Genomic DNA, 57671 nt, shown 5'->3' on the forward strand with positions numbered 1-57671 from the left:
GCATGCGGCGTGCGACCGGGGAGGTCGCCTGGTCGACCTCGAGCAGCTGGATGAGCGAGGTGTCGCGCGCGGCGGTCTTGGCCAGGATCGTCGCGACGCCGTCGAGCCGCTTCAGCAGCTCCGCACGGGTGGCGTCGGTGATCTCGGTGTCGGCCTTGACCCGCGCGCGCTCCTCGCGCACGAGGAACGCGATCACCTGGAACTTGACGCGGTTGGTGGGGCCGAGTTTGCCGCGCTGGGCTTTGGCTTCTACCTCGCGCACCTTGCGGGCGAGAATCGGGATGACGGGGGCGTCGTCGTCGCGGCGCGACGAAGACCTTCTGCGTCCGGATGCAGAGCGCGAACGCGAATCCTGGGCGGGTGCCGTGGTCGGCATGCTCCTCCTGAGCGTGAGTGCCGGTGAAGACCGGCGGGTGTCCGGCGAAGCCGGTGAGAGCGACGGGGTCCGCGGGCGGCGATCCGTCACGACGCGGGTCGGAGTCCTCGGCCGGGTGGCTGCAGGCACTCGCTTCAGCGAGCTGCGGCGACGCCGATGAGATCTCCGGCAACGATTCTAGCGTGCCGTCGGACCGCGCGCCCACCCGGGCCGCCGCCCGCGGCGCGTCGGGTCATCCCCAGAGCGTCTGGACGATGTCCTCGCTGTAGCCCTCCGGGGTGAAGTTGACGTACGCCGTGGCCACCCAGCCGTTGTCTCGGACGACGTGGACCTCGCCGCGGGTGTACGGCACGTCATCGAGAGAGACTCCGCGCTGCTCGATGCGGCAGATCGTGCCGCCGAGTGCGTCCTCGCAGCCGAAGCCCGCCTCCAGCAGGCCGGTGCGCAGCGCCGCCGCCTGCGTCGCATCGATGACGGTGACGGTGGTGGCCAGGCCCGACTCGCTCGGCACGCCCCAGGAGCAGCGGATCGACGGGGGCCCTGCGGCGAGGATCTCCAGGCCCACGGCGTTCTCGGTGGAGTACATCGTCACGCCGGGGTCGTTCAGGGGCGGATTCTGCTGGTTGAGGGAGTCGAGCATTCCCGCCGAGTAGATGTCCTCGCACCGCTCCGGCAGCTGGAGCGTGTCAGGGAGCATCGTCTCGATCGGCGAGGGCGTCGGTGCCGGAGACACCGGAGTGGCACCGTCGGACGGGGTCGGGCTCGAGGTCGACGCGGACGGCGACGGCGTCGAACCGGGCTCGGGAACGCAGCCGGATGCCAGGACGAGGACCGCCATCGCGCCGGCGGTGGCGACGACAGCGCGTCGGATGCTCATCATGGGTGCCCCTTCCCCTCGGACGTCCGGATCTCGACGATACCCGCGGGAGTAGGGTGAGCGCGTGACCGATCAGCCGGCGACACGGGAGCGTGTCGTTCTCCTCGTCGCGATCCTCGCGTCATTCGTGGCGTTCCTCGACAGCACGGTGGTCACCGTCGCTCTTCCCGCCATCGCCGAGGAGCTCGGTGGAGGGCTCGCCACCCAGCAGTGGGTGGTGGACGCCTACCTCATCACCCTCGGAGCGCTCATCCTCGTCGCGGGCTCCCTCAGCGACGTGTTCGGCCGTGTCGTGGTGCTGGTGTGGGGACTGATCGGGTTCGGGGTGACCTCCATGGCGATCGCCGCGGCGCCGACGGCGGAGTTCCTCATCGTCGCGCGCGGGCTCCAGGGCGTTGCCGGTGCGCTGCTGGTGCCGAGTTCGCTCGCCCTCCTCACCGCGACCTTCCGGGGGCCTGCGCAGGCGCGCGCGATCGGCACCTGGACGGGCGCGACGACGGCCGCGATGCTCGTCGGTCCGCTCCTGGGCGGCGTCTTCGTCGACCTGCTCTCCTGGCGCCTGGCGTTCCTCATCAACGTCCTCCCCATCGCGGTGACCCTTCTCTTTCTTCCGCGGATGGGGCTCGCCGAGAAGCGCGACCCCGCGCGCAGTGTCGATTGGGCGGGCGCGGTGATGTGCGCGATCGGACTCGGCGGGGTGGTGTTCGCCCTCATCGAGCAGCCGAACCTCGGCTGGTCCTCGCCCCTCATCTGGGCGACGCTCCTCATCGGCATCCTCGCCTTCGCGGGGTTCCTCCTCCGCCAGCGCCTGGCACGGAGTCCGATGATGCCGCTCGGGCTCTTCCGCGTCCGCAACTTCTGGACCGGGAACATCGCCACCGCCTTCATCTACGGCGCGCTGTCGCTGAACGGGTTCGTCGTCGGGGTGTACCTCCAGCAGGGGGCCGGGCTTCCCGCGACCCTTGCGGGACTGGCGATGCTTCCGAGCACCGTGCTGCTCATCGTGCTGAGCTCGCGCGTCGGCGCGCTCGCGGGCAGGATCGGCCCGCGCCTGTTCATGACGGTCGGACCGCTGCTCATGGCCGTGGGCGCCCTGCTGCTGCTGACCGTGTCGGAGGAGTTCGACTACTGGTGGCAGGTGCTGCCGAGCGTCGTCATCTTCGGTCTGGGCCTCGCGCTCACGGTATCGCCGCTCACCTCGGCCATCCTCGGTGCCATCGACAGCTCGCGCTCGGGAATCGCCTCGGCGGTGAACAACGCCGTCGCCCGCGTCGCGGGTCTGCTGGTCATCGCGGCCCTCGGCACGATCGTGGGCGGGTCGCTCGACCTCGACGGCTTCCACCGGGCCGCGATCGTCACCGCGGTGTTCCTCGCCATCGGCGGCGCGGTGTCGTGGTTCGGGATCCGCAACCCCGCGGCAAGCGAGAGCCCGGCGGAGGTCAGGTGAGGCGCATGGACCTCAGATGAGGCTCTTGGTGTGCCAGACCGTCTTCACCTCGGTGAAAGCGCTGATCCGCTGCAGGCTCGGCGCTGCCGCATCCGGTCCCTGTTCGGGCGGAAGCACACGGGTGAGTGTCTCGGCCGCCTTCACCTGCAGGTCGACCCAGTCGATGTCTCCCGCACCGACGAGGTCGAGCGCGTGCACGTCGGGGTGACCCGCCAGCCACGGCGCGATCTCGGCAGGCGACCCGGTCAGGATGTTCACGACGCCGCCGGGCAGGTCCGAGGTGGCAAGCACCTCGGCCAGGCTGACGGCCGAGAGCGGGAAGGCCTCGGAGGCGACGACGACCACGCTGTTGCCGGTGACGAGCGCCGGCGCGATCGCCGAGACGAGGCCGACGAGTGCGGTGTCCTGCGGGGCGATCACGCCCACCACACCGGTGGGCTCGGGCACGGACAGGTTGAAGTAGGGCCCGGCCACGGAGTTGGCGTTACCGGTGACCTGTGCGTACTTGTCGCACCAGCCGGCGTACCAGACCCACCGGTCGATGGCTTCGTCGACCTCGGCGGCCGCCTTGGACTGCGACAGTCCGGTCTGCGCGATGATCTCATCGACGAACTGGCCGCGGCGACCCTCGAGCACCTCGGCGACGCGGTAGAGCACCTGACCGCGGTTGTAGGCCGTGGCGCCCGACCAGGTCTTCACGGCTCCGACGGCGGCACCGACCGCATCGCGCGCGTCCTTCCGCGAGGCCTGCGCCGCGTTGGCGAGGAAGGCCCCACCGGGAGAGCGGACTTCGAAGGTGCGCCCGGACTCGCTGCGGGGGAAGGCTCCGCCGATGAAGAGCTTGTAGGTCTTGGGAACGGTCAAACGCTGTGTCATGTCCTGGGTCCTCAGCTGTTCGCGGTGCTCTTCAGGTACGCCAGCAGGCCGTGGCGGCCGCCCTCGCGTCCATAGCCGGATTCCTTGTAGCCGCCGAACGGGCTCGAGGGGTCGAAGCGGTTGAAGGTGTTGGCCCACACGACGCCCGCGCGGAGGCGATCCGCGACGGCGAGGATGCGCGACCCCTTGTCGCTCCAGATGCCGGCCGACAGGCCGTAGGGGGTGTTGTTGGCCTTCTCGATGGCCTCCGCGGGGGTGCGGAAGGTGAGTACGGACAGCACCGGCCCGAAGATCTCGTCGCGCGCGATGCGGTGGCTGGTCTGCACGCCGGTGAAGATCGTCGGCGGGAACCAGAAGCCGTTGTCGGGGATGACGCAGTCCGCGCTCCAGCGCTCCGCGCCCTCCTCCTCGCCGATGCGGCTCAGTTCGCGGATGCGGTCCAGCTGCTCCCGGGAGTTGATCGCGCCGATGTCGGTGTTCTTGTCCAGCGGATCGCCGAGACGCAGGGTGGACAGGCGCGCCTTCAGCCGGTCGACGACCTCGTCGTGGATCGACTCCTGCACGAGCAGACGGCTGCCCGCGCAGCAGACGTGACCCTGGTTGAAGAAGATCCCGTTGACGATGCCCTCGACGGCCTGATCGATCGGCGCGTCCTCGAAGACGATGTTGGCCGCCTTGCCGCCGAGCTCGAGGGTGAGCTTCTTCGGGGTGCCGGCGACCGCGCGGGCGATCTCGCGTCCGACGGCGGTCGAGCCGGTGAAGGCCACCTTGTCGACGCCCGGATGACGCACGAGCGCCGCGCCGGTCGCACCGGCCCCGGTGATGATGTTGACCACGCCCGGCGGCAGGTCGGCCTGCTGCAGGATCTCCGCGAACAGCAGAGCCGACAGGGGCGTCGTCTCGGCGGGCTTCAGCACGACGGTGTTCCCCGCGGCCAGGGCCGGGGCGACCTTCCACGCGAGCATGAGCAGCGGGAAGTTCCATGGGATCACCTGGGCGGCCACCCCGAGCGGGCGGGGGTTCGCGCCGGCGCCCGCGTGATCGAGCTTGTCGGCCCACCCCGCGTAGTAGAAGAACCATGCCGCGACCTGGGGGATGTCGACGTCGCGACTCTCCTTGATGGGCTTGCCGTTGTCGAGGCTCTCGGCGACAGCGAGTTCGCGGGCGCGCTCCTGGACGAGGCGGGCGATGCGGAAGAGGTATTTCCCGCGATCGCGCCCCGACATGGTCGACCAGGTCTTGTCGAAGGCGCGGCGCGCGGCCGCGACGGCGGCGTCGACGTCGGCGTCGTCGGCCTGGGCGACGGTGGCGATGCGCTTCTCGTCAGCCGGCGACACGGTGTCGAACGACGGGCCCGATCCGGGGCGGAACTCGCCGTCGATGAAGAGCCCGTACTCGTCCTGCAGGGTGAGGATCGACCGGGACTCGGGTGCCGGGGCGTAGTCGAGGAAGGACATGGATTCTTTCGTGGTGTCGAGCTCGCGGGTCATCCGGGTCTCCTCAGTCGATCGTGACGTAGTCGGCGCCGGTGTAGTGGCCGGTGCGCAGCTTCTGACGCTGGCGGAGGACGTCGTTCAGCAGGGACGACGCGCCGTAGCGGAACAGGTGGGGCTGCAGCCACTCCTCCCCCACGGTCTCGGCGACGAGCACCAGGTAGGCGATGGCGTCCTTGGCGGTGCGGATGCCCCCGGCGGGCTTGACGCCCACCCGCTGCCCGGTGGCGCGGTACCAGTCGCGCACCACTTCGAGCATCAGCAGGGTCGTCGGACGCGTGGCGGCCGGCTGCACCTTGCCGGTGGAGGTCTTGATGAAGTCCGCGCCCGCGAGGATCGCCAGCCAGGAGGCGCGCTTGATGTTGTCGTAGGTGTTCAGCTCGCCGGTCTCGAGGATGACCTTCAGCGACGCGAAGGTGCCGTCGGCGCGGCGGCACGCCTGCTTGACCTGGACGATCTGGTCGAAGACGAGCCCGTAGCGGCCGGAGAGGAACGCCCCGCGGTCGATCACCATGTCGATCTCATCCGCCCCGGCGGCCACCGCTTCGGCGGTGTCGGCGAGTTTGATGGCCAGCGACGAGCGGCCGCTCGGGAACGCGGTGGCCACGGCCGCGACACTGATGAGGCCGTCGTCGGGGTCGCCGTGCGCTGCGCCCAGCGCCGCCACGGCGTCGGGGACCATGTCTCCGTACACGCAGACCGCGGCCACGCGCGGGCAGGTGGGGTCGGCGGGGTCGGGGGTGAGCGCCTTGGCGACGAGCGAGCGCACCTTGCCCGGGGTGTCGGCACCTTCGAGGGTGGTGAGGTCGATCAGTTCGATGATGCGGTCCAGGGCCCAGGCCTTGGAGGTCGTCTTGATCGAGCGCGTCCCCAGCGCCGCGGCGCGCTGCTCGAGTCCGACGGCGTCGACGCCCGGGAGCCCATGGAGGTAGCGCCGGAGGGTCGTGTCGTCCGGCTCACCGCCGAGGAGATCGACGGCGCGCTCGGCGAGCGTCTGCAATTCGGTGCGGCTCATGGCCCTTCCCTTTCCCGGTTGCCTGCGGTCGGGCAAACCTCAAGCCTAGACGGTCAGCGCCGCCCGCACACGGTCGACGTCGTCGGCCATCTGCGCGACGAGTTGCGGAATGCTCTCGAAGGCGCCCATGCCCCGGATGCGATGCCGGAACTGCACCTCGACCCGGTGACCGTAGAGGTCGAGGTCGGTCTCGTCCAGCACGTACGCCTCCACCTGCCGACCGGTGACATCGTCGAAGGTGGGGTTCGTCCCGATGCTGATGGCGGCGGGATAGCGGATGCTGCTGCGCGGCCCCCCCGGCGGACTCGCCCCCATCGGGCCCTCGTCCACGAGCCATCCGGCGTAGACGCCGTCGGCGGGGACGTACCCTTCGCGGTCGGCGGAGAGGTTCGCGGTGGGGTAGCCCAGCTCCCTCCCCCGCCGGAAGCCGTGCACGACCTCGCCGCGCACCGACGGCGCCCGCCCGAGGAGCTTGGCGGCGGTGTCGACGTCGCCCGCCTCGAGGAGCTCGCGGATCCAGGTCGAGGACACGCGACGCTCGCCCTCCACGGCGCGCACGTCGTCGACGACCTGGAGGGAGAAGCCGTACTCGCGGGCGAGCGTCTCGAGAAGTCCGACATCGCCCGCGCCACCGCGCCCGAATCGGAAGTCGCGGCCCACGAGCAGCATCGCCACCCCGAGGGCGTCGACGAGCAGCGTCCGGACGAACTGCTGGGGGTCGAGGTCGGCGAGCGCCCGGTCGAAGGTCAGCATCAGGGTCGCGTCGACACCGGCCTCTGCGAGGAGCCGCAGTTTCTGATCGGGGCCGACGAGGCTCACCGGGCAGAGGTCGGGACGAAGGAGCGCGAGCGGGTTGCGGTCGAAGGTGACGGCGACGACCGGCAGGCCCATGGAGGCGGCGTTGACCTTCGCACGCTCGATCAGCGCGCGATGGCCGGCGTGGACGCCGTCGAATTTCCCGATGGCGACGACGGAAGGCCCGAATCCCCGGGGGATCTCCTGCGGCGTGCGGAAGACGATCATCGCGCCACCGCGTCGGCGGGCGTCGCCTCAGGCCGCCCCGTCGTCGGGCGATGCAGGATCAGCCACCAGAGCCCCAGGAAGGGCAGGACGAGCGGCACGAGCAGGTACCCCGCTCCGAACCACGACCAGACGGTGGGGTGGGCGAACAGATCGGGCAGGACGAAGCTGAGCGTTCCGACGACGAGTACGCCGGCGAGCTCGAAGCAGATCGCGATCCATGCCACGCGGTACCAGCCGCGTGAACCCGAGAAGACCAGCGCGAGCGTGGCGAGGATGTACACCACTGCGGCAAGGGCGGAAAGCGTGTACGCCAAGGGTGCCTCGGCGTACTCGCGCACGATCTGGACGAAGGATCGCCCGGTCGCGGCGAGCGCCATGATGCCGTAGACGATGACGAGGACGCGACCGATTCCGGTCATGCGGGGGCGGGGGGACGAGGACATGGCGTACCCCATCCTACGTTCGCCGACTCCGGTGCGGTCAGGCGAGCTGGACGGTCCAGATCACCTGCATGCGCCAGACCATCACCGCCACGGCGAGCGCTGCCACCCCCATGATCACCGTGCTCCACCGACTGCGCTCGACGAGCGCCCAGGCGACCCCCGCGGGCGGCAGCAGGGCGGCGGAGACGAGATAGACCCAGAACTCCAGCAGGCTGCCGGTGGGTGGGTTGCCCGCGAACGGCGAGACGACGGCGATCACGATCTGCACGATGAGCAGGACTTCGACCAGCGCCATCGCCCCCACCGTGAGATCGCTCGGGCGGCGCCCGGCAAGACCGAGGATCACGCCGAGCAGCCCGGCGACGACGGCGACGGCGACCTGGATCAGGGTGAACCAGAGGATCATCCCGCAACATCCTCGGGCATGTTGATGACGCTCTTGATATCCGGCCCGCGACGTTCGACGATCCCCACGAGCACCCCGTCGGGATCGATGGCGGCCACGCGGGGTGCCGGTAGGACGTCGGCGATGCCGGGGAGCCGTTTGCCGTGCCGGAGGTCGCGCGCCTGCGCGGCGGTGACGCCGATGGATCCGAGCACCGCGGCGGCCGCCTCGGCGGGGGGCCACGGCGAGGCATCGACGAGATCGTCGAGGGCGACGGCGTCACCGAGCGAGAACGGGCCGATCCTCGTTCGCCGCAGCGCGGTGAGATGCCCTCCGACGCCGAGGGCGGCGCCGAGGTCGCGGGCGAGGGAGCGGATGTAGGTGCCGCTGGAGCAGTCCACGACGACGTCCAAGTCGACCGCGGTTTCGCTGCGGCGCTCGTCGGTGACCTCCAGCCGCGACACGGTCACCTCGCGGGCCGCGAGCGTGACCTCTTCCCCGGCGCGGGCCCGGTCGTAGGCGCGGCGCCCGTCCACCTTGATCGCGGAGTAGGTGCTCGGGATCTGGGAGATCGTGCCCCGCAGCACCGCCAGGCGCGTCTCGATGTCGTGGGCGGTCAGCCCCGTGGCATCCGCTGTCCCGGTGGTCTCGCCGTCGGCGTCATCGGTCGTCGTCGACTCCCCCAGGCGGATGGTGGCCTCGTACGTCTTGTCGAGACCGACGATGAAGGTGAGCAGGCGCGTGGCCGCATCCACTCCCAGGACCAGCAGTCCCGTCGCCATCGGGTCGAGCGTGCCGGCGTGGCCGATCTTGCGAGTGCCGCGCGCCCGACGGGCGCGCGCGACGACGTCGTGGCTGGTGATGCCGGAGGGCTTGTCGACCAGAAGGATCCCCGTCATCAGCAGGAATCCGCCCAGACGCGACGGGGATGCTCGGGATCGGTGTTGTCGACGATGGCGGCGGCGTGGGCGCGGGGATCGGCCTCTTTCAGATAGAGCTCCTGGCCTTCCCGGTAGCGGGTGTTCGAGGCGGCCCACGGGTCGGGGTCGGTGCCGTCGCGGGCGGCCACGCGGGCGGCGGCGACATCGATCGGCACGTCCAGCCACACCGACCAGTGCCAGATGCCGCGCAGCTCCGGGCGCAGGAGGAAGACGCCGTCGACGATGAGGACCGCGTCCCGAGGACCGGTGACCCACTCGGCCTCGACGGGCGCGTCGCGACGATGGTCGAACGCGGCAAGCTGGAATCCGGTGGCCCCGCCGGTCTGAGCGCCGTCGCGGAAGGGTTCGATGAGCACGCGGCGGAAGGTGGCATCGTCGAACGAGTCGCGGTAGAAGCCCTCGGGCGAGGTGCGCCCGCGGGCGTACCTCTCGGCGCGCGGACGGTGGAAGTCGTCGATCGAGGCGCGGAAGACCGCGGAACCGTCCTCGGCGAAGACCTGGGCGAGATGGTCGGCGAAGGTGGTCTTGCCGGCGCCGTCGATGCCGTCGACGGCGAGGATGACACGCCCCGCGCGGTAGTGCTGGCGCACCTCATCGCGAAGCGACCGCCACAGGGTGGTGGCCGGCGTGACGGGCAACTGCATGTGACTCAGCCTATGACCGCTCGTGCGACCCGCGCACCGCGCACGGCTGTCTAGGCTGATCGCCATGCCCGACCTCGCCGCGCCGCTCATCGCGTGGTACCGCGACACCGCCCGGGACCTCCCCTGGCGTCGTTCCGGGTTCCCCGCGTGGGGGACGCTGGTGTCGGAATTCATGCTGCAGCAGACGCCGGTGGGGCGCGTCATCCCCCACCTGGAGGCCTGGCTCGCGCGCTGGCCCGACCCGGCGAGCCTCGCCGCCGATCCGCCGGCCGAGGCGGTGAGGCAGTGGGCGAATCTCGGCTATCCGCGGCGCGCGCTGTGGCTGCACCGGGCGGCCACCGAGATCCGCGACCGGCACCACGGCGTGGTTCCGCGCGATGTCGACGCGCTCCTCGCGCTGACCGGGGTCGGCGACTACACGGCCCGGGCTGTGGCGGTCTTCGCCTACGGCGAGCGGCATCCGGTCGTGGACACCAACACCCGCCGCGTACTCGCCCGCGCCGTGGCCGGGAGGTCCCAGCCGGGGCCCCCCGCGCGCCGCGACCTGGCGGCCATGGCGGCGGTCCTCCCGCCCGATGACGAGGCGGCGGCGATCGTCAACGCGGCCGCGATGGAGCTGGGAGCGACGATCTGCACCGCCCGGGCTCCCCGGTGCGCGGGCTGCCCGCTGGCGGCGATGTGCGCGTGGCGGGCGGCGGGGTACCCCGATACCGGCGATGAGCGCCGGCGTCAGGCGCGTTACGAAGGCAGCGACCGGCAGGCGCGCGGAGCGGTGCTCAAAGCGCTGCGGCACGCCGCGCACGACGTGCCCCAGGAGTCGGTGCTCGCGGACTGGCCGGACGCCCTGCAGCGCGACCGCGCGATCGACTCCCTCATGGCGGACGGCCTCATCGAGGGATCCGAGGGGATGCTGCGCCTTACCGGGGCCGGTCAGTCCTCGTCGTCGTCGCGGGGCTTGACGTACGGGTCGGCCTCCCCGGCGTAGGTCGCCGAGGATGCAAGACCCGCGACCGCCGCGTCGCGCTCGCGCGCCTGGCGCAGGAGGTCCTCGATGTGCCCGGCGTTCTCGGGAAGGGCGTCGGGGATGAACTCCAGCGTCGGGGTCAGTCGCACGCCGAGCCCGCGGCCGACCTCGCTGCGGAGCATGCCGGTGGCGCGTCGCAGAGCCTCGCCCGAGGCCAGGCGCGCCTCCTCGTCGCCGAGGACGGTGTAGAACACCGAGGCGTGCTGCAGATCCCCGGTCACCTTGACATCCGTGATGGTGACGAAGCCCAACCGCGGGTCGCGCAGACCCTTCTCCAGTCGCTCGGCGATCAGGACCTTGATGCGGTCGGCCAGTCGAGCCTGTCGTTCCCCAGCCATCTTCTCTCCTTACTTCCACCCCGCGGCGTCTCGACCGGGCGGAGGTGACGGATGCGCCCTGGACAGTCGGGGTCTTGGGGGTCCTGTTGTCCAGGGCGCATCCGTCACCGGAGCCCTCAGCGGTCGATCAGCCGCGCGGCTTCTCCACCATTTCGGTCGTCTCGATCTCGTCGCCGATCTGGATGTCGTTGTACTTGCCCAATCCGATACCGGCCTCGAAGTCCGTGCGGACCTCGGTGACGTCGTCCTTGAACCGGCGCAGCGACTCGATGGCGAGGCCGTCGGCTATCACGACGCCGTCGCGGATGACGCGAGCCTTCGCGTTTCGAGTGATCGTGCCCGAGCGGACGATGACACCCGCGATGTTGCCGAACTTCGAGGAGCGGAACACCTCGCGGATCTCGGCGACACCCGACTGGACCTCTTCGAACTCCGGCTTGAGCATGCCCGTGAGGGACTGCTCGACATCGTCGATCGCGTTGTAGATGACCGAGTAGAACCGGACGTCCACGCCTTCACGCGCGGCACGCTCGCGCGCCTTGGTGTCGGGACGGACGTTGAAGCCGATCACGATCGCGTTGTCGATCGTGGCCAGGTTGATGTCCGACTCGGTGATCGCGCCGACGCCGCGGTGGATGATGCGCAGCTGGACGCTGTCGTCGACCTCGATCTTCAGCAGCGACTCCTCCAGCGCCTCGACGGCACCGGAGACGTCGCCCTTGATGATGAGGTTGAGCGACTCGACCTTGCCCTCCTCCAGCGCACGGGTGAAGTCCTCGAGCGAGATGCGCTTGCGAGCCTTCGCCAGGGCGGCGTTACGCTCCGCGGCCTCGCGCTTCTCGGCGATCTGGCGAGCCGTGCGGTCCTCCTCGGTGACGATGAAGACGTCGCCGGCGCGCGGAACGGAGTTGAGCCCCTGCACCTGCACGGGACGGGACGGGTAGGCCTCCTCGACCGGGTCGCCGTTCTCGTCGATCATCGCGCGGACGCGGCCGTACGCGGTGCCCGCCACGATCGCATCGCCGACCCGGAGGGTTCCGGACTGGATGAGCACCGTCGCAACCGAACCGCGGCCCTTGTCGAGCTTGGCTTCGATGGCGACACCGCGGGCGGCCTTGTTGGGGTTGGCCGTGAGGTCGAGTCCCGCATCGGCGGTCAGCAGCACCGCGTCCAGGAGATCCTGGATGCCGATGTTGTTGCGCGCCGACACGTCGACGAACATCACGTCGCCGCCGTACTCCTCGGCCACCAGACCGTACTCGGTGAGCTGCTGACGGACCTTGGCGGGGTTCGCCTCGGGCTTGTCGATCTTGTTCACCGCGACCACGATCGGCACGTTCGCCGCCTGGGCGTGGTTCAGCGCCTCCACCGTCTGCGGCATGATGCCGTCGTCGGCGGCGACCACGAGGATCGCGAGGTCGGTCACCTGCGCACCTCGGGCACGCATGGCGGTGAACGCCTCGTGACCCGGGGTGTCGATGAAGGTGACGGCGCGTTCGATGCCGTCATGCTCGGTCCACACCTGGTAGGCACCGATGTGCTGGGTGATGCCGCCGGCTTCGCCTGCGACCACGTTCGTCTGACGGATGGCGTCGAGCAGTCGCGTCTTACCGTGATCGACGTGGCCCATGACGGTCACGACCGGGGGACGGATCTCCAGATCCTCTTCGCTCTCGGCCTCGAGTTCGGCATCGAGGTCGAGGCCGAAGCCCTCGAGGAGCTCCTTGTCCTCGTCCTCGGGCGAGACCATCTGGATCTTGTAGCCCAGCTCCTCGCCCAGCACCTCGAAGGTGGCTTCGTCCAGCGACTCGGTCGCGGTGGCCATCTCGCCGAGGTTGAACAGGATCGTCACGAGCGTCCCGGGCTGGACGGTGTACCCGCGCAGGGCCTCGAGCTTGTCCGCGAAGTCGGCGATCGACGCGCCGCGGCGCAGGCGGATGATCTCGCCGTTGCCCTTCTGGACGTTGACGCCGCCGACGACCGGCGCCGACCGCATCTCGAATTCCTGCCGCTTCGCCCGACGCGACTTGCGCTGCTTGGACTTGCCGCCGCCCTTGCCGAAGGCGCCCGCGGTGCCACCACCGGGGCCTCGGCCACGGCCGCCGCCGCCACCCGGGCGACCGGCGAAGCCGCCGCCGGCGGGAGCGCCGGGACGGAAACCGCCGCCACCGGCACCGCCGGGACGACCGGGGCCGCCGGGACGCTGCTGGAAGGGCGCACCGGGACGACCGCCGCCGCCGGGACGGCCGGCGCCGCCGGGGCGCGGTGCACCGGGACGGGGGGCACCCGGACGGGGAGCCTGCGGGCGCGGGATGTTCCCGGGAGTGGGTCGCTGCCCCATCCCCTGCTGAGAGGAGAACGGGTTGTTCCCCGGACGCGGTCCGGCGGGGCGCTGCCCCATCCCCTGCTGGGACGAGAACGGGTTGTTACCCGGACGCGGCGCGCCCGGACGCGGGGCACTGCCGCCCGGTCGCGGTGCCGGCGGGGTCGGCGCCGCGGGTGAGGGCGCGGGAGCCGATGCCGACGGGGTGGCGGGCGTCGCTGCGGCGGGCCGCTCGACCTCGGGGGCCGGGGCGCCGGGCGCGGCGGGGCGCGGCGACGACTGCGGGGCAGACGGGGCAGCCGGCGCCGGCGCGGCAGACGCGGGAGCCGACGGCTTGGCCGCGGGCGCAGGACGTGAGGGACCCGGGCGACCCGCCGGGCGGGCGGTCGGGGCCTTGGTGTCGCCCGCCGCGGGGGCGGGAGCACCGTCCGCCTGCAGAGCAGCGCGGAGCTTGCGAGCCACGGGGGGCTCGATGGTCGACGAGGGGCTCTTGACGAACTCGCCGAGTTCTTTCAGCTTGGCCAGAGCGACCTTGCTGTCGACGCCGAGTTCGGAAGCGATCTCGTGCACGCGTGGTTTGGCAGCCACAAATTCTCCTGTCTGGGCCCGCCCAGACAGGGCAGGCCGTTAGTCGCGGACGGGTCTCATTTCGAGCCGTTCACTTTTTTTCCATAGCCGTTCAGCCGTTTCTCGAGGGCTTTCGTGTCAGGCGCACCTGACACCCGCAATGCGCGAACGAATGCGCGGCGCCGCATCGCGGCATCCACGCACTCCTGTGTGTCATGAACCCACGCGCCTCGCCCCGGCATCGACGCGCGCTCATCGAGGACGAGAACGGAATCGACCGCGACCACCCTGATGAGGGTGGCCCGGGGAGCACGCGCGCGGCAACCGACGCACATTCGTACAGGTTCCATGGTACACCTCGCCGGGCGTCGGCCCGGTGCGGGATCAGCCCTCTTCCAGGATCGAGTCCGGCTGGATGTCGATCTTCGCGCCCGTGAGCTTGGCCGCAAGTCGTGCGTTCTGCCCCTCTTTGCCGATGGCCAGCGACAGCTGGTAGTCCGGCACGAGAGCGCGGACGGCCTTGCTGTTGGAGTCGAGGATGAAGCTGGAGGTCACCTTCGCCGGCGACAGGGCGTTCGCGACGAACTTCGCCAGCTCGCCGTCCCAGTCGACGATGTCGATCTTCTCCCCGCCGAGCTCCTCGGTCACCGCCCGCACCCGACGGCCGAGCTCGCCGATGCACGCACCCTTGGCGTTGACGGTCGGATCGTTGGCCTTCACCGCGATCTTCGTGCGGTGTCCCGCCTCGCGCGCGAGGGAGACGATCTCCACCAGGCCGTCGGCGATCTCGGGCACCTCGAGCGCGAAGAGCTTGCGCACGAGCCCCGGGTGGGTTCGCGACACCGTGATGGACGGACCCTTGGTCCCCTTGGTCACGGAGGTGACGTACACCCGTACCCGCGCGCCGTGGGCGTAGTCCTCGCCCGGCACCTGCTCCTCCGGCGGGAGGATCGCCTCCACGCTGCCGAGGTCGACGTGGACCATCCGGGGGTTCGGCCCCTGCTGCACGACGCCGGCGACGATGTCGCCCTCCTTGCCGCGGAACTCTCCGAGCACGGCGTCGTCGGCGATGTCGCGCAGACGCTGGCTGATCACCTGCTTCGCGGCGAAGGCGGCGATCCGGCCGAAGTCGTCGGGGGTCGTCTCCTCCTCGCCGATGATCGCGCCCTCATCGTCGGTTAGAGGGAGGTAGATGGCCACATGACCGGTCTTGCGGTCGATCTGCGCACGCGCGCCCGCGGGCAGCTCACCGGTGGCGGAGGAGTGCTTGGCGTAGGCGGTCAGGATGGCCTGCTCGATGATGCGCAGCAGCTCGTCGAAGGGGATCTCCTTCTCCCGCTCGATGGTGCGCAGCAATCCGAGATCGATGTCCACGATGCCCTCTCCTCTATTCAGCTCTCTCCGGCAACAGCCGCTCCGGAATCCTTCCTACGGTACCCGATCGGCCGCCGCGGGGTGTCGGTCGGTCACCGCGCGCAGTCGTCGCGATCGAGCTCGCGCAGCTGGAACCTCTCGTCGCTCCACCGCACGAGAACCGGCAGGAACCGCGAGCCGGGAAGGAGGATCTGCAGGTGCTCGTAGTCGTCGTACACGAGGGTGCGGATGCGGCTGTCCGCCGCGCACGACCGGACGACGAAGTCCTCCTGGAGGGAGGGCGGGATGACCTCGTCGGCGCTCCCCCACGCCAGGAGGACGGGCATCTCCCACGGGCCCGACGCGGCATTGGCCTCCAGGCGCTCCCCCAACGGTCCGGCGGTGAGATCGCTGGCATACAGCGGGTTGTCGGCGGAGACCCCGAGCGCCGTGGCCACCGAGACCACCACCCCCGGCTCGCTCGGGCAGCGCTGCGTCATCTCCCGCACGATGGGTGCGGCGCCGGGGGCGAGGTATCGCGAGAGCTCGACATCGTCGTACGTGTCGGAGTACGGCACCAGCACCCAGGAGATGAGGATCGCCAGGAGCGCGTTCGGTTCGCCGGAGATGAGCTCTTCGGCCAGCTCCCTCGGCTCCGCCGCGGGAGCCAGGGCCGCCACCCCGAGGACGTCCACGTCGGGGGCGTAGTCATCGGCGATCTGCGCCGCCCAGAGCGCCGCGTGCCCGCCCTGCGAGTGCCCCCACGCCATCGTCCGCTTCGACAGGATGAGCCCGTCGATCTCGCGCGCGGCGAGCACTGCGTCCAGCGACGACCGCGCCTCGCCGGTGCCGATGAGGTACGGAAAGACTCCGGGCGCCCCCTGCCCGGTGTAGTCCGTGGAGACCACGACCCAGCCTTTGGCGAGGGCGTCCTCCAGCGCCGGGATCGCCCATCGTGTGGCGGCGTCGTCGCGGAGGCTGGGCGCGCATCCCCGGGCGACCCCGGTCGTGCCGTGATGCCACATCACCACCGGGCGCGCGCCGCGCGGCGGATCGACGGGCGAGATCACCAGGCCGCTGGCGACGGCGGGCTGCCCCGCGGCATCCCTCGTCGTGTACAGGATCCGCTTCACCTCGCCCCCCGCCGGCGCGCGACCGGAGTAGTCGTCCACGCGGATGAGCCGCCCATGGTCGTAGGGCACGACCTCGGGAGGGGTGTAGAACGCGTCGACGACCGGAGCACCGTCCTGCAGCCACTCATTCACCCACCATCCGCCGGCGCTGACGGCGACCAGGAGCAGCGAGAGGGCGTAGCGACCGGCCGCCTGCCAGCCACGGACGCGGCGCGACTCCCGTGCGGGAGGGCCGCCGTCCGCCCCCCTGCGCGAGGACAGCGCCGCCTGTCTGACGACGCGGACGAGCTGGGTGGCTCCGAAGACGATGGTGCGGATCCCGAAGACGACGGCGACGACGAGGACCGTGACATCGGGCCAGGTGACGGCGAGGATGGCGAAGACGATCTGGCTCCCGCCCCAGGTCGCCGAGAGCACGCGCTCGCTCGCGCGACCCCGCATGACGGCGTCGGCCAGGGAGGTGAGGCCACCCACGAAGAGCAGCACCGCGATCGCCGCCGGAAGGATCTGCAGCGCACCGCGCAGGCCCAGCAGGATGCCGAGTCCGAGGGCGACCCAGACGATCGCCAGCACACGCGACAGCCACCGCGGCTCACGCGGGCGGACCACCTCGGCAACGCCGGTGGCGATGGCGCTCAGCGCGACGTAGATCGCCAGCAGCACCAGGGAGGTGAGCGGTCGCGTGACCACGAGCAGCCCCAGGAGCACCGCCCCGGCGCCGATGACCACCGACACCCACGGTGGCGCGTGGGTGGCGAAGTGCGCGAGCGTGCGCCACCGGACGCGGCGCGGGGTCGGGTGTGCGCTCACCCGGGCCAGCCTATTCGCCCCCGGGTGGGAGGAGCCTCGACACCCGCCGTGCCGGAGGACGCTCGCGAAGGGGCGCCGCGGCCCGCCATACTTTGCGGATGGACGACGTCAACGCCTGGCTCCTGACGTGGGGCGACAACCTGTGGACCTGGGTGGTGCTCCCGGTGGTCGTGCTCCTCGGGCTCTACTTCACGGCTCGGTCAGGGGTTGTGCAGTTCCGCCTGATCCCCGAGATGTTCCGCACGCTCACCGACCGCACGCCCCGCACGGAGAGCGGAGCCCCGCAGTCGGTGTCGGCCTTCCAGGCCTTCACGATCTCGGCCGCGTCGCGGGTGGGGGTGGGCAACATCGCCGGGGTCGGCACCGCGATCGCGGTCGGCGGACCCGGAGCGGTCTTCTGGATGTGGCTGATGGCGTTCGTCGGCGGCGCGTCGAGCTTCATCGAGTCCTCCCTCGCGCAGCTGTTCAAGGTGCGCGACAAGGACGGCTTCCGCGGCGGCCCCGCGTACTACATGGAGCGGGGCCTGAAGGCCCGGTGGCTCGGCATCTGGTTCGCGGTCATCCTCATCATCTGCTTCCCGTTCGCCTTCAGCTCGCTGCAGGCCAACACCATCGCGGCCACGGTCGTCGCCACGATCGGCGACGGCTCCCCGGGGTGGCTCCCCTGGGTCATCGGCGCCGCGGTGGCGGTCTTGACAGCGCTGGTCGTGTTCGGCGGCGTCCGCCGCATCGCCTCGGTGACGCAGCTGCTGGTTCCTGTCATGGCCCTGGCCTACCTGCTGCTCGGACTCATCGTCGTGGCGGTGAACATCGAGCGGGTGCCCGAGGTCTTCGCGCAGATCTTCACCCAGGCCTTCGGGTTCAACGAGGTCGTCGGCGCCGCGTTCGGCTACATCGTGCTGACGGGTGTCAAGCGCGGGATGTTCTCCAACGAGGCGGGCCTGGGGTCAGCCCCCAACGCCGGGGCGAGCGCGGCGGTGACGCACCCGGTCAAGCAGGGGCTCGTGCAGACCCTGGGCGTCTACTTCGACACCTTCCTGGTGTGCTCGATCACGGCCTTCATCATCCTGGTATCGGTGCCTGATCTCGCCGGCGCGCAGCGCGGGATCGACCTGACGCAGGGAGCGCTGGTCAGCACGCTCGGCGCCTGGTCGAGCGTGGCGTTGAGCGTCATCATCTTCCTGCTGGCGTTCTCGTCGATCCTGGGAAACTACTACTACGGCGAATCGAACATCGAGTTCATCAACCCCGCGCCCTGGCTGCTCACCGGCTATCGCACCCTGGTCGTCGTGGCGGTCCTCGTCGGATCGGTGGTCGGGGCCGACCTGGTCTGGAACTTCGCCGACGGTGTGATGGGCCTCATGGCCCTGACCAACCTCATCGCGATCGGTCTGCTCTCGGGCGTCGCCTTCCGGCTGCTGAAGGACTACACCCAGCAGCGACGCGAGGGACGCGACCCCGTCTTCACCCGCGACCGACTGCCTGAGGTCACCGGCATCTCGGTGTGGGAGGACGAGCTCTCGGTGACCGGTCCCATCGACCTGCCGACGCGCGAGCGGCAGAGCCGCAAGCACCGCGACCACCTCCACGCGCCCGCCAAGCGGTCGTGACGGCACGCGTGGCTACGCTGGGGTGATGGGGGCGGCGTCCGAGGCACGAAGCGCAGCACGCGCCGTGGAGGACGCCGAGTGGTTCCGCGTTCTGGCGCGCTCGGGCTACGTCGCGAACGGAGTGGTGCACCTGATCCTCGGCGTGCTGACCCTGGCGATCGCCCTGGGCTCGGACGGCGCCAGTGACCAGACGGTGGTCTTCAAAGCGATCGCCGCGGCGCCACTGGGTTTCGCGGGCCTGTGGGCCCTGACCGTGGCCCTGTCGGCGCTCGGCATCTGGCAGCTCGTGCAGAGCGTGCTGATGCGGCGGCGGGGCGATGAGATGCGCCTGGCCGTCTGGGGTCGGCGCCTCGGAGCGGTCGGACAAGCCGTGATCTTCCTCGCGCTGGGACTCATCTCCGCCGCGGTGGCGCTCGGTGCCCGGCCCGACGCCGAGGAGACCACCGAAGACCTCAGCTCCGTGCTCCTGGACATCTGGGGCGGCGCCGTGGTGCTCGCGCTCACCGGCCTCGGGGTGGGGATCGGCGGCATCGCGTTCGTCGTGATGGGCGTGCGACGAAGCTTCGAGAACCGGATGACGCTGCCGGACGGCCGGCTCGGCACGACCGTCCGACTCCTCGGGGTCGTGGGGTTCCTCGCCAAGGGCATCGCGCTGACGATCGTCGGGATCCTGCTGCTCGCCGCCACGGTGACCGCCGACGCCGACGTCGCGGGAGGTCTGGACGGCGCCGTGCAGGCGCTCTTCCGTCTCGCCCTCGGACCGTTCCTCGTGGCGGCGGTGGGTGTCGGGCTGCTCTGCTACGGCGTGTTCAGCATGTTCCGGGCGCGGTACGCGCGACTCACCTGGCGGTGAGCTGCGCGATCGCGGCCTCGACGTCCATGACCTGTCGCTCGCCGGTCGCACGGTCCCACAGCTCGACATCGCCGGCAGCGGCGTCGCGCCCTGCGATGACGATGCGAGGCACGCCGACGAGCTCGGCATCGGCGAACTTCACCCCGGGAGACACCTTCGGACGGTCGTCGTAGAGCACGTCGCGCCCCGTGGCCTCCAGCCGCGCGGCGATGTCCTCGGCGAGAGCGTACGCCGCGGCATCCTTCCCCGTCGCGACCACGTGCACGTCGAACGGCGAGACGGACTCGGGCCAGATGAGACCCCGGTCGTCGTTGTTCAGCTCGGCGAGGATCGCGAGGATGCGGGTGACACCGATGCCGTAGGAGCCCATCGTGACGGTGACCAGCTTGCCGTTCTCGTCGAGCACCTTCAGCCCGAGGGTCTCGGCGAAGAACCGACCGAGCTGGAACACGTGGCCGATCTCCATGCCACGGGCCAGCGACACGGGGCCCGAGCCGTCGGGGGCCGGGTCACCGGCGCGCACCGAGGCGACATCCACCACGCCGTCTCCGACGAAGTCGCGACCCGCGACCAGGGAGTGGACGTGCTTCTCGTGGATGTTGGCTCCGGTGATCCAGCTGGTGCCGTCCACGACGCGGGGGTCGAGCAGGTAACGGATGCCACTGGCCGACTCCTCCCCGAGGATCGGCCCGGTCTCGGACCAGGGACCGATGTACCCGCGCACGAGCTGCGGGTGGCGTGCGAAGTCGGCGTCGGTGGCGGCCTCGACCTCCGCCGGCGCGAAGGCGACCTCGACGCGCTTGTCATCGACGTCGCGATCGCCCGGAACCCCGACGACCACGATCTCCCGCGTGCCGTCGAGGTGGGTGAGGGCCAGCACGACGTTCTTCAGGGTGTGCGCCGCCGTCCACTGCGTCGCGCCGTCGGTCGCCGGTCCCGCGACGCCCGGAGCGGGCGCGGCGAGGTGGGCGTTGGCGTGATCGACCAGGGTCTGGATGGTGGGGGTGTCGGGTGAGTCGAAGACGACCGGAGCGGGGAGGCCCTCGATCGACCGGGGCGCCGGCGCGATCGTCTGGAACGCCTCGACGTTGGCCGCGTAGCCCGCCTCCGACCGGACGAAAGTGTCTTCGCCTACCGGGGTGGGGTGGAGGAACTCCTCGCTGCGGGCGCCGCCCATCAGGCCGTTGTCGGCCTGGACGATGACGTATTCCATCCCGAGCCGCTGGAAGATCCGCTCGTACGCGTCGCGCTGCGCCTGGTAGGAGACGTCGAGGCCCTCATCGGTGTAGTCGAACGAGTAGGCGTCCTTCATCGTGAACTCGCGTCCGCGGAGCAGGCCCGCGCGGGGACGAGCCTCGTCGCGGTACTTGTCCTGGATCTGGTAGATCGCCAGCGGCAGGTCCTTGTACGAGGAGTAGAGGTCCTTCACCAGGAGCGTGAACAGCTCCTCGTGCGTCGGCGCCAGTAGGTAGTCGGCGTCCTTGCGGTCCTTCAGCCGGAAGATCCCGTCGCCGTAGGCCTCCCATCGCCCGGACTCGCGGTACGGATCGGCGGGCACCAGGGCGGGGAAGTGCACCTCGTAGGCGCCGATCGCCCCCATCTCCTCGCGGATGATGTTCTCGATGCGGGCCTTCACGCGCAGCCCGAGCGGGAGCCAGGCGAAGATGCCGGGCGCCTGGCGACGGATGTACCCGGCGCGGACGAGGAGGCGGTGACTGGTCACCTCGGCGTCGGCGGGATCTTCGCGGAGGGTGCGGAGGAAGAAGTGCGAGAGACGGGTGACCACGAGCGACAAGTCTAGGGCGACGCTCGAGAGTCACGCTCCGGGCTGCCGTCGTCGCCACGGTGCGCCCACCCGCTCCCGCAGGAAGGAGTCGCCGCTTCGGAGCGTATGCACGATGCCGAGGGCCGGATCGCCGGCGGTGAAGTGGAACAGGTGCGACAAGCCCCACCCGCCGGGGTCGTCCGGGTCGTGGTCGCCCCCTCCGCACGCCAGGACGGGATCGAGGTCGGGGTCCTTCGATACCCACAGGATCGGGCGGGTGTCGTTCAGGACGTGGATGCAGGCGATGCCCATGCGCAGATTCATGGCCCGACGCTAGGGGCGCGGACCCGGGTCGTCCCGGGCCGAGCGGTCATCTGTGGACCGATCGACGCTCGGGCCCCGCTGTGCAGGAAGCGAGGGCCGACATGCGGGAGTCGGGCTCACACGCGGGAATGCAATATATTGCAATCACCTCCGCATCGCACGCACGAAAGGCGCCCCGTGAAGCTGCACGATTTCCCCCGGCATCCGCTCACCTTCGGACCGAGCCCGCTCCAGCCGCTTCATCGGCTCACGCAGCACCTCGGCGGGGCGGAGATCTGGGCCAAGCGCGAGGACGTCTCCAGCGGCCTGGCCTTCGGTGGCAACAAGATCCGCAAACTCGAGTACATCGTCCCCGACGTGCTGGCCTCGGGCGCCGACACCCTTGTCTCGATCGGCGGGTACCAGTCCAATCACACCCGTCAGGTGGCCGCCGTCGCCGCGCACCTTGGGCTGAAGGCCCGGCTGGTGCAGGAGAAGTGGGTGCCGTGGGACGACCCGGTGAACGACCACGTCGGCAACATCCTCCTGTCCCGCATGATGGGCGCGGACTCGCGGCTGGATGACGCGGGGTTCGACATCGGCATCCGCGATTCGTGGAAGCAGGCGCTCGCCGAGGTGGAGGCCTCCGGTGGCACCCCCTACCCGATCCCGGCGGGCGCGTCCGAGCATCGGCTCGGCGGGCTCGGCTTCGCGAACTGGGCCTTCGAGGTCGCCGAGCAGGAGAAGGCGCTCGGGGTGTTCTTCGACACCGTCATCGTCTGCACGGTCACAGGGTCCACCCACGCGGGGATGATCGCGGGATTCGCGGCGCTGGAGGAGCTCACCGGTGTGCGGCGCCGTGTCATCGGCATCGACGCCTCCGCGACCATCGAGAAGACCCGCGACCAGGTCGCGCGGATCGCCCGGAGCACCGCAGAGCTGATCGAACTCGGCCGCGATCTCCGTGACGACGAGATCCAGGTGCTCGAGGGCTGGGCCGGCGACCTGTACGGCATCCCGGTCGACTCGACGATGGAGGCCATGGCCCTCGGGGCCCGGCTCGAGGCGATGATCACCGACCCGGTCTACGAGGGGAAGTCCCTCGCGGGGCTCATCGATCTCGTGAAGGAGGGCGAGATCCCCGCGTCATCCACCGTTCTCTATGCCCACCTCGGCGGGCAGCCGGCGATCAACGCCTACCACTCGCTCTGGAGCTGAGCGGGGCGTCAGCTCGTGACGACCTGCGCCGTTCCGAGGGGAGCGTCGGGGCCCATCTCGTCGGCGATGCGGTTGGCCTCCTCGATAAGGGTGGCGACGATCTCGGACTCGGGGACGGTCTTGATCACCTGCCCCTTGACGAAGATCTGACCCTTGCCGTTGCCGGAGGCGACGCCGAGGTCGGCTTCCCGCGCCTCGCCGGGACCGTTCACGACGCAGCCCATGACGGCCACGCGCAGCGGCACGGTCATGTCCTTCAGGCCGTCGGTGACGCTGTCGGCGAGCGAGTAGACGTCGACCTGGGCACGTCCGCACGAGGGGCACGAGACGATCTCGAGCTTGCGTTCGCGCAGGTTCAGCGACTGCAGGATCTGGTGGCCGACCTTGACCTCCTCCGCCGGGGGCGCCGAGAGCGAGACGCGGATCGTGTCGCCGATCCCCTCCCCCAGCAGGATGCCGAACGCGGTGGCGCTCTTGATCGTGCCCTGGAAGGCGGGGCCGGCCTCGGTGACGCCGAGGTGCAGCGGCCAGTCGCCGCGCTCGGCGAGGAGGCGGTACGCCTTGACCATGACGACCGGGTCGTTGTGCTTGACCGAGATCTTGAAGTCGTGGAAGTCGTGCTCCTCGAACAGCGACGCCTCCCACACGGCGCTCTCCACGAGCGCCTCGGGGGTGGCCTTGCCGTACTTCTCCAGCAGCCGGGGGTCGAGAGAGCCGGCGTTGACACCGATCCGCAGCGACACGCCCGCGTCACTGGCGGCCTTGGCGATCGCGCCCACCTGGTCGTCGAACTTGCGGATGTTGCCGGGGTTCACCCGCACGGCGCCGCAGCCGGCGTCGATCGCCTGGAAGACGTACTTCGGCTGGAAGTGGATGTCGGCGATGACCGGGATCTGGCTCTTCTTGGCGATGATGTGCAGCACATCGGCGTCGTCCTGGGAGGGCACCGCCACGCGGACGATCTCGCAGCCGGATGCCGTCAGTTCGGCGATCTGCTGAAGGGTGGCGTTGATGTTCGTCGTCGGCGTCGTCGTCATGGACTGGACGCTGACGGGGGCATCACCACCGACGAGCACCTTTCCGACGCGGATCTGCCGTGTCTTGCGGCGGGGGGCGAGGACCTCGGGCACACGAGGCATACCGATGTTCACAGCAGGCACGGATTCAGCCTACGCCGCACGAGTGGGCCGGGGTGGGAAAACCGTCTCGCCCGCAGTGTCGGGATGCCGGTGTGGTAGGTTCGCGGCATGTTGGCGCACTGGTGGCTCACCGCGTAGGCGGTGGTGTTCGCGCGACATCCGACCGCCTCCGGGCGGTCTTCTTCGTAGGGTGACCGCCCCCTGACGAAAGACCGAGATGACCGGCTTCCCCCACGACCTGTTCGCCGAGCTCGCCCAGGGCGCTCTTCCTTTCGCCCTCATCGCCCGCGACGCCGAGACCGTGGAGCTGCTGACCGGTGACGTGGTCGACGTCGACCTCCTCGCCGACATCCCGCTGACCGACGCCGCGGGTACTCCGCACGAGGTCCTCGCCCTCGTCCCCTTCCGGCAGGTCCGCGAGCGCGGCTTCTCGTGCCACGACGACGGCGCGCCGCTGCGCTGCCTCATCGTCACCGGCCGCACCGTGTTCTCCCGAGCGGAGGCGCTCGCCGAACTGCCGAGCGCACCGGTCGCCCTGCAGGACGCCGGCTTCGACATCGACGACGAGGAATACGCCGACATCGTCCGGCGCGTGATCGCCGACGAGATCGGCCGCGGCGAGGGCGCGAACTTCGTCATCCGGCGTGACTTCACCGCCGCTGTCGACGCCGATCCCGTCACGACGGCGCTGACCTGGTTCCGGGCCCTCCTCGAGCACGAGCGCGGTGCGTACTGGACCTTCGCCGTGGTCACCCCCGATCATGTCGCGGTGGGCGCGAGCCCCGAGGCGCACGTCAGTGCCCGCGACGGGGTGGTGACCATGAATCCCATCTCCGGGACCTTCCGCCACCCGGCGGGCGGCGCCACGGTCCCGACACTCACGGAGTTCCTCCGATCGACGAAGGAGACCGAGGAGCTCTTCATGGTCGTCGACGAAGAGCTGAAGATGATGAGCGCGGTGTGCTCCGACGGGGGGCGCATCACCGGACCGCACCTGAAGGAGATGTCGCGCCTCACCCACACGGAGTACGTGCTGCGGGGACGCAGCCGACTGGATCCCCGCGAGATCCTCCGCGAGACCATGTTCGCCCCGACCGTGACCGGGTCGCCGATGCAGAACGCCTGCACGGTCATCACGCGCCACGAGACCTCGCCCCGCGGGTACTACTCCGGCGTCGCCGCCCTCTTCACGCCGCGTACCGACCTGGTGCTCGAGGGCGAGTCGACGCACGATCTCGACGCGCCCATCCTCATCCGCACGGCCTACCTCTCCGACGGCCGGCTACGGGTGCCCGTGGGGGCGACGCTGGTGCGTCACTCCGACCCCTACGGCGAGGTCGGCGAGACGCACGGAAAGGCCGCCGGGGTGCTGGGCGCGATCGGTGCGATCCCGCGTGACGTGCCCGCGCAGGCCGTACTCCCGGTCGTGGCCGCGTCGGAGGACGCGATCGACGAGGATGCCCCCGCCGCCGACGCGCGGCCGCTGGGTTCGGACCCCGAGATCGCCGCGCTCCTGGCCTCGCGCAACGCCCGACTCGCCGCGTTCTGGCTCAACCCGCAGGCGACGCCCGAGGGCGGAGGTCCGTTCGCGGGCCGGTCGGCGATCGTCGTCGACGCGGAGGATCGGTTCACCACGATGCTCGCCCACCAGCTGCGCCACCTCGGTCTCGACGTCGAGATCGTGCCGTGGGACCGCGTCTCGGACGAGCAGATCGATGCCGCCGAGCTGGTCGTATCGGGCCCGGGCCCGGGTGACCCGCGTGACCCGTCGACACCGCGGATGCGGCGCATGCGCGAGGTGGTCGCCCGTCGCCGGGCGCTGGGGCGCCCCCTCGTGGCGGTGTGCCTGAGCCATCAGATCCTCGCCGACGGCCTCGGCATCGACCTGGTCCCCCTCGATCAGCCCCATCAGGGGCTGCAGAAGACGGTCGACGTCTTCGGCGAGGCGGCATCCATCGGCTTCTACAACACCTTCACCGCGCGCGTCCCAGCCGGAACCACCCGGGTGGGCGCCGACGTCGAGATCGAGGTGGCTGCAGACCCCGTCAGCGGTGACGTCTTCGCCCTGCGCGGGCCCGGCTTCGCCTCGATCCAGGGACACCTCGAGTCGATCCTGTCTAGGGACGGGATGCTGACGCTCGAGCGGCTGGTCGCCGCCGCTCTCTCGCCGGTCACCGCCTGAGCACCACGCGCCGACGAGCGGCGCCCGTCATCCCAGAAGCGAGATGGGGTTGAGGATGTCGGCGAGGATCAGCGTGCCGCCCATGACGAGCAGCGCGATGAACACGACGAAGGTCACGGGGACGAGCTTCGTGGCGTCGACCGGCTTCGGGGGCGGGCGGCGGAACAGCTTCGCCCAGGCCCGCTTGATGCCGTCCCAGAGCGCCACGACGACGTGCCCGCCGTCCAGGGGCAGCAGCGGCAGGAGGTTGAAGGCGAACAGGGCGACATTCAGTGACGCCAGGAGCGAGAGGAACCCGGCCACCCGGTTGAGGATCGGCGCCTCGGCGGCGGCCACCTCGCCGGCGAGCACGCCGACACCGACCACGCTGAGAGGTCCATTCGGGTCGCGCTCCTCGCCCGTGAACAGAGTCGTGGCCGTATCGAAGATGCGCACGGGCAACTGCCAGATTACCCCCGCCACGGCGCCGACGTTCTCGAACGCGAACTGCGGACCCGCCCAGATCGGCTGCTGCACGTAGGTCGACGAGGGGGCGATGCCGGCGAACCCCACCTCTTCGGTGACGGGGTCTCCCGCGGCATCCGTCACGGGCCTTCCGGCATCGTCGTAGACGTCGCGCTCGGCCGTGGTGGGCACGAGCTGAAGCGTGCGCTCCTCGCCGTCGCGCTGCACCACCACTGAGAGGGTGTCGCCGGGGGACGAACGGATGATCTCGGACGCCTCGGCGAAGGTGGCGATCGGCGTCCCGTCGATCGAGACGATCTCGTCGCCCGGCTGGAAGCCCGCCGCGGCGGCGGGGGCTGCGGGATCGGAGGGCTCGCACACCGTGCGCTCCTCCGACGCAGGGATGACGCATTCACTGATCGTCTGGACGGTGGTCGTCGACGTCTGCACGCCGATGCCTGAGAGGAGGATCGCGAAGAGGACGATCGCGAACAGGAAGTTCATGATCGGTCCGCCCAGCATGACGACGATGCGCTTCCACACCGGCAGCTTGTAGAACACCCGGCGGTCGTCGTCGCCGTCGAGGGTCTCGTCGTTCGCCGCCCGCGCGTCCTGGACCATCGTGGCGAAGAAGCCGCCTCCCGCGCGACCGCCCCGCTCCCCGCTCTTGGGCGAGGGCGGGTACATGCCCGCCATCGAGATGTAGCCGCCGAGCGGGATCGCCTTCACGCCGTACTCGGTCTCGCCGATCCGACGCGACCAGAGGGTCGGGCCGAAGCCGATCATGTACTGGCCGACGCGCACCCCGAACCGTTTGGCCGGCCACAGGTGTCCGAGCTCGTGGAGGGCGATGGACACGGCCAACCCGACGACCATCAGGGCGATGCCGATGACGAATGCAAGGACCTCCACGGCGTTCACGCTATACCCGCGTTCTTTGAGTCAGCCGAGGGCGTGCGGCAGGGCTCGGTCGAACGGTCATGTCAGAAGGGTGCGACGGCGTATCCGCCGTTGTCGTCGGTGGGGACGAAGGCGACGCGGGAGGGTGGGTGGCTGTCGTAGGTCTTCCCGCCGGGGCTGGTGAATTTCAGGATGCCGCCGGGCAGTTGCTCCACGTGCCAGTTCGTCGCGTGTTTCAACGTGTGGTGTCGGGCGCACTCGTTGCAGAGGTTGTCGTTGCAACTCTTCCCACCCAGGGCGAAATCCTTCGAGTGATCGATGTGGCACAGTTTCGCGGGCCTTCGACAACCCGGTGTGCGACACGTGACATCGCGGGCGTTGAGGTATCGGGTTTGCGAGGGATGCAACTGATATCGATCCACCGCGGTGACGACGCCGGTGATGGGGTCGGTCATCACCCGTTCCCAGATCTTCGCGGTCCCTGCCATGCGCCTTGCGGTGTCGGGGTCGACGGGGGTGACCCCGTTGAGCTCCGCCCCGGAGTTCGTCACCCCGGTGAGGGTGGTGATGGGGATGGTGATCTGCACCTCGGCCCGGATCGCGCCCAGCCCGCCGGTGGTGGGGTCGGTGGGGTCGATCACCGGGGAACCCGCGAGCAGCATGTCCAGGGCGAGGTCGCAGCGGATCTCATCCAGGGCGCGGTCGTCGAACCACGGCTCCGCTTCCTCAGCCGGGGCGCCGTCGCTACCGTTCGCTTCCGCTTCGGCCCGCGCGGTGGCGTAGGCGCGTCGCTTGGCGCGGTCGATGTCCTTGATGGTGGTGCCCTGGCCGGTGAGGCGGTGGTAGGCGCCGTGGATGTAGACGTTCCCGCCCACGATCGTCAACGCCGACAGCGTGTCATCCAGATCGGTGACCCACACCCGCCGCTGCCGGATCGCGGTGTCATGCCGCTCCTGCAACGGCCGCGGATCCAACACCTCCGCACGCTGGCGGGCGTACGTCTTCGTCCGCGGCACCGTCTGCCGCTCCGCCTCCACCAACACGATCCGCTCGAACGACGCCCGATCCACCGGATCCTCGATCACCCGCCCAGCGTCCTGGATCACCTGCGCATGCGCCCGACTGACACGCCCATCCTCAAGGGCCGCCATCGTCTGCGGGAACCGCTCGACCAACTCGTGCGCGTCATGCATCTGCGACTGCATCGACCGGTCATTCACCCGCACCGCCAACCCCAGCTCCAGCGCCATCGACCGCAACGGCATGTCCCGCTCCCGCGAGGAGACGGAGCCGATCCGTGACCGCTGCTCCACCGTCAACGCGTACGCGTCCGCCAGCAGCCGGGCCTCCTTCGCCTCCAACGCCGCGCGCCGACGGCGCAGCTTCGCCAGCTCATCCGCGAACACCCCGGCGCGTTTCTCTTCCGCCTGCCGCCGCTTCTCGTCCGCGTCCACCTGGTAACCCCGTCTCGATGACCTACCCACATCATCGCAGGCGGCTCCGACATTGACGATCAACTGTTGAGGAAACAATCGAAGAAATATTCCCACTCGACGAGAGTTTCACCGACATGCGGCGGTGCGGCGAACGCCGTAGCCTGGTGTCGCCCCCATCGACACCGTCCCGAGGATGCCCGTGAGTCCCCGCCACCTGCGCGCCGGCCGTGCCGTCGCCGCCGCCACGGCGGCCACGGTGATCGCGGGCACATCGCACACGTTGGCTGCGGACGGCCCACCCCCGGTCATCCTGCTCCTCGTCGCAGCCGTGCTGGCGACACCGATCGCCCTTCTGCTGATCGGACGTCGACCGAGCATGGGCCGCACGCTCCTCACGGTCACCGCAGCCCAGACGGTCTACCACCTGGCGTTCGCTCTCGTCGGACCCGGCGGGGCATCGGGCACGGCTTCGCAGGGCGGACACCTGCACCACGTCCCGCTGACGCTGGGCAAGGGCGCCGTCGCCACGGTCCCCGACGCGCCCATGATCAGCGCGCACGCCGTGGCCGCCGTCCTCACGGCCCTTCTCCTTCATCACGGAGAACGGATGCTGCGGGCTCTGGGTCGTGGCATCCGCGCCCTCGTCGCCGGCCCGCCCCCGCTCGTCCTGACTCTCCGCGCCTCGATCGTTCGTCTCGGTATCGACGGCGCGGTCTGCACGCCGCTCGCCGTGGCGGCGTCGGGCTGCTCCTCCCGGGGTCCACCGGCACGCACCGCGGTCATCTGAGACCGCACCACCCGCACCGGCGTGCACCGCGCGCCGGTGATCCGCGCGCGTCCGCCGACCCGGCGGCGCGCCGTCGACCCTGCTTCGCGTGAAGGAAAGAACCACCATGACCGCTCACACTTCTGCCCGCCTGCCCCTCATCGCCACCGGTTCCGTCATCGGCGTCGCCCTCGTGCTGACGGCCCCCCTCGCCGCCTCGGCGCACGTCGGGGTGTCGCCCGAGGTCGCGCCCGCCGGGACCCGGACCACCCTGCAGTTCTCGTTCTCCCACGGCTGCGACGACTCCCCCACCACTGCCCTCGCCGTCGACATCCCCGACGCGGTGACGACGGTTACTCCGGTCGTCGACGGGGAGTGGTCGATCACCCGCGACATCGGCGCCGACGGCGTGCCGACGCGGGTGGTCTTCACCGCCGACGACCCGATCGACAGCGGCCTGCGCGCCTCGGTCGCGCTCGACGTCACCTTCACCGAGGGCGCCGCCGGCGAATCCGTCGCCTTCCCAGTCGAGCAGAGCTGCGTCGTCGGCTCGACGGCATGGAACGAGGCGACCGAACCGGGAGAGGAGGAGCCCGCGCACCCGGCCCCGGTCGTCGTCGTCTCCGAGCCCGGCGAATCCGAGCCCGGCGCGGAGCACACGTCGGGGCACGGTGCGGCGCACGCGGATGACGCGCAGGACGCCGCCGCCACGCCGGCCGCGGCCGCATCCACCGGCAGCGACGATCCCGTGGCCCGCGGTCTCGCCGCTGCGAGCCTGGTGACCGGAGTCGGCGCCCTCGTGGCGGCGCTGTGGCGCCGACGCGCGCGGAGCTGACCCCTCCCGGTCACGGTCTCGGCCGGAGCCGGGTGAGAGGATGGAGACGCCATGCCCACGGATGACGCTCCCCACCTGCCCCCCGTGCTCCGGCCGGATCACCCGCCCGCGCACCGCGTGGCCCATCTCGCCGCACGTTTCGCCCGCCGCGTCAGCGGCGACCCCGGCGGGTCGACCCTCACCGGTGTGACCCTCGCCACCGCCGATCTGCGTCCCGGCGACGTCTTCGTCGCCGTGCGCGGCGCCAACCGCCACGGCGCGGAATTCTCCGCGGATGCCGCGGCACGCGGCGCGGTGGCTGTGATCACCGACGACACGGGTCTACCGCTCGCCGCAGCATCCGGACTCCCGGTCCTCGTCGTCGACGACCCGCGCGCGCTCCTCGGCGCCATCTCGGCGTGGGTATACGGCACCGGGCGCGATGACGATCTGCCGCTGCTGTTCGGCACCACCGGCACCAACGGCAAGACGAGCGTGTCGCACCTGCTGGAGGGCATGCTCGACCAGCTCGGCGTCGTCACCGGCCTCTCCTCGACGGCCGAGCGGCACATCGCCGGGCAGGTGGTGGTCTCGCGGCTGACGACGCCCGAGGCGTACGAGATGCACGCGCTGCTGGCGCTGATGCGCGAACGCGGCGTGGAGGCCGTCGCGGTGGAGGTGAGCGCTCAGGCGCTCAGCCGTCGCCGCGTCGACGGCATCGTCTTCGACGTCGCGGGGTTCACCAACCTCAGTCACGACCACCTCGACGACTACGCCGACATGGCCGAGTACCTCAAGGCGAAGCTGCCGCTCTTCACCGCCGAGCGGGCGCGTCGCGCCGTCATCTCGCTCGACTCCCCCGCAGGAGCCGACGTGGTCGCGCGATCCGAGGTGCCGACCCTGACGGTCGGGACCCCCGCCATCGCCGCCGATCCCACCGCGGCGGCCGACGCGGACTGGGTCGTCGAGATCATCGAGGAACGTCAGCAGGGCACCCGGTTCCGGCTGTCGTCGAAGGACGGGCGGATGCTGGAGACCGTCGTCCCGGTCATCGGCCAGCACATGGCCGCCAACGCCGGTCTTGCGATCGTGATGCTCCTCGAGGGCGGGTACGCGTGGGACGACCTCGTCACGGCCTTCCACCGCGACGGCGGGATCCGCGCCTACCTCCCCGGCCGCACCGAACTCGTCTCGGGCGAGCGCGGGCCTGCGGTCTTCGTCGACTTCGGCCACTCCCCCGACGCCTTCGAGAAGACCCTCGCCGCCGTACGGCACGTCACTCCCGGCCGCGTTCTCATGCTCGTCGGGGCCGACGGCGATCGAGACGCCACCAAGCGGCTCGACATGGGTCGCACCGCCGCAGAGGGCAGCGACATCCTCATCATCACCGACCACCACCCGCGGCACGAGGATCCCGACGCGATCCGGGCCACCCTCATCGCAGGCGCCCGACGCGCCAGGCCCGACGCCGAGATCCACGAGTTCTCGCCGCCCGAGCGCGCGATCCGCGAGGCCGTCGCGCGGGTCGGCGAGGGCGACGCGATCCTGTGGGCCGGCCCCGGCCATCAGGATTACCGCGACATCCGAGGCGTCCGCACACCCTATTCCGCGCGCGAGCTCGCCCGACGGGCACTCGCCGCCCGCGGATGGCCCGTCCCCGAACCGCGGTGGCCCGTGCCTTACCCGGACGACAGCACCCCGTCATCCGATCCCCTTCGCCCCGCCTGAGACGAGCCGCCGGGCGAGCCCTCAGCGCGCGACGATCAGCTCGTCGGCGGTGCGACGGGCCCACGCCTCGGCGTCGACCAACGACTCGCGGGTAAGCGCTGCGGGGGCCTCATGCCGGTCGACGACGTCTGCGACGAGGTCGACGATGTCGAGGAAGCGCAGCCGCCCCTCGTGGAAGGCGTCGACGGCCTGCTCGTTCGCCGCGTTGAACACGGCGGGGAAGGTCGCGCCCGCCTTCCCGACACGCTTGGCCAGACGCACCGCGGGGAACGCGTCCTCGTCGAGCGGCTCGAACGTCCACTGCGTCGCGCGGGTCCAGTCGATCGGCCCCCCGACCCCGGCCACGCGCTGCGGCCAGTCCAGCCCCAGGGAGATCGGAAGGCGCATGTCGGGCGGTGAGGCCTGCGCGATCGTCGACCCATCGACGAATTCGACCATGGAGTGCACGACCGACTGCGGATGGACGACGACGTCGATCGCGTCGTAGGGCACGCCGAAGAGCAGATGCGCCTCGATGACCTCGAGGCCTTTGTTCACGAGCGACGCGGAGTTCGTCGTCACGACGCGGCCCATGTCCCAGGTCGGGTGGGCCAGCGCCTGGGCGGGGGTCACCTCGGCGAGCTCGGATCGCGAGCGACCGCGGAAGGGTCCGCCCGACGCGGTCAGCACCAGGCGTCGCACCTCGTCGTGCGTGCCGGCGCGGAGGGCCTGAGCGATCGCGGAGTGCTCCGAATCGACGGGGACGATCTGACCGGGCGCGGCGAGGGCGGTGACGAGCTCCCCGCCCACGATGAGCGACTCCTTGTTCGCCAGCGCAAGGGTGCGACCGGTCTCCAGCGCCGCGAGTGTGGGCCCGAGGCCCACCGATCCGGTGATGCCGTTCAGGACGACGTCCGCAGCGACGTCGCGGACGAGCTGCTCCGCTTCGGCGGCGCCGAGCGCGCAGGCGCTCTCGGCGACGCCGAATTCCGCCGCCTGAGCGGTCAGCAGGTCGCGGCGGCGTCCCGCCGCGAGCCCCGCCACCTCGAAACGATCCGGGTTCGCGGCGATGACCTCGAGGGCCTGCGTGCCGATGGAGCCGGTGGAACCAAGGACGAGGATGCGCCGCATCCGGTCAGCCTATCCGCGCTCTCGCGCGCGGCGGCGTCAGGGAGCGGTGGTGGCGGCGACGTGCTGGACGCCGAGGATGTCGACCACGAAGACGAGGGTCTCCTCCTGCAGCTCGTTGCCGTCGACGGCGCCGTAGCCGAACTCGGGGGGGATCACCGCCAGGACCTGCGACCCGACGGTCTGACCCTCCAGCGCCTGGCGGAAGCCGTCGACGACGCCGGTCGTCTGGAACGACGCGGGGGTGCCGGCCTCCCAGCTGGAGTCGAACACCTCGTTGTCGGACCACTTCACGCCCGTGTACTGCACCAGCACGGTGTCGCCGGGCTCGACCGTCTCGCCGTCGCCCTGCTTGAGGGTCGCGAGCTCGACCTCGGTGGGAGCATCGGCGTCGGGGACGGTGATGGTCGGCTCACCGTCATCGGCCAGTTCCACCTCGGGAAGGCCCTCGGGTGCGGGCTGCTCGGTGCCCCATGCGGCGTCGGGGACGGTCTCGAGGAAGTCGAAGACGTAGACCTCGCCGCCGTTGGTCTCGGTGGCGGGGAAGGTGGCGACAACGCGTGTGCCGGGCGTCGCGCATCCGAGCACCTGGCCGATGGGGTTGTCGGCGGAGATCTGCTGCGGGAGGAACTGGCCGGGCTCGTAGTTGAGCGATCCCAGCTCTTCGCCCGTCTCGGCGCTGAAGGCGGTGAAGGCGATGTTCACCAGCTCGCCGGCCTGGACCGCGTCGCCCTCGCCCTCGGTGACGACGGTGCTCTGCAGCTCGGAGATCTCCAGCGGGGCGGTGAAGACCGCTTGCGACGCGGCGCCGGGCTCACCCTCGACCGTGACCGACTCGGACGCCTCACCCGACGGGGCGACCGCGTCGCACAGGTCGGCGACCTGCGCCGACGGGGACTGGGTCGCGTCGGGGGCGTCGCCGGAGCACGACGTCAGCAGAAGGACCGATGCGGCGGCGACGGACAGGGCGGCGAGCGGTCGAATACGCACAAAAACCTCAGGGTCGAGGGACGGAAGGACCTCCCTATCCTGGCCTACGTTTCCTCTGTCTGGGCTGAGAGGTCGCGATGCCCCGGCGTGAGGGCGAGGCCCGAGGCCCGGGATGCCGGCACGGGAATGAGAGCGAGAGTACCCTCGTCTGGTGACGTCCGAGGCAGCCAGCGATCTCCCCCAGGGGGCCCCCGACGCGTCTTCGCACTCGATCGGCATGACCTATGCCCTGGGACGGATGGTGATCGCCCCGCTCGGGCGCCTGATCTACCGCCCGAAGGTGGAGGGCAAGGGGAACGTTCCCCGGCAGGGCGCCGTCATCTTCGCCAGCAATCACCTGTCGTTCATCGACTCCATTGCCATCCCGGTCGCCGCGCCCCGACCGGTGCACTTCCTCGCCAAGGCAAGCTACTTCGAAGGCAGCGGGATGAAGGGATGGATGTCGCGGGAGTTCTTCCGCGCGATCGGCGCCATCCCCGTGCAGCGCGGCGCCGGGCAGGCGGCGCTGGACGCGCTGGAGCAGCAGCGCCTTCTCCTGGCGGAGGGCCGCGCCGTCGCGCTCTACCCCGAGGGCACGCGCTCACTGGACGGGCGCCTGTACAAGGGACGCACGGGCGTCGCCTTCCTCGCGTTGGAGACCGGTGCCCCCGTGGTGCCGGTGGGTCTCATCGGTACCGACCGCGTGATGCCGGTCGGGGCCAAACGCCCTTCGCTCTCGGAGCGCATCACCGTCAGGTTCGGCGCGCCGCTGGACCTCTCCCACCACGGCGCGGCGTCGTCGGGTCGGGCGCGCCGTGGCGCCACCGACGAGATCATGTCGGCCATCCAAGCCCTCAGCGAGCAGGAGCTCGCCGGCGTCTACAACGAGGTCCCCGCGCAGAACCCGATCGAGCGCATCAAGCAGGTACTCCCCCACGAGCGCCTGTAGCCCGTCGCGCGCGACGCGGAATCCGTCACTCGGCGGCGTCGGCCACCAGGATGGTGGCCTCGTGGCGAACGGGGAAGTTGACCGAGTTGGCGATGAAGCACAGGGCGTGAGCCTTGTCGTGCGCCGCGATGGCGGCATCCCTCATCTCTTCGGTCGCGACGGTGACGCGCGGGTGCAGCACCACCTCGCGGAACGCCCCGCTGCCCGCACCGTCTTCGACCATGAGTCCGACGGCCTCATCGGTGTAGTCCACGACGACGACCCCCGCCATCACGCACGCGTGGAGGTAGGACAGGAGGTGGCACTCGCTCAGCGCGGCGAGCAGGAGGTCTTCAGGGTTCCAGCGCGCCGGGTCTCCGCGGAACGGCTTATCGGCCGACGCCAGCAGGGCGGGCTTGCCGTCGACCTCGATGGTGACGGAGCGGTCGTAGTCGCGATATCCGCTCGTGCCGCTCCCCCGGTTGCCGGTCCACGTCGCGCGCAGCGCGTATCGGTGCTCACCCCACATGGCCCCAGTCTGGCACGCGGCGCCCGAGGCGCCTCCGGCGTCGAGGGTAGGCTGACGTGCGTGCCGCAGACCATCGCCGCCGAGAAGGCCGTCGAGCTCGCCGTCGTCGAACGCAGTGGGTTCGTGGAGTCCCGTCACACCGGGGTGGCCGTGGTTCTGGATGCCGACGGCGTGGTCTCCGAGCGCCACGGCGACGTCGAGGGCCTCATCCTCCCCCGCTCGAGCCTCAAGCCGCTCCAGGCGCTCGCTCTCCTCACCGCCGGAGCGGACCTGGCCGGCGAGGAGCTCGGCCTGTCCACCGCGAGCCACACCGGAACCGATCGGCACGTCGCCGTCGTCCGGAGCATCCTCGATCGCGCCGGGCTCGACGAGCGGTCCCTCGGGTGCCCTCCGGCCTGGCCGTCGGACCAGCCCACCCGCGACGCGGTCGTGCGCGCCGGGGGCGAGCCCACGCGGGAGCGGATGAACTGCTCGGGCAAGCACGCCGCCATGCTCCTGACCGCCGTGGCGAACGGCTGGGACACCGCCACCTACCTCGAGCCGGGGCATCCGCTCCAGTCCCACATCCGCCAGGTGATCGAGAGGCTCACCGGCGAGCGCGTCGCCGCGACCGCCGTCGACGGCTGCGGGGCGCCGGTGTACGCCGTGACCCTGCTGGGCCTCGCCCGCGCCGTTCACCGCATCGGCGTGTCGTCGGAGCGCTCGCCGTTCGCCCTCCACCGGCAGGCGGGCACGCTCGTGAGGACCGTCCGCGAGCACCCTTGGACCATCGAAGGACCCGGCCGGCCCGACACCGTCGCGATCGAGCGCCTCGGCGTCTTCGCCAAGACCGGCGCCGAAGGCGTCTTGGTCATGACCGGCCCGGGTGGCACGACCGTCGCCCTGAAGGTGCTCGACGGGTCGTCGCGCGCGGCGACCGCGGTGGCGCTGCGCCTCCTCGAGCGTCACGGCGCCCTGCCGGCGGACGACGTCGCCGCAACCCTCGCCGCACTCCCGCTGTCGGTCACCGGCGGCGGCCGAGATGTCGGGGAGATCCGCCCCGTCGTCTGACGACCGGCAGGCTCAGCTCAGCCCGCCGTCCACCGACCGCTGGTAGGCGCCCTCGTCGGGCACGAGCACCGGGGTGTCGCGGTTCAGCCGCTCACCGCGGAAGAAGGGCTTCGAGGTCGGGAAGGCGTACCAGACGAACATCAGCACCACGCCGATCGCCAGCGAGCCGACGCCGACCACGAAGGTGCCGCCCACGCCGAGCAGCACCGTGTATCCGTAGTCGACGTCGTACATGTCGATCGCGGACTGGATGAACGCGTAGGTCAGCATCAGCGCGCCCAGCAGCGGCAGGATCCCGCGGTAGACGAGGTTCCGCCCCGACGTGAACAGATCCCGCCGGAAGTACCAGACGCAGGCGTACCCGGTGAGGGCGTAGTAGAACGCGATCGCGAGGCCGAGCGAGAGGATGGAGTCCTGCAGGATGTTGTCGCTGATCAGCGTCATCCCGATGTAGTACAGGCTCGCGACGATCCCCATGACGATCGTGGAGAACGAGGGCGTCTTGTAGACGGGGTGAACGGTGCGGAACCGCTGGGGCAGCGCCTTGTACACCGCCATCGACAGCGTGCCGCGCGCCGTGGGGAGGATGGTGGTCTGCGTCGACGACACCGCGGAGATGAGCACCGCGATGAGAAGCAACGGCGCGAGGGGCCCGAGCAGGTCGTCCTTCAGCGCAAGGAAGATGTCGTCGGCATTGGCCTCGTTGCCCAGGCCCACGCCCGTCGTCCCGAGACCGGCGTACATCATCGCGGCGATCGTGACCCCGACGTAGGTGAAGACGAGGATGAGGGTGGTGAGCAGGGCTGCGCGGCCCGGGATGCGCTTGGGGTCCTTCGTCTCCTCGTTCAGCGCGAGGCAGGTGTCCCATCCCCAATAGATGAAGATCGCCAGCAGGATCGCCTCGGTGAAGGCGCTCCAGTCGGTGAATCCGAGCGGGTTCAGCCACGACAGGTCGAAGGGCGTCGGATTGGGCGCGGTGCCGGTGAAGAACTGCCAGAGGGCGGCGACGATGAACACCGCCAGCAGGAGGTACTGGATGGTCAGGAGCACGTTCTGGATCCGCTCGCCGATCTCGACGCCGCGCCAGCTCACCCAGGTCATCAGTGCGATGAAGAAGACACCGGTGGCGGTGACCAGCGGCACGTTGTCGGCCAGCGACCCGTCGCCGAAGAGCGACCAGAAGTAGATCCCCGCGATCTGGGCGAGGTTCGCCAACACGATGGTTCCGGCCACGGCCACGCCCCACCCCCCGAGCCACCCGATCCACGGTCCGAAGGCCTTCGTGCTCCAAGTGAACGTCGTGCCGCAGTCGGGCACGGCGTTGTTGAGCTCGCGATAGGCGAATGCGATGAACAGCATCGGCACGAAGGCGATGATGAACGCGATCGGCGCCTGAGCGCCGACGGCGAGGACCACGAATCCGAGGGTCGCCACCAGCGAGTACACCGGCGCCGTGGAGGCCAGACCGATGACGGTCGAACCCCACAGGCCCAGCGTCCCTGCTGCGAGGCCCTTGCCTTCGGGTCGACCCAGGGTCACAGGGGAGGTTGCCATGCGCTGACGCTAGGGCCACCGGGCGACGGCGGTCAAGCACGCGCGGGAGTGTCGGGAAGAAGGATGCGACGCGGGTCGCCTCCCGCCTCCCGCACCCAGGCGCGACCGCGCCCGGTCACGCAGTAAGGAGGGAGCGCGCGGTCGGCGGTCAGCATCCGGTACTCGGGCCCGCAGGACGCGTCGACGACGAGGTCGTGCTCGGATCGGATGAGGCCGAGGGTCCGCCAGTGCCGCTGCCACTCGTCGGGCTCTCCCACGACCACGACCCGCCCGGTGCGGCTGCCGCGCTCCACCCCGGCGTCGAAGGCGTCCAGGTCGATCAGCGCCGCGCCGGCGGCCTCCCACGCCGCCAGCGCCGCACGCGCCTGCGGTGAGCGCCGGGTGACGACTCCGGCGAGCCCTCGGGGCTGCCAGACCTCTGGGGGCACCACTGACCCCGGCAGGGGTGCATCCCACGCCGTGGCCACCTGCAGGGCGTGGCCGTCCCAGGTTCCCCGTCCGGGTCCCGCGCGGTCGTCCCAATCCGCCGGTGCGCCGCCGAGGGCGACATGGTCGGCGCGAGAGGCGGAGGCCAGCAGAACGCGCCGGGACGCGAGGTCGACCAGACGCGCCACGCCTCCGGCCACCCGCTGCGCGGTGAGGGCGACGAGCGTCCCCTCTCCCCCCGCGCCGCGGAGGAGATCCTCGAGATGCTGGAGCAGGTCGCCGGCATAGTCCATCGGGTAGCGTCCGACGAGCGCATCGATGTCGTCGACGAGCACCAGCCGCGGTGCAGCCGAGGCCGCGTGCGGGGCGCGGACGAGATCGGCGACCACATCCCACGCCCCCTCCGGATCGGCCGGCACCCAGGTCACCGCATCCGGGCGCTGAGCCGCGAGCGTCTGCAGCGCGGTCGTCTTGCCGCTCCCGCCGCGCCCCAGGATCACCAGCCCCGTCGCGCGGGGATCGAGCACGGCCGGTCGCTGCCGCTGCTCGTCGGGTTCGTCGAGCAGTCCGAGGACGAGAGGCGGGGTGGCACCGGCGTCGGCGGGCGGCATTCGCAGGTCGGCGAGGTCGACGCGGGTCGGCAGCGCCGGCAGCCACGAGCGTCGTGGTGTCGGGCCGCGGGAGGAGCGGACGACCGCGGCGACATCGTCGGCGTCGGCGAGGGCCACCCGGAAGCGCCGGGGTGCCGCGTCGATGCTTCGGCGCAGCCATGCTGTGCCCCGTTCGGTTCCCGTCGACGCCGGTCGGGCTGCGTCATCCGTTCCGATCACCGCGCGGCTGTCGGCGGCGTCGGCGACGCGGAGGCTCAGCCGCAGCGGCAGATTCGCCCACAGACCCTCCCGGATCACGCCGGTCGTGCGCTGCGTCCCGAGGATCAGATGCATCCCCAGCGCCCTCCCGCGCGCAGCGAGGTCGGTGAACAGCGCCTGGAGCTCCGGATGGTCCGCGAGCAGCGCGGCGAATTCGTCGACGACGACGACGAGTCGCGGGAGCTCGGCCCGCTCGTCGCGGATGTCGCGGGCGCCGGCCCGGGCGAGCTCCGCCTCCCGCCATCTGATCTCGGCACGAAGGCTCTCGATGGCCCGTCGGGCGCCGCTGGGATCGAGGTCCGTGATGACGCCGGTGACGTGCGGGAGGCCCGCGAGGCGCTGGAAGGCGGTGCCGCCCTTGAAGTCGGCGAGGAGGAAGGTGACCTCGCGGGTGGAGTAGCGCGCACAGAGCGCCAGCACCCACGTGACGAGCAGCTCGCTCTTGCCCGACCCCGTCATCCCGGTGACGACGGCGTGGGGGCCGTCCTCCACGAGGTCGATCGAGACGGGGACCCGATCGCGTCCGACGGTGGCGGCGAGTCCGCCGCGCGCCGCGGGCGACGAGCCCGGGTCGGCGAGATCGGCCAGTCGCACCGGGCCGTCGTCGGCGTCGAGGTCTCCCCAGGAGCGCGCGGCACGCGACGCGAGGGTCTCGGCGATCGTCACCGCCTGCGCCCGTCCGACCGCCTCGGGCCGGATCTCGTACGTCTCCCCTCCGATGTCGGCGTGGGCGAGGCCCGGGCCGTCGAGGCGCAGGACGACCGCACACCCCGGTGGCGGCGGCTCGTTGGGACCGACGCGGACGATCCGGATGTCGGCTGCGTCCGCGGCATCCGCTCCCCCCACCCGCAGCGCGAGCGTGCGTGAAGCGCCGATGCGCCGATGCGGCAGCCGCGCGAGCCAGGTCTCGTCGTCGGCCGAGGACGGCAGAATCGAGAAAGAACCCGGCGGATGCAGCAGACAGGCCTGCAGCACCAGCGCGCGGGCGACCGCGGCGCTCACGAGCGGCGGCCCGATGACGGCGATCCCGGCTTCCAGGGGCACCGCGATCGGCGCGTCCTCGAGCACGGCGGCGCGGCGCCGCAGCTCGCCGGCTCGCGCATCACCGCGCCCGCCGCTCACCCGGACCGCGCTCGGTATGCGACCCCGCCCGACGACCACCGTGTCGCCGCGATCGCGGTGGGGTCGCCACACCTCGATCTCGGATGCGACGAGCCGAGCGACGTCGGGGTGGACCCCCCACCACCGCTCGCGCTCCCGTCGGTGGCGCGACGCGACGGCCCGCGCCACCTCGGCGCGGGTCTCGGCGCTCGCCTGCTCGGCTGCCCGGCGGTCCCGACGAGCCGTGCGGGCGGCGTCGGCGATCGACGCGAGGGCGATCAGTGGGCCGAGAGCGGCGAGCCACAGGGCGAGGACAGACCCGGTGACCAGCCACAGTGCTCCCGCCCCGAGGATCGGAACCGTCGACGCGACGATCGGGAGCGGGGGCCGGGGCGGTCTCTCCCACCGGTCGTCGAGATGCAGGAGGTCGTCCGTCGACGAGTCGTCATGCGGGTCCACGGTGTCCCGCGCGCCGCCGTCGACCGCGGGGGCCTGGGCCAGCGGGCGGCTCGCTGAGAAGGATCCGCGGGGACGGACCGGCGGGAGCGGGGTGAAGGATGGCACGTTCCCACTCTGTGCGCCGCACGTGCGGTCACCCGCGCCTCACCGCGAATCGGTGGAGAACTCGTCGTCAGGCGGAGGCTGTGGAGGAGTCGACGCCGGCCGCCGCACCGGCCGTCTTCTCGCGGAGGGACACGTTCACCACGATGATGGTGATGTTGTCGCGCCCGCCGTTCTCCAGCGCCGCATCGAGCATCGCCTCCACGGCCCCCGCCGGATCCTCGTGCTGCGAGAGGAAATGGTGGATGCCGAAATCGGTGAGCTCCTTGGTGAGACCGTCGGAGCACACCACGAAGCGATCGCCGTCGACGATGTCGAGGCGCACGTAGTCGGGCGTCACGCTCTCACTCGGTCCCACCGCACGGGTGATGACGTTGCCGTAAGGGTGGTTCTCGGCCTCCTCAGGACTGAGACGTCCCGAGGCGACGAGCTCCTGCACGACGGAGTGGTCGGTGGTCACCTGCACGACGTCGTCGTCGCGGAGGAGGTAGACGCGGGAGTCTCCGATGTTGAGCGTGACCCAGGTCGCGGGCTCGGTCGTGGGATCGAGGTAGACGCCCGTCAGGGTCGTTCCGGTTCCGTCATCTGTCGTCTCGGGGTGCGAGGCGATGTCCTTCACGGCGCGGCCGAGCGCCTTCTCGATGGTCTTCGCGCTCACCGGGCCCGTCTCCACGACCGCGCGGAGCCGATCGACGGTGCTGGCACTGGCGATCTCGCCGCCGACGTGCCCGCCCATCCCGTCAGCCACGGCGAAGAGGGGGAACGAGGCGAGCACCGCGTCCTGATTCACCTCGCGTCGGCGGCCGGTGTGTGTGGTCGCAGCCCAGCGCAGCGACAGCGTCGCGTCCGGCAGTTCGATCAGACGGTCTCCGGAGGAGATCTCAGGCACCAGCTCTCCTCTCCCCACGTCGGCGCGCATTCGCCACCGGATCGGCACGACCGCCGGCGATGGCGTCCTCACATCCTAGTGGACACGCCGGACGAGGCCGGGGACTCCCCCGCCGCGTCCGCGGCATCCGATTCGTCGTCCTCATCCTCGGTGACGGCCGCCCGGAACTGGGCGTCCGACAGTCGGCGGTAGGCGCCCCCCGCCCTCAGCAGCTCGTCGTGCGTGCCCTGCTCGACGATGCGCCCCTCCTCCATCACCAGGATGAGGTCGGCGTCGCGGATCGTGGAGAGCCGGTGGGCGATGACGAACGACGTCCGATCCTGGCGCAGCTCTGACATCGCCCGCTGGATGAGCAGCTCGGTGCGGGTGTCGACCGACGACGTCGCCTCGTCGAGGATGAGGACGCGAGGGTCGGCGAGGAATGCCCGGGCGATCGTGATGAGCTGGCGCTCGCCCACGCTGAGGCTCCCCGCCTCATCGTCGAGGACGGTGTCGTAGCCGTCCGGTAGCGCGTGGACGAACCGGTCGACGTACGCGGCGCGGGCCGCTGCGGAGATGGCGGCGTCGTCGGCGTCGGGACGGCCGTAGGCGATGTTCTCGCGGACGGTGCCGGCGAACAGCCACGTGTCCTGGAGCACCATGCCCGTGCGCGATCGCAGGTCGTCGCGGGTCATCCGGCGCGTGTCGACGCCGTCGAGGGTGATGCGACCGGAATCGACGTCGTAGAAGCGCATGATGAGGTTCACCAGCGTCGTCTTGCCCGCCCCGGTCGGACCGACGATCGCGATGGTGCTGCCCGGTTCCACGGTCAGGTCGAGATCGTCGATGAGCGGAGTGTCGGCGGTGTACCGGAACGACACGTCCTCGAAGGCCAGTCGCTTCGCCGACGCGGGCGCGGTTTCGGCGGGCTCGGGGTCGGGGCTCTGCTCGACCTCGTCGAGGAGCTCGAACACCCGCTCGGCGCTGGCGACGCCCGACTGCAGGAGGTTCGCCATCGAGCCCAGCTGCGCCAGCGGCTGGGTGAACTGCCGCGAGTACTGGATGAAGGCCTGCACACTGCCGATCGAGAGAAGACCGGATGCCACCTGGATGCCGCCGACGACGGCGATGGCGACGTAGACGAGGTTCCCCACGAACATCATCGCGGGCTGGATGATCCCGGAGAGGAACTGCGCACCGAAGCTGGCGCGGTAGACCTCCTCGTTCTCGGCCAGGAAATCGGCCTCGACCTCGCGCTGGTGCCCGAACACCTTCACGATGGCGTGGCCGGAGAAGGTCTCCTCGACCCGGGCGTTGAGCACTCCGGTGGCTTTCCATTGCGCGGCGAAGAGCTTCTGGGAGCGACCGGCGACCACGGCGGTGATGACGAGCGTGAGCGGGACGGTCACGAGCGCGATGACGGCCAGGAGCGGGGAGATGAGGAACATCATCACCATCACGCCGATCACCGTCAGCAGCGAGATGATGACCTGCGACAGCGTCTGCTGCATCGACTGGCCGATGTTGTCGACGTCGTTGGTGACGCGGCTGAGGAGCTCCCCGCGCTGCACCCGGTCGAAGTAGGACAGCGGGAGGCGGTGGATCTTGTCCTCGACCTGCAGTCGCAGCCGGTTCATCGCCCGCTGCACGATGCCGTTGAGCAGTCGCGCCTGCAGCCAGCCGAAGACGCCCGAGAAGATGTAGACCGCGAGCACGGCGAGGATGACCGCGCCGAGGGCGTCGAAGGCGATCCCGGCGCCGGGGGTGAAGTCCACGGCGCGGACCAGGTCGGCCTGCTGCTGCTGACCCGAGGCCACGAGCTGGTCGACGACCTCCTGCTTGGTCGCCCCCGCCGGCACCTGCAGCGAGAGGAACCCGGCGAAGACGATGTTGGTGGCGTCGCCGAGCAGCTTCGGGCCGAGGACCGACAGCCCCACGCTCAGAACGCCGAGGACCAGCACGATCACCAGGCGGGGCCTGTCCGAGCTGAGGGTTCCGAGCAGTCGGCGTGCGCTCGGGCCGAAGCTCTTGGCCTTCACGACCGGCGCCGTCTGCATGCGCCCGTGTCCTGGCCCGCTCATGCGGCCTCCACCGAGAGCTGGGATTCGACGATCTCGCGATAGGTCTGACTGGATGCCACGAGGTCGTCGTGCGTGCCGATGCCGACGATGCGTCCGTGGTCGAGCACCACGATCTGATCGGCGTTCTGCACGGTGGAGACGCGCTGGGCCACCACGATCCGCGTCGCGTGGGGAAGGTGGGTGTCCAGGGCGTCGCGGAGCGCTGCGTCGGTGGCGAGGTCCAGCGCCGAGAACGCGTCGTCGAAGAGATAGATCTCGGGCTTCTTCACCAGCGCCCGCGCGATGGCGAGCCGCTGACGCTGACCGCCGGAGACATTGGTACCGCCCTGGGCGATCGGGGCGTTCAGGCCCTCGGGCATCGCGCGGACGAAATCGGCCGCCTGCGCCAGTTCGAGGGCATGCCAGAGCTCGGCGTCCTCGGCGTCGGGGTCGCCGTAGCGCAGATTGGAGGCCACCGTCCCGGAGAACAGGAACGCTCGCTGCGGCACGAGCCCCACCCGACGCCACAGCTCGTCGGGCTCGAACGCGCGGACATCCGTCCCATCCACACGCACCGACCCCGCCGTGGCATCGAACAGCCGGGGCACGAGACCGACCAGGGTGGTCTTACCCGACCCCGTCGACCCGATCACGGCCGTCGTCGTGCCGGGCGTCACCTCGAAGGAGATGTCGCTGAGCACCGGGTCGGTCGCACCGGGATAGGCGAAGGCCACCTGCTCGAAACGGACGGCTCCGCGCGCCGCGGGGGGCGGCGCAGGGGTCGACGGGGGCGCCACCGAGGGTTCGGTCTCGAGGACCTCGCCGATGCGGTCGGCGCAGACCGCGGCCCGCGGGATCATCACGAACATGAAGGTCGCCATCATGACGCCCATGAGGATCTGCATGATGTACGTCAGGAAGGCGAAGAGCGTGCCGATCTGGACGTCGCTCTGCTGCACCTGGAACGCCCCGAACCAGATCACGGCGACACTGGAGACGTTCAGCACGAGCATCACCGCGGGGAACATCAGCGCCATCAGGTTGCCGGCGCGAAGGCCGGTGGCCATCACCTCGGCACTGGCCACCGAGAACCGGGCACGCTCCTGAGGCTCCCGCACGAAGGCGCGGATGACGCGGATGCCGCTGAGCTGCTCGCGCAGGATCTGGTTGACGCGGTCGATGCGCTTCTGCATGACCGTGAAGGCCGGCACCATGCGCCACACGATCAGACCCACGATGATCAGCAGCAGGGGGATCGAGACCGCCATGAGCCACGACAGGCCCACGTCCTGACTGATGGCGAGGATGACGCCGCCGACGGCGAGGATCGGTGCCGACACCATGAGCGTGGCGGAGACCTGCACCAGCATCTGCACCTGCTGGACGTCATTGGTGTTGCGCGTGATGAGCGACGCGGCCCCGAAGTGCCCGACCTCGCGCTGCGAGAACGCCACGACGCGGTGGAAGAGGTCTGCCCGCATCTGGCGTCCGACCCCCATCGCCAGGCGCGAGCCGAAGTACACCGCGACGATGGCGCAGACGATCTGGACGAGGCTGACCCCGAGCATCACCGCACCCGTCGACCAGATGTAGGGGATGTCGCCGGTGATGACGCCGTTGTCGATGATGTCGGCGTTCAGCGTCGGCAGCAGGAGCGAGGCGATCGACTGCGCGAGCTGGAACACCACGACGGCGACGATCAGCGGCCAGCCGGGACGGAGGTAGCGAGCGAGGAGCTTGCCGAGCACAGGTTTCCCTTCCACGACGCGGGTCCGTCACGGCACCCGCACCTTCGTGAACGCTACAGCCGTTGCGTCAGGTCAACCACCTGCACCGGTGCGCTCTGAGCGAACCGCGGTACCCGGGTCAGGCTGCCGGGTCGTTGGGAAGGGGGAAGATCGCGTCGATCTCTGCGACGTCCGCGACGGTGGGGGTCCATGCCGTGGCCGCAGCGGCGTTGGCGCGCACCTGTTCGGGGCTCGTGGCGCCCGCGATGACGCTGGAGATCGACGACCGCGCCAGCAACCATCCGAAGGTGGCCTCCAGCATGGTGATCCCCTGATCGCGGCAGAAGGCGGCATAGGCCTCGAGCGCGTCCCACGGCGCGTCCTCCCACAGGTGGGGGCGCTGCCGCATGATGCGCGTGTCGGAAGGGGCCTCGGTGCGGGAGAACTTGCCGGTGAGAAGCCCGTTGTGGAGCGGGAAGTAGGGCAGGAACCCCAGACCGAAATGCTCGGCGGCGGGGAGCCGCTCCCGTTCCACGCCCCGGGCGAGAAGGCTGTAGTGGTCCTGCGACGACACGAAGCGCGCGGTGCCGCGACGCTCGGCGACGAAGTGCGCCTCGGCGATCTGCCACCCGCTCAGGTTGGAATGCCCGATGTAGCGGATTTTCCCCTCCCGAACGAGATCGTCGAGGGCGTCCAGGGTCTCCTCGATCGGCGTCCCCGGATCGGGCGTGTGCAGCTGATACAGATCGATCCACTCGGTCTGCAGGCGCGTGAGGGAGGCCTCGACCGCTCGCCGGATGTAGGTGCGGGATGCCTTGGCGCCCGCGAGCCCGTACCCCATGTCACGGCCGGAGTGACCGAACTTCGTTGCGAGCACGACGCGATCCCGTCGCCCCGCGAGAGCCTCGCCCATGAGCGCCTCGGACTGCCCCGGGTCGCCGCCGTACATGTCGGCGGTGTCGAGGAAGGTCACCCCGGAGTCGATCGCGGCATCCAGGACCGCGCGGGTTCCCTCGAGGGTCTCGGTCCGCGTCCCGGGCCGGCCGAAGTTGTTGCAGCCGAGACCGACGGCCGAGACGAGCAGACCGGATGATCCGAGGCGGCGAAGCGGCACAGAATTCATGCGTCCACGCTACCCGGGCGTGGACGCGGACAGCCCCCGGCCGTGGGCCGGGGGCTGTCCGGATGGGTCAGGGGCGCGGCGCGCCCGGGTCTGCGGGCGGCTCACCCGCCGGAGGTGCGGCGGGGTCGGCCGCGGGCGGCGCGGGCGGTGCGGCGGGAGGAGTCGCCGGCGGTGCGGCTGCCGGGGCGGGCGGAGCCTGGTAGCCCGGCGCGGGGGCCGGCGGCGCCTGGTATCCCGGCGCCGGCTCGTACCCCGCGGGAGGTGCCGCGGGGGCTCCGGGGGCCGCGGGCGGGTACCCGTAGCCGGGAGCGGCGGCAGCGCTCGGCTGCTGCGGGATGCCCGCCCACACGGTGGTGTCCTTGAGGAACGAGTTCGCCCACGGTGCCGGCGGGATGTTCGGGTTCCAGCGCGACCGGTCGAAGGCCATGATGCCGAGCCAGACGACGTAGAGGAACACCGCGAGGATGATCCACGGCGTCTCCTTGCCGAGCTTGGTCTGCACCCGCCACGCGGCGAGGATGATGTAGACGAAGGCCGCCACGCTCGGCACCCAGCCGAGGAGGAAGTTGACGTAGGGGATCAGGTTCAGCAGCACCGCGGCCCCGATGAGGATGAGCACACCCCACGGGTTGAGATCGCCGAGCTTGGCGAAGACCATCTCGCGGTAGACGGGCACCCACGCGCGCCACTTGCCCTGCACGCCGGCCTTGTCGAACACCTTCATCGTGAAGAACGACGTGATGACGTAGCCGGCGAGGATGATCACCAGCCAGAAGAAGAATGCAGCGATGAGCAGTCCGACGACCGCTCCCGAGTTGTCACCGTACGGATCCATTCCCATGCCTCTCGCCCGGGGAGGTCTGCGGCGAAGGCCCGCAGACGACGGGACGACGCCCCGCGTGTGTCATGGTAGCGACGAGGTGCGGTCGTTGTGAGGAAATTCCCAGAAACACGGGGTCGGGCGCGTCGCGATCGGTAACGTGACGGGAGGACATCGACGAAGGACGAGGACCATGAGCACCGAGACCCCTCCCCCGCTGCCCCGCCAGCCCGCCGCGGAAGCGGCCCGGGCCACCGAGCCCGCGACCCCCGGTATCGCCGGCGTCGACGACACCGGCGTGCCCGCCTCCGACGCGAAGGATGCCGCTGCGGTCGGCCGTGGGTTCTTCCGCTCTCTGTTCGACCTGTCGTTCCGCACCTTCATCACGCGGCGACTCGCCGCGGTGTTCTACGTCGTGGGTCTGATGGCGATCGGCATCGCCTTCGTGGTCTATCTCGTCACGGGCGTCGTCGCAGGTGTCGGCGCCCTGTGGTTCAACCCGGGCGCCGGGATCTCACTGATCGTGGCGACGGTCATCCTCGTTCCGCTCTTCTCGTTCCTGGCGGTGATCGCCCTTCGCTTCGTCATCGAAGCCGTCGTCGCGCTGATCGCGATCGCGGAGAACACAGAGCGCACCGCGGCGAACACGCGCCGTTAGCGCGCGTCAGACGACGAGATCGAGTTCTGCCGACCCGGCGTCCCCGATAAGCCGCAGCCCCGCGTCATCCGCCCACTGCCGGAATCCCGCCACGCTGCGCACCCGTGGCCGCTCGATGGCGAGGCGACGCACGAGCTCGCCCTTGGCGTGCTTGTTGAAGTGGTTGAGCGCCCGCACGGCGCCGCCTTCGGCGTCGGTCACGACACGCAGGGACACCGCCGGAACGGTGCCCGGCACCGGTCCGAGGGCGACGTAGGCATGCGAGCGGAGGTCGAGGATGAAGGGCGGCGCCGAAGCCGCGAGCGCATCGGTGACCGCCGCCGCCCAGTGCTTGTTGGGCGACGCCAGTCCGGGGAGGCGCGCAGCTGCTCCCAACCGGTAGTTGGGAAGGGGATCGAGGGCGCGCACCGGACCGAACGGCGCCGAGTGGATCAGGACGTGGGCCTTCAGCCAGCGGCGCGCTGCCGCGTCGAGCGTCGGCGCATCGAGCGCATCGAAGAGCACGCCGGTGTAGCGGTCGACGGCGGGAGTCGTCGGAGCGGAGCGGAGGGCGGCATTGACGGCGACCTCGTCACGCTGACGCGGTCCGAGGCCCAGCACCCGGGCGGCCTCGTCCGGGTTCTCCGACAGCGCGATCAGCGCGGACAGGACCTCCTCGCGCTGCGGTCGCAGGAACGGCAGCGCGAGAGCGTCGAGGTCGAGCGGCTTCCCGGAACCGCCGGGCTGCTTGGTCTCGGAGGGCGGGAGGAGGATGAGCATGGATGCACCCCGGCGAACACGGGGCGAGGATGCATGTGGCCGCCGAGAGCACGGGGTTCACCCGTGCTCTCGGCGGCCAGTTGCACTCTCGCGGGAGGCGGAGAGGAGGATCAGTCGGTCAGGAGATCAGTGCGGCGTTTCCGGCCACGATCGTGACCTCGTCGCGCTCCATCGACAGGAAGCCGTCCTGGGCGTTGGCGACGATCTTCGAGCCGTCGGTGCGGGTGATCCGCACCTGACCCTCGGCGAGGATCGCCAGCACCGGCTCGTGTCCGGCCATGAAGCCGATCTCGCCCTCGACGGTCTTGGCGACCACGAGCGACGCCTCGCCGGACCAGACCTCCGCGTCGGCGGAAACCAGGCTGACTTTGAGAGGCATGATCAGCCGTTCTCCTTCTGGATGCGGGCCCATGCCTCTTCGACGTCGGAGATGCCGCCGACGTTGAAGAACGCCTGCTCGGCGACGTGGTCGAAATCGCCCTTGACGATCGCGTCGAACGACTCGATCGTCTCCTTGATCGGGACCGTGGAGCCCTCGACACCGGTGAACTTCTTCGCCATGTAGGTGTTCTGCGAGAGGAACTGCTGGATGCGACGTGCGCGGGCCACGACGACCTTGTCCTCTTCGGAGAGCTCGTCGACACCGAGGATCGCGATGATCTCCTGCAGCTCCTTGTTCTTCTGCAGGATCTGCTTCACCGCGGTCGCGACACGGTAGTGGTCCTCGCCGATGTAGCGGGGGTCGAGGATGCGGCTGGTCGAGGCCAGCGGGTCGACCGCGGGGTACAGACCCTTCGACGCGATCTCACGGGAGAGCTCGGTCGTGGCATCCAGGTGGGCGAAGGTGGTCGCCGGCGCCGGGTCGGTGTAGTCGTCGGCGGGGACGTAGATCGCCTGGAGCGAGGTGATCGAGTGACCGCGCGTCGAGGTGATGCGCTCCTGGAGCACACCCATCTCGTCGGCGAGGTTCGGCTGGTAACCCACGGCGGAGGGCATGCGGCCGAGCAGCGTCGAGACCTCGGACCCGGCCTGGGTGAAGCGGAAGATGTTGTCGATGAACAGCAGCACATCCTGCTTCTGCACGTCGCGGAAGTACTCCGCCATGGTCAGCGCCGACAGGGCCACGCGCAGACGCGTGCCCGGCGGCTCGTCCATCTGGCCGAAGACGAGGGCGGTCTTGTCGAAGACGCCCGCCTCCTCCATCTCGCCGATGAGGTCGTTGCCCTCACGGGTGCGCTCGCCGACACCGGCGAACACCGACACACCACCGTGGTCCTGCGCGACGCGCTGGATCATCTCCTGGATGAGGACGGTCTTGCCGACGCCGGCACCGCCGAAGAGTCCGATCTTCCCACCCTGCACGTACGGGGTGAGCAGGTCGATGACCTTGATGCCGGTCTCGAACATCTGGGTCTTCGACTCCAGCTGGTCGAAGTTCGGCGCCTGGCGGTGGATCGGCCAGCGCTCGGTAACCTCGATGGTCTCGCCGGGAGCGCCGTTGAGCACCTCGCCGGTGACGTTGAAGACCTTGCCCTTGGTCACGTCGCCGACCGGCACGGTGATCTGCTCGCCGGTGTCGCGCACCTCCTGGCCGCGGACGATGCCGTCCGTGGGCTTCAGGGCGATGGCACGGACGAGGTCGTCACCGAGGTGCTGGGCGACCTCGAGGGTGATCTCGGACGACGAGTCGCCGATCGTGATCGTCGTCTTCAGCGCGTTGTAGATGTCGGGGATCGAGTCGTGGGGGAACTCGATGTCGACGACGGGGCCGGTGACGCGGGCGACCCGGCCGACGGCGGGCGCTGCGGCCGTCGTGGCTTCCGTCTTCTCAGCGGTGAGGCTCATGGCTTCTTCTCTTTCGTGTGGGTCTATTTGCCCGACGCGAGAGCGTCGGCGCCGCCGACGATCTCGGCGATCTGCTGCGTGATCTCGGCCTGACGCGCGTTGTTGCGCAGCCGGGTGTAGTCGGTGATGAGCTTGTCTGCGTTGTCGCTGGCCGACTTCATCGCCTTCTGCGTCGCGGCGTGCTTGGCCGCCGACGACTGCAGGAGCGCGTTGAAGACACGGCTCTGGATGTAGACCGGCAGGAGGGCGTCCAGCACCGTCTCGGCGTCCGGCTCGAACTCGTAGAGCGGGTACACCTGGGCCGACGACTCCTCCTCGGCCTCGACGACCTCCAGCGGAAGGAGACGCACGGTCTCGGGGCTCTGGGTCATCATGCTGACGAAACGGTTGTAGACCAGGTGGATCTCATCCACGCCGCCCTGCTCTCCGCCGCGGTTGTAGGCGTCGAGGAGGGTGGCCGAGATCTCCTCGGCGGTGTGGAACTGCGGAGTGTCGGTGTCACCGGTCCACTCGGCGGCGGCCTCGATGCGTCGGAACTGGAAGTACCCGACGGCCTTGCGCCCGATCAGGTAGAACACCGGCTCGCGACCCTCCGACCGCAGCAGCGCCGCCAGTTCCATGCCTTCGCGGAGGATCTGGGAGTTGAACGCACCCGCGAGCCCCCGATCCGACGCGAAGATCACCACGGCCGAACGGCGGATGGTGGGCCGCTCCTGCGTCAGGGGGTGATCGACGTTGGAGTGCGTCGCCACCGCGGACACCGCGCGGGTCACCGCGCGGGCGAAGGGTGTGGAGGCGCGCACGCGCCCCATCGCCTTCTGGATCCGCGAAGCAGCGATGAGCTCCATCGCCTTCGTGATCTTCTTCGTGGTCTGAGCAGAGTTGATCTTCTGCTTGTAGACCCTCAGTTGTGCGCCCATGATCCTTTACCGGTTCCGCTCAGCGACGGCCCTTGACGATCTTCTCCTGGTTGACGTCCTCGGCCTCGGCGGCGGCGACATCGTCGCTGCCGGGACGGTTGATCGACTGTCCCTTGCCGGAGCGGAACTCCAGGATGAACTCGTCGACCTTCTTGTCCAGCTCGGCGACAGTGTCGTCGTCGAGGACGTTGGTCTCGCGCAGGCGGTCGAGGATCGTCGTGTTGCGACGCAGGTAGTCCAGCAGCTCGCGCTCGAACGGCAGCACGTCCTCGACCTCGATCGAGTCGAGCTTGCCGTTCGTGCCCGCCCAGATCGACACGACCTGCTCCTCGACCGGGTACGGCGAGTACTGCGGCTGCTTCAGCAGCTCGGTGAGGCGCGCGCCGCGCGCCAGCTGGCGGCGGGAGGCGGCGTCGAGGTCGGAGGCGAACATCGCGAAGGCCTCGAGCGAGCGGTACTGCGCGAGCTCGAGCTTGAGCGTTCCCGAGACCTTCTTGATCGACTTCACCTGCGCGTCACCGCCGACGCGGGACACCGAGATGCCCACGTCGACCGCCGGACGCTGGTTGGCGTTGAACAGGTCGGACTGCAGGAAGATCTGTCCGTCGGTGATCGAGATGACGTTGGTCGGGATGTACGCCGAGACGTCGTTGGCCTTGGTCTCGATGAGCGGCAGGCCGGTCATCGAGCCCGCGCCGAGCTCGTCGGAGAGCTTCGCGCAACGCTCGAGCAGACGCGAGTGCAGGTAGAAGACGTCGCCGGGGTAGGCCTCGCGTCCCGGCGGGCGGCGCAGCAGCAGCGACACGGCGCGGTACGCCTCGGCCTGCTTGGTCAGGTCGTCGAAGACGATCAGGACGTGCTTGCCGTCGTACATCCAGTGCTGGCCGATGGCCGATCCGGTGTACGGGGCGAGGTACTTGAAGCCCGCCGGGTCGGAAGCGGGCGCGGCGACGATGGTGGTGTACTCCATCGCGCCGGCGTCTTCCAGGGCGCCCTTCACCGCGGCGATGGTCGAGCCCTTCTGACCGATGGCGACGTAGATGCAGCGCACCTGCTTGGTCGCGTCACCGGACTCCCAGTTGGCCTTCTGGTTGATGATCGTGTCGATCGCGATCGCCGTCTTGCCGGTCTGGCGGTCGCCGATGATCAGCTGACGCTGACCCCGACCGATCGGGATCATCGCGTCAATCGCCTTGATGCCGGTCTGCATCGGCTCGTGCACGGACTTCCGCTGCATGACGCCGGGCGCCTGCAGCTCGAGGGCACGGCGACCGGTGGTCGCGACCTCGCCGAGGCCGTCGATCGGGTTGCCGAGCGGGTCGACCACGCGACCGAGGTAGCCGTCGCCGACGGGGACCGAGAGCACCTCGCCGGTGCGGGTCACCTGCTGACCGGCTTCGATGCCGGCGAAGTCGCCGAGCACCACGACGCCGATCTCGTGCTCGTCGAGGTTCAGGGCCAGGCCCTGCGTGCCGTCGGCGAACATCACGAGCTCGTTGGCCATGACGCCGGGGAGGCCCTCGACGTGGGCGATGCCGTCGGCGGCGTCGATGACCGTGCCGACCTCGGTCGCGGCGGCGCCGGTGGGCTCGTACGCGGCGACGAAGTCCTTCAGCGCGTCACGGATGACGTCGGGGCTGATAGAGAGGTCTGTCATGATCTTCCTTCGTTCGGTGGGGCCTCACCGTCGAGTGTGACCCCGAATGCTCCGTCGCCTCCTGGGAAGCGCACGGGAAGTCTGTTATCCGGCCAGTCGCTGGCGGAGGTCGGCGAGACGCGAGGACACGCTGGCGTCGATCACGTCATCGGCGATCTGCACGCGCAGACCGCCGACCACGGTCGGGTCGACGACGGCGTTGATCGACACCTCGGTGCCGTAGCGGGCCGAGAGCGTCCGCGCCAGGCGTGCGATCTGCGCGTCGCTGAGGGCGACGGCGGTGACGACCGTGGCGACCTTGCGGCCCCGCTGGTCGGCGACGATGCGCATCGCCCAGGTGAGCAGCTGCCGCACGCGGCGTTCGCGGGGCTGCTGGACGAGGGACTCGGCGATGACGATCGCCGAACCGCTCGCACGCCCCGTGAGGAGAGAGGACACCAGCCGGCCCTTGGCCGCCGGGTCGCCCAGACGGCTGCCGAGCGCCAGCTCGAGCTCGCCGTTGTCGGCGACGACGCGGGAGAAGGCGAACAGGTCGGCTTCGACGTCGGCCTGCGGTTCCGCGACGGCGGCGGCGCGCACGGCGAGCTCTTCGACCCCCTCGACGAGGTCGGCGGCCGATGACCAGCGCTCCGCGACCACGGCGCCCAGGAGCGTGCGCGTCGTGGCCGACACCTGACGCCCGAAGACGTCGTCGACGACCTTCTGTCGGGCAGGTGCCGGCGCCGACGCGTCGGCGAGAGCCGAGGCCAGCTGGGGGGTTTCCCCCACCGCGCGTGCGACCCCGAAGAGTTCACGCGCCACACCGAGGTCGGTGATCGCCGCGGCATCCAGTGCAGCGATACCCGACACCCGAGCCTGCGTGGTCGCGCTTCCCATCAGGAACCCTGCTTCTGACCGGTCGCCGCCTTGGCGGCTTCGTCGGCCTCGAGCTCGGCGAGGAAGCGGTCGACGACGGCCTGCGCCTTGGCGTCATCGGAGAGGGTCTCTCCGATCACCCCGCCGGCGAGGTCGAGGGCGAGCGTGCCCACCTCGCTGCGCAGCGACACCAGTGCCGACTGACGCTCCGCCTCGATCTGGGCGTGCGCCGTGGCCGTGATGCGCGCGGCCTCGGAGGCGGCGGCCTCCTTCGCCTCGGCGAGGATCTTCTTGCCGTCCTCGCGGGCGGCGTCGCGGATCTCACCGGCTTCGCGCCGGGCGTCGGCCAGCTGCGCGGTGTACTCCTCGAGCGCGGCCTCGGCCTTGCGCTGGGCCTCGTCGGCCTTGGCGATGTTGCCTTCGATCGCGGCAGCGCGCTCGTCGAGCAGCTTCTGCATGCGCGGCAGAACGATGCGCCAGAACACCGCCAGGATGACGATGAAGCACACCAGCGACCAGATGATGTCGTAGTACGCCGGCAGCAGCGGGTTCTGCGACTCACCCTCTTCCGCAGCGAGAGTGACAAGAGCGTTCAGCATCTCGTCTCCTTAAACGTGAGGAAGTCGGATCAGAAGCCGAAGATGAAGCCGGTGGCGATGCCGATGAACGCCAGCGCCTCGGTGAACGCGATACCGATCCACATCAGGACCTGCAGGCGGCCGGCCAGCTCGGGCTGACGAGCGACGCCCTCGATGGTCTTGCCGACGACGATGCCCACGCCGATGGCGGGGCCGATGGCGGCGAGACCGTAGCCGACGGTCGCGATCGAACCGCTGACCTGGGCGAGAACCGTAGTTGCATCCACGGGTGTGTTTCCTTTCGGTTGGGTGGACAGGCCGGAGCCGGTCCGCTCAGTGCTCTTCCGCGACCGCGAGCTGGATGTAGACCGCGGTGAGGATCGTGAAGACGTAGGCCTGCAGGAAGGCGACCAGCATCTCGAAGAGAGTGAACGCCAGCCCGAAGGCCAGGGTGCCGACGCCGAAGGCCTTGAAGATGCCGTCAGCGGTGAAGAAGAAGAACTGCGTCGCCGAAAAGAACAGCACGAGCATGAGGTGCCCGACGATCATGTTCATCAGCAGTCGGAGGGTCAGCGTCACCGGCCGGATGATGAAGGTGGAGAGGAACTCCAGCGGCGTGACGATGATGTACAAGGCGGGCGGGACGCCCGAGGGGAAGAGCGAGTTCTTGAAGAAGTTCTTCGGGCTCTTCTTCAGTCCCGCATAGATGAAGGCGAAGTACGACACGACGGCCAGCAACAGCGGCACCGCGATGACGCTCGTCCCCGCGATGTTCAGGAACGGGATGATCCCGGTGATGTTCATGAACAGGATCATGAAGAACATCGTCGTCAGCAGCGGCAGGAACCGGTCGCCGTCCTTGCGGCCGAGCAGATCGTGGGCGATGTTGACGCGGACGAAGTCCAGCCCCATCTCCACGATGCTCTGGAAGCGGGTCGGGACGATCCGCATCCGACGCGTACCGATGACGAACACGAGGATGAGCACGATCGTCGCAAGCACCTGAACCAGGTTGATGCGCGTGAACTCGATCGGAAGCCCGAGGCCTTCGAGGATGTTCGGCGGGAAGAAGTCCGAGATCGAGGGCGGGTAGAATTCACCGTCGGACGACGAGGCATTCGCGATCAGGGTCGCAGCTTGAGTAGACAGCGCGGGCTCCAGCTTCGGGGCACCGGTCGGGGACCGTTGCGACGATGGTCGGTGAGAGTCGTTCCGCAGACGCGCGCAGAGCGGCGGGCGGGCGCAAGGACCACCCTATCAAACTCAGGGCGCGGCGTTTTTCCCCGTATCCGGGTCCTTCTCGTCGTCGAGAGGCCGGTTCAGGTCGTCATCGGGGTCCGTGGTAGGGAGCGAGACGTCACTGACGTGCGGCACCCGCATTCGCGTGAGCACCACCACGTCGATCGCGAGCGATGCCAGGACGCTCACCACCACCGCGACGAAGAACACCGGACCCTCCAGCCACGGCTGTCCGCGCAGGATGATCAGGGCGACGATGAAGATGATGAGCTTGAGGATCCAGCCGCCCATGACGATCCCGAAGAACACCGGGATGTAGAGCGGGTCGCCGAACCAGCGGTTGGCGATGAGGATGCTGGCGCCGGTGATGCCGAGGAAGACCGCGGCGAGGATCACGCCCGAGAGGGCGCTCCACACCCCGTCGGGCCCTGCCACGAGGCCGCCGACGATGGCGGCGGCGACGGCGAGCACCACGGTGACCACCCCCGACCACAGCAGGGTGGTGCGCAGGATCGGATTGCTGGACACGTCGGAGGTCATGAGGCTTCCTGGGGGACGTCGGCGGCGCTGCGGCCGCGCTGGCGAGCGGGGAGGAGGGTGACCACGAGGCAGGCGACGACGCCGACGGCACCGAGGGCGACGCCCAGGAGGTAGTCTCCCGGCCATTCCTCCTGGGTGCCGACGTACATCAGCAGCACCGCGAGGCTGACCACGGCGGTCCACGAGTAGAAGATGAGCACGGCGTCGCGGTCGCTGTGCCCCATGTCGAGCATCCGATGGTGCAGATGCTTGCGGTCGGGAGAGAACGGCGACTTGCCGGCGCGCATGCGTCGGATGACGGCGAGGCCGAAGTCGAGGAGGGGCAGGAGCACCACGACGATCGGCAGGATGATCGGGATGAACGCACCCAGCAGCTGGGAGCGGCCGAAGCGCTCGGGGTCCAGCAGCTCGGGCGAGAGCTGCCCGGTGATCGAGATCGCCGAGCAGGCCATGAGCAGGCCGAGCATCAGTGCCCCCGAATCGCCCATGAACAGCTTCGCGGGGCTCCAGTTCAGCGGCAGGAACCCGATGCAGGCCCCGATCAGGATCGCGGCGATGAGCGTGGCGAGGTTGAAGTAGGTGTTCTGGCCGGTGTCGCGCGCGAGCAGGTAGGAGTAGGCGAAGAAGACGACGTTGGCGATGAGGCAGACACCCGCGACCAGACCGTCCAGACCGTCGATGAAGTTGACCGCGTTCATGACG

53 protein-coding genes (2 of these 53 cut by a window edge) are annotated in these 57671 nt (G+C 70.2%); 12 read left to right on the forward strand and 41 right to left on the reverse strand.

The features are described from left to right. Nucleotides 1–376: the 5' end (the start) of a DEAD/DEAH box helicase gene (locus tag MA875_RS05795; RefSeq protein WP_248240954.1), read on the reverse strand. 1808 nt of this gene lie to the left of the window's left edge; 376 of the gene's 2184 nt are visible here — the first part of the coding sequence; the start codon lies at nt 374–376; its stop codon lies off the left edge, out of view. 232 nt (nt 377–608) lie between these two features. Then, complete coding sequence (locus MA875_RS05800) at nt 609–1253, reverse strand: hypothetical protein (protein ID WP_248240956.1); 645 nt, start codon at nt 1251–1253, stop codon at nt 609–611. Between the two features lie 64 nt (nt 1254–1317). On the opposite strand from MA875_RS05800, the gene MA875_RS05805 reads away from it, so the two are divergent. Beyond that, nucleotides 1318–2700: an MFS transporter gene (locus tag MA875_RS05805; RefSeq protein WP_248240958.1), complete on the forward strand. Its 1383-nt coding sequence runs from the start codon at nt 1318–1320 to the stop codon at nt 2698–2700. 12 nt (nt 2701–2712) lie between these two features. Here the strand turns inward: MA875_RS05805 and MA875_RS05810 are convergent, their stop codons facing one another. From MA875_RS05810 to MA875_RS05845, 8 genes are read right to left on the reverse strand one after another with little or no spacing between them, the layout of a single operon-like run. Then, nucleotides 2713–3576 carry an aldehyde dehydrogenase family protein gene (locus MA875_RS05810; RefSeq protein WP_248240960.1) on the reverse strand — a complete coding sequence of 288 codons (864 nt, stop codon included), beginning with the start codon at nt 3574–3576 and terminating at the stop codon, nt 2713–2715. A gap of 11 nt (nt 3577–3587) precedes the next feature. Further along, nucleotides 3588–5033 carry an aldehyde dehydrogenase family protein gene (locus tag MA875_RS05815; RefSeq protein WP_248241355.1) on the reverse strand — a complete coding sequence of 482 codons (1446 nt, stop codon included), beginning with the start codon at nt 5031–5033 and terminating at the stop codon, nt 3588–3590. Between the two features lie 43 nt (nt 5034–5076). Then, a complete protein-coding gene (deoC, locus tag MA875_RS05820; protein ID WP_248240962.1) occupies nt 5077–6084 on the reverse strand; it encodes a deoxyribose-phosphate aldolase in 1008 nt (335 codons plus the stop codon). A gap of 45 nt (nt 6085–6129) precedes the next feature. Next, entirely contained in the window at nt 6130–7107 is a 978-nt protein-coding gene (locus MA875_RS05825) for a bifunctional riboflavin kinase/FAD synthetase (protein WP_248240963.1), read from the reverse strand. Further along, the gene (locus MA875_RS05830; protein ID WP_248240964.1) at nt 7104–7550 is read right to left on the reverse strand and encodes a hypothetical protein; all 447 of its coding nucleotides are present in this window, start codon (nt 7548–7550) and stop codon (nt 7104–7106) included. Before MA875_RS05830 ends, MA875_RS05825 begins: the two co-directional genes overlap by 4 nt. A 37-nt stretch (nt 7551–7587) precedes the next feature. After that, nucleotides 7588–7956, reverse strand: coding sequence for a hypothetical protein (locus MA875_RS05835; protein WP_248240965.1), 369 nt, complete (start codon nt 7954–7956; stop codon nt 7588–7590). Continuing rightward, entirely contained in the window at nt 7953–8834 is an 882-nt protein-coding gene (truB, locus tag MA875_RS05840; protein ID WP_248240966.1) for a tRNA pseudouridine(55) synthase TruB, read from the reverse strand. Before truB ends, MA875_RS05835 begins: the two co-directional genes overlap by 4 nt. Further along, nucleotides 8834–9520: a nucleoside/nucleotide kinase family protein gene (locus tag MA875_RS05845; protein WP_248240967.1), complete on the reverse strand. Its 687-nt coding sequence runs from the start codon at nt 9518–9520 to the stop codon at nt 8834–8836. Before MA875_RS05845 ends, truB begins: the two co-directional genes overlap by 1 nt. 64 nt (nt 9521–9584) lie before the next feature. Here MA875_RS05845 and MA875_RS05850 point away from each other — a divergent pair, with 64 nt between their 5' ends. Then, nucleotides 9585–10505 (forward strand): HhH-GPD family protein, encoded by a 921-nt coding sequence (locus MA875_RS05850; protein ID WP_248240968.1) that lies wholly within the window; start codon nt 9585–9587, stop codon nt 10503–10505. Here the strand turns inward: MA875_RS05850 and rbfA are convergent. The 5 genes from rbfA to MA875_RS05875 form a co-directional block, all read right to left on the reverse strand. Next, a complete protein-coding gene (gene rbfA, locus MA875_RS05855) occupies nt 10451–10882 on the reverse strand; it encodes a 30S ribosome-binding factor RbfA (RefSeq protein ID WP_248240970.1) in 432 nt (143 codons plus the stop codon). The genes MA875_RS05850 and rbfA overlap by 55 nt on opposite strands. Nucleotides 10883–11009: 127 nt before the next feature. Beyond that, a complete protein-coding gene (gene infB, locus MA875_RS05860) occupies nt 11010–13793 on the reverse strand; it encodes a translation initiation factor IF-2 (protein ID WP_248240972.1) in 2784 nt (927 codons plus the stop codon). A gap of 56 nt (nt 13794–13849) precedes the next feature. Then, complete coding sequence (locus MA875_RS05865; RefSeq protein ID WP_308221503.1) at nt 13850–14122, reverse strand: YlxR family protein; 273 nt, start codon at nt 14120–14122, stop codon at nt 13850–13852. 34 nt (nt 14123–14156) lie between these two features. Beyond that, nucleotides 14157–15146: a transcription termination factor NusA gene (gene nusA, locus MA875_RS05870; RefSeq protein ID WP_248240976.1), complete on the reverse strand. Its 990-nt coding sequence runs from the start codon at nt 15144–15146 to the stop codon at nt 14157–14159. 92 nt (nt 15147–15238) lie between these two features. Continuing rightward, nucleotides 15239–17068, reverse strand: coding sequence for a lipase family protein (locus MA875_RS05875; protein ID WP_248240978.1), 1830 nt, complete (start codon nt 17066–17068; stop codon nt 15239–15241). A 98-nt stretch (nt 17069–17166) separates the two neighbouring features. Here MA875_RS05875 and MA875_RS05880 point away from each other — a divergent pair, with 98 nt between their 5' ends. Together MA875_RS05880 and MA875_RS05885 are read left to right on the forward strand one after the other, a co-directional pair. Continuing rightward, a complete protein-coding gene (locus MA875_RS05880) occupies nt 17167–18678 on the forward strand; it encodes an alanine/glycine:cation symporter family protein (protein ID WP_248240980.1) in 1512 nt (503 codons plus the stop codon). Nucleotides 18679–18703: 25 nt separating this feature from the next. Continuing rightward, nucleotides 18704–19531 carry a DUF1206 domain-containing protein gene (locus tag MA875_RS05885; RefSeq protein WP_248240982.1) on the forward strand — a complete coding sequence of 276 codons (828 nt, stop codon included), beginning with the start codon at nt 18704–18706 and terminating at the stop codon, nt 19529–19531. On the opposite strand, the gene MA875_RS05890 is transcribed toward MA875_RS05885, so the two are convergent. Continuing rightward, on the reverse strand, nt 19518–21317 hold the full coding sequence (locus tag MA875_RS05890) for a proline--tRNA ligase (RefSeq protein ID WP_248240984.1): 1800 nt from the start codon (nt 21315–21317) through the stop codon (nt 19518–19520). The two genes, MA875_RS05885 and MA875_RS05890, sit on opposite strands and share 14 nt — an antisense overlap. A 30-nt stretch (nt 21318–21347) precedes the next feature. Continuing rightward, the gene (locus tag MA875_RS05895) at nt 21348–21620 is read right to left on the reverse strand and encodes a hypothetical protein (RefSeq protein ID WP_248240986.1); all 273 of its coding nucleotides are present in this window, start codon (nt 21618–21620) and stop codon (nt 21348–21350) included. 177 nt (nt 21621–21797) lie between these two features. Between MA875_RS05895 and MA875_RS05900 the strand changes: the two genes are divergently transcribed. Continuing rightward, the gene (locus MA875_RS05900) at nt 21798–22817 is read left to right on the forward strand and encodes a 1-aminocyclopropane-1-carboxylate deaminase (RefSeq protein WP_248240987.1); all 1020 of its coding nucleotides are present in this window, start codon (nt 21798–21800) and stop codon (nt 22815–22817) included. Nucleotides 22818–22825: 8 nt separating this feature from the next. Here MA875_RS05900 and ispG read toward each other — a convergent pair whose 3' ends face one another. After that, the gene (gene ispG, locus MA875_RS05905; protein WP_248240989.1) at nt 22826–23977 is read right to left on the reverse strand and encodes a flavodoxin-dependent (E)-4-hydroxy-3-methylbut-2-enyl-diphosphate synthase; all 1152 of its coding nucleotides are present in this window, start codon (nt 23975–23977) and stop codon (nt 22826–22828) included. Nucleotides 23978–24173: 196 nt separating this feature from the next. Here ispG and MA875_RS05910 point away from each other — a divergent pair, with 196 nt between their 5' ends. Further along, entirely contained in the window at nt 24174–26138 is a 1965-nt protein-coding gene (locus MA875_RS05910) for an anthranilate synthase family protein (RefSeq protein ID WP_248240991.1), read from the forward strand. A 27-nt stretch (nt 26139–26165) separates the two neighbouring features. Here MA875_RS05910 and MA875_RS05915 read toward each other — a convergent pair whose 3' ends face one another. Together MA875_RS05915 and MA875_RS05920 are read right to left on the reverse strand one after the other, a co-directional pair. Further along, on the reverse strand, nt 26166–27494 hold the full coding sequence (locus MA875_RS05915) for a M50 family metallopeptidase (protein WP_248240994.1): 1329 nt from the start codon (nt 27492–27494) through the stop codon (nt 26166–26168). A 71-nt stretch (nt 27495–27565) separates the two neighbouring features. After that, entirely contained in the window at nt 27566–28936 is a 1371-nt protein-coding gene (locus tag MA875_RS05920) for an HNH endonuclease signature motif containing protein (protein ID WP_248240996.1), read from the reverse strand. 175 nt (nt 28937–29111) lie between these two features. Between MA875_RS05920 and MA875_RS05925 the strand changes: the two genes are divergently transcribed. From MA875_RS05925 to MA875_RS05935, 3 genes are all read left to right on the forward strand, one after another. After that, nucleotides 29112–29705 carry a hypothetical protein gene (locus tag MA875_RS05925; RefSeq protein WP_248240997.1) on the forward strand — a complete coding sequence of 198 codons (594 nt, stop codon included), beginning with the start codon at nt 29112–29114 and terminating at the stop codon, nt 29703–29705. Nucleotides 29706–29811: 106 nt separating this feature from the next. Continuing rightward, the gene (locus MA875_RS05930) at nt 29812–30519 is read left to right on the forward strand and encodes a DUF1775 domain-containing protein (RefSeq protein WP_248241000.1); all 708 of its coding nucleotides are present in this window, start codon (nt 29812–29814) and stop codon (nt 30517–30519) included. 51 nt (nt 30520–30570) lie between these two features. Next, nucleotides 30571–32226: a Mur ligase family protein gene (locus MA875_RS05935; RefSeq protein WP_248241002.1), complete on the forward strand. Its 1656-nt coding sequence runs from the start codon at nt 30571–30573 to the stop codon at nt 32224–32226. A gap of 21 nt (nt 32227–32247) precedes the next feature. Here the strand turns inward: MA875_RS05935 and dxr are convergent, their stop codons facing one another. Then, nucleotides 32248–33336, reverse strand: coding sequence for a 1-deoxy-D-xylulose-5-phosphate reductoisomerase (gene dxr / locus MA875_RS05940; protein ID WP_248241004.1), 1089 nt, complete (start codon nt 33334–33336; stop codon nt 32248–32250). A 36-nt stretch (nt 33337–33372) separates the two neighbouring features. After that, nucleotides 33373–34323 (reverse strand): FKBP-type peptidyl-prolyl cis-trans isomerase, encoded by a 951-nt coding sequence (locus MA875_RS05945; protein WP_248241006.1) that lies wholly within the window; start codon nt 34321–34323, stop codon nt 33373–33375. Nucleotides 34324–34540: 217 nt separating this feature from the next. Between MA875_RS05945 and MA875_RS05950 the strand changes: the two genes are divergently transcribed. After that, nucleotides 34541–35251 (forward strand): lysophospholipid acyltransferase family protein, encoded by a 711-nt coding sequence (locus tag MA875_RS05950; RefSeq protein ID WP_248241356.1) that lies wholly within the window; start codon nt 34541–34543, stop codon nt 35249–35251. A gap of 25 nt (nt 35252–35276) precedes the next feature. Here MA875_RS05950 and MA875_RS05955 read toward each other — a convergent pair whose 3' ends face one another. Next, nucleotides 35277–35759, reverse strand: coding sequence for an OsmC family protein (locus tag MA875_RS05955; protein WP_248241009.1), 483 nt, complete (start codon nt 35757–35759; stop codon nt 35277–35279). A gap of 60 nt (nt 35760–35819) precedes the next feature. On the opposite strand from MA875_RS05955, the gene MA875_RS05960 reads away from it, so the two are divergent. After that, the gene (locus MA875_RS05960) at nt 35820–36809 is read left to right on the forward strand and encodes an asparaginase (RefSeq protein WP_248241010.1); all 990 of its coding nucleotides are present in this window, start codon (nt 35820–35822) and stop codon (nt 36807–36809) included. Nucleotides 36810–36821: 12 nt separating this feature from the next. Here MA875_RS05960 and MA875_RS05965 read toward each other — a convergent pair whose 3' ends face one another. From MA875_RS05965 to MA875_RS05995, 7 genes are all read right to left on the reverse strand, one after another. After that, on the reverse strand, nt 36822–38363 hold the full coding sequence (locus MA875_RS05965; RefSeq protein ID WP_248241014.1) for an APC family permease: 1542 nt from the start codon (nt 38361–38363) through the stop codon (nt 36822–36824). A gap of 32 nt (nt 38364–38395) precedes the next feature. Next, on the reverse strand, nt 38396–41323 hold the full coding sequence (locus MA875_RS17745) for an FtsK/SpoIIIE domain-containing protein (protein WP_248241016.1): 2928 nt from the start codon (nt 41321–41323) through the stop codon (nt 38396–38398). 67 nt (nt 41324–41390) lie between these two features. Continuing rightward, the gene (locus MA875_RS05975) at nt 41391–42209 is read right to left on the reverse strand and encodes a PP2C family protein-serine/threonine phosphatase (RefSeq protein ID WP_248241018.1); all 819 of its coding nucleotides are present in this window, start codon (nt 42207–42209) and stop codon (nt 41391–41393) included. Nucleotides 42210–42277: 68 nt separating this feature from the next. Continuing rightward, nucleotides 42278–44269 carry an ABC transporter ATP-binding protein gene (locus MA875_RS05980; protein ID WP_248241019.1) on the reverse strand — a complete coding sequence of 664 codons (1992 nt, stop codon included), beginning with the start codon at nt 44267–44269 and terminating at the stop codon, nt 42278–42280. After that, a complete protein-coding gene (locus tag MA875_RS05985) occupies nt 44266–45996 on the reverse strand; it encodes an ABC transporter ATP-binding protein (RefSeq protein WP_248241357.1) in 1731 nt (576 codons plus the stop codon). Before MA875_RS05985 ends, MA875_RS05980 begins: the two co-directional genes overlap by 4 nt. 118 nt (nt 45997–46114) lie before the next feature. Beyond that, on the reverse strand, nt 46115–47098 hold the full coding sequence (locus MA875_RS05990) for an aldo/keto reductase (protein ID WP_248241022.1): 984 nt from the start codon (nt 47096–47098) through the stop codon (nt 46115–46117). 67 nt (nt 47099–47165) lie between these two features. Next, the gene (locus MA875_RS05995) at nt 47166–47939 is read right to left on the reverse strand and encodes a phage tail tape measure protein (RefSeq protein WP_248241024.1); all 774 of its coding nucleotides are present in this window, start codon (nt 47937–47939) and stop codon (nt 47166–47168) included. A 172-nt stretch (nt 47940–48111) separates the two neighbouring features. On the opposite strand from MA875_RS05995, the gene MA875_RS06000 reads away from it, so the two are divergent. Next, a complete protein-coding gene (locus MA875_RS06000) occupies nt 48112–48576 on the forward strand; it encodes a DUF4282 domain-containing protein (RefSeq protein ID WP_248241026.1) in 465 nt (154 codons plus the stop codon). Nucleotides 48577–48582: 6 nt separating this feature from the next. Here the strand turns inward: MA875_RS06000 and MA875_RS06005 are convergent, their stop codons facing one another. The 11 genes from MA875_RS06005 to MA875_RS06055 form a co-directional block, all read right to left on the reverse strand. Then, the gene (locus MA875_RS06005) at nt 48583–49335 is read right to left on the reverse strand and encodes a YaaA family protein (protein WP_248241028.1); all 753 of its coding nucleotides are present in this window, start codon (nt 49333–49335) and stop codon (nt 48583–48585) included. A 118-nt stretch (nt 49336–49453) separates the two neighbouring features. Then, nucleotides 49454–49714: a F0F1 ATP synthase subunit epsilon gene (locus MA875_RS06010; protein WP_179559024.1), complete on the reverse strand. Its 261-nt coding sequence runs from the start codon at nt 49712–49714 to the stop codon at nt 49454–49456. A 2-nt stretch (nt 49715–49716) separates the two neighbouring features. Next, a complete protein-coding gene (atpD, locus tag MA875_RS06015; protein WP_248241030.1) occupies nt 49717–51180 on the reverse strand; it encodes a F0F1 ATP synthase subunit beta in 1464 nt (487 codons plus the stop codon). Nucleotides 51181–51203: 23 nt separating this feature from the next. Continuing rightward, nucleotides 51204–52100 carry a F0F1 ATP synthase subunit gamma gene (locus tag MA875_RS06020; RefSeq protein WP_248241032.1) on the reverse strand — a complete coding sequence of 299 codons (897 nt, stop codon included), beginning with the start codon at nt 52098–52100 and terminating at the stop codon, nt 51204–51206. Nucleotides 52101–52119: 19 nt separating this feature from the next. Continuing rightward, nucleotides 52120–53757: a F0F1 ATP synthase subunit alpha gene (gene atpA / locus MA875_RS06025; protein ID WP_248241034.1), complete on the reverse strand. Its 1638-nt coding sequence runs from the start codon at nt 53755–53757 to the stop codon at nt 52120–52122. An 84-nt stretch (nt 53758–53841) separates the two neighbouring features. Beyond that, the gene (locus tag MA875_RS06030; RefSeq protein ID WP_248241036.1) at nt 53842–54633 is read right to left on the reverse strand and encodes a F0F1 ATP synthase subunit delta; all 792 of its coding nucleotides are present in this window, start codon (nt 54631–54633) and stop codon (nt 53842–53844) included. Further along, nucleotides 54633–55211 (reverse strand): F0F1 ATP synthase subunit B, encoded by a 579-nt coding sequence (locus MA875_RS06035; RefSeq protein ID WP_248241039.1) that lies wholly within the window; start codon nt 55209–55211, stop codon nt 54633–54635. The genes MA875_RS06030 and MA875_RS06035 overlap by 1 nt, the downstream gene beginning before the upstream one ends. A gap of 29 nt (nt 55212–55240) precedes the next feature. Next, entirely contained in the window at nt 55241–55477 is a 237-nt protein-coding gene (atpE, locus tag MA875_RS06040; protein ID WP_135064700.1) for an ATP synthase F0 subunit C, read from the reverse strand. Between the two features lie 46 nt (nt 55478–55523). After that, the gene (atpB, locus tag MA875_RS06045) at nt 55524–56318 is read right to left on the reverse strand and encodes a F0F1 ATP synthase subunit A (protein WP_248241360.1); all 795 of its coding nucleotides are present in this window, start codon (nt 56316–56318) and stop codon (nt 55524–55526) included. Between the two features lie 135 nt (nt 56319–56453). Further along, entirely contained in the window at nt 56454–56969 is a 516-nt protein-coding gene (locus tag MA875_RS06050; protein ID WP_248241041.1) for a Cg1360 family ATP-synthase-associated protein, read from the reverse strand. After that, nucleotides 56966–57671, reverse strand: partial view of an MraY family glycosyltransferase gene (locus MA875_RS06055; RefSeq protein WP_248241044.1) — the 3' portion only. 455 nt of this gene lie beyond the right edge of the window; only the last 706 of its 1161 coding nucleotides appear in the window; its start codon lies off the right edge, out of view; the stop codon is at nt 56966–56968. The genes MA875_RS06050 and MA875_RS06055 overlap by 4 nt, the downstream gene beginning before the upstream one ends.

The organism is Microbacterium kunmingense (assembly GCF_023155745.1).
Taxonomy (GTDB): domain Bacteria; phylum Actinomycetota; class Actinomycetes; order Actinomycetales; family Microbacteriaceae; genus Microbacterium; species Microbacterium kunmingense.

Bases quoted from the DNA above. Each gene is read 5' to 3' on its own strand.
- MA875_RS05995 (WP_248241024.1), bottom strand. From the start codon at position 47,939: ATGGGAATGGATCCGTACGGTGACAACTCGGGAGCGGTCGTCGGACTG.
- MA875_RS05850 (WP_248240968.1), top strand. From the start codon at position 9,585: ATGCCCGACCTCGCCGCGCCGCTCATCGCGTGGTACCGCGACACCGCC.
- MA875_RS05965 (WP_248241014.1), bottom strand. From the start codon at position 38,363: ATGGCAACCTCCCCTGTGACCCTGGGTCGACCCGAAGGCAAGGGCCTC.
- MA875_RS06020 (WP_248241032.1), bottom strand. From the start codon at position 52,100: ATGGGCGCACAACTGAGGGTCTACAAGCAGAAGATCAACTCTGCTCAG.
- MA875_RS05895 (WP_248240986.1), bottom strand. From the start codon at position 21,620: ATGAATCTGCGCATGGGCATCGCCTGCATCCACGTCCTGAACGACACC.
- MA875_RS06005 (WP_248241028.1), bottom strand. From the start codon at position 49,335: ATGCTCATCCTCCTCCCGCCCTCCGAGACCAAGCAGCCCGGCGGTTCC.
- MA875_RS06030 (WP_248241036.1), bottom strand. From the start codon at position 54,633: ATGGGAAGCGCGACCACGCAGGCTCGGGTGTCGGGTATCGCTGCACTG.
- MA875_RS05810 (WP_248240960.1), bottom strand. From the start codon at position 3,576: ATGACACAGCGTTTGACCGTTCCCAAGACCTACAAGCTCTTCATCGGC.
- dxr (WP_248241004.1), bottom strand. From the start codon at position 33,336: ATGCGGCGCATCCTCGTCCTTGGTTCCACCGGCTCCATCGGCACGCAG.
- MA875_RS05910 (WP_248240991.1), top strand. From the start codon at position 24,174: ATGACCGGCTTCCCCCACGACCTGTTCGCCGAGCTCGCCCAGGGCGCT.
- MA875_RS05950 (WP_248241356.1), top strand. From the start codon at position 34,541: ATGACCTATGCCCTGGGACGGATGGTGATCGCCCCGCTCGGGCGCCTG.
- MA875_RS05845 (WP_248240967.1), bottom strand. From the start codon at position 9,520: ATGCAGTTGCCCGTCACGCCGGCCACCACCCTGTGGCGGTCGCTTCGC.
- MA875_RS05935 (WP_248241002.1), top strand. From the start codon at position 30,571: ATGCCCACGGATGACGCTCCCCACCTGCCCCCCGTGCTCCGGCCGGAT.
- atpD (WP_248241030.1), bottom strand. From the start codon at position 51,180: ATGAGCCTCACCGCTGAGAAGACGGAAGCCACGACGGCCGCAGCGCCC.
- rbfA (WP_248240970.1), bottom strand. From the start codon at position 10,882: ATGGCTGGGGAACGACAGGCTCGACTGGCCGACCGCATCAAGGTCCTG.
- MA875_RS05990 (WP_248241022.1), bottom strand. From the start codon at position 47,098: ATGAATTCTGTGCCGCTTCGCCGCCTCGGATCATCCGGTCTGCTCGTC.
- MA875_RS06000 (WP_248241026.1), top strand. From the start codon at position 48,112: ATGAGCACCGAGACCCCTCCCCCGCTGCCCCGCCAGCCCGCCGCGGAA.
- MA875_RS05815 (WP_248241355.1), bottom strand. From the start codon at position 5,033: ATGTCCTTCCTCGACTACGCCCCGGCACCCGAGTCCCGGTCGATCCTC.
- MA875_RS06035 (WP_248241039.1), bottom strand. From the start codon at position 55,211: ATGCTGAACGCTCTTGTCACTCTCGCTGCGGAAGAGGGTGAGTCGCAG.
- truB (WP_248240966.1), bottom strand. From the start codon at position 8,834: ATGACGGGGATCCTTCTGGTCGACAAGCCCTCCGGCATCACCAGCCAC.
- MA875_RS06010 (WP_179559024.1), bottom strand. From the start codon at position 49,714: ATGCCTCTCAAAGTCAGCCTGGTTTCCGCCGACGCGGAGGTCTGGTCC.
- MA875_RS05930 (WP_248241000.1), top strand. From the start codon at position 29,812: ATGACCGCTCACACTTCTGCCCGCCTGCCCCTCATCGCCACCGGTTCC.
- MA875_RS05830 (WP_248240964.1), bottom strand. From the start codon at position 7,550: ATGTCCTCGTCCCCCCGCCCCCGCATGACCGGAATCGGTCGCGTCCTC.
- MA875_RS05880 (WP_248240980.1), top strand. From the start codon at position 17,167: ATGGACGACGTCAACGCCTGGCTCCTGACGTGGGGCGACAACCTGTGG.
- MA875_RS05865 (WP_308221503.1), bottom strand. From the start codon at position 14,122: ATGGAACCTGTACGAATGTGCGTCGGTTGCCGCGCGCGTGCTCCCCGG.
- MA875_RS05825 (WP_248240963.1), bottom strand. From the start codon at position 7,107: ATGATCGTCTTCCGCACGCCGCAGGAGATCCCCCGGGGATTCGGGCCT.
- MA875_RS05980 (WP_248241019.1), bottom strand. From the start codon at position 44,269: ATGAGCGGGCCAGGACACGGGCGCATGCAGACGGCGCCGGTCGTGAAG.
- atpA (WP_248241034.1), bottom strand. From the start codon at position 53,757: ATGACAGACCTCTCTATCAGCCCCGACGTCATCCGTGACGCGCTGAAG.
- MA875_RS05885 (WP_248240982.1), top strand. From the start codon at position 18,704: ATGGGGGCGGCGTCCGAGGCACGAAGCGCAGCACGCGCCGTGGAGGAC.
- MA875_RS06050 (WP_248241041.1), bottom strand. From the start codon at position 56,969: ATGACCTCCGACGTGTCCAGCAATCCGATCCTGCGCACCACCCTGCTG.
- MA875_RS05835 (WP_248240965.1), bottom strand. From the start codon at position 7,956: ATGATCCTCTGGTTCACCCTGATCCAGGTCGCCGTCGCCGTCGTCGCC.
- deoC (WP_248240962.1), bottom strand. From the start codon at position 6,084: ATGAGCCGCACCGAATTGCAGACGCTCGCCGAGCGCGCCGTCGATCTC.
- MA875_RS05800 (WP_248240956.1), bottom strand. From the start codon at position 1,253: ATGAGCATCCGACGCGCTGTCGTCGCCACCGCCGGCGCGATGGCGGTC.
- MA875_RS05955 (WP_248241009.1), bottom strand. From the start codon at position 35,759: ATGTGGGGTGAGCACCGATACGCGCTGCGCGCGACGTGGACCGGCAAC.
- MA875_RS05925 (WP_248240997.1), top strand. From the start codon at position 29,112: ATGCCCGTGAGTCCCCGCCACCTGCGCGCCGGCCGTGCCGTCGCCGCC.